This is a genomic window from Stenotrophomonas sp. TWI377 (assembly GCF_039674525.1).
Lineage (GTDB): Bacteria > Pseudomonadota > Gammaproteobacteria > Xanthomonadales > Xanthomonadaceae > Stenotrophomonas.
Window position 1 is genome coordinate 115,344 of the sequence record NZ_JBDJNT010000006.1, and the last position, 54,168, is coordinate 169,511.

52 protein-coding genes and 1 tRNA gene (1 of these 53 cut by a window edge) are annotated in these 54,168 nt (G+C 65.9%); 39 read left to right on the forward strand and 14 right to left on the reverse strand.

The features are described 5' to 3' along the window. The 4 genes in view from ABE546_RS07780 to ABE546_RS07795 are tightly spaced (at most 56 nt apart) and all read right to left on the reverse strand, a layout consistent with a single transcriptional unit that may run on beyond the window. On the reverse strand, positions 1-411 hold the 5' portion of the coding sequence (locus ABE546_RS07780; RefSeq protein WP_346463138.1) for an alginate lyase family protein. 615 nt of this gene lie to the left of the window's left edge; only the first 411 of its 1,026 coding nucleotides appear in the window; the start codon lies at positions 409-411; the stop codon falls past the left edge of the window. A 29-nt stretch (positions 412-440) separates the two neighbouring features. Continuing rightward, on the reverse strand, positions 441-1,532 hold the full coding sequence (locus tag ABE546_RS07785; protein WP_346463140.1) for a glycosyltransferase family 4 protein: 1,092 nt from the start codon (positions 1,530-1,532) through the stop codon (positions 441-443). Positions 1,533-1,566: 34 nt separating this feature from the next. After that, a complete protein-coding gene (locus ABE546_RS07790) occupies positions 1,567-2,610 on the reverse strand; it encodes a hypothetical protein (protein WP_346463142.1) in 1,044 nt (347 codons plus the stop codon). A gap of 56 nt (positions 2,611-2,666) precedes the next feature. Further along, entirely contained in the window at positions 2,667-3,443 is a 777-nt protein-coding gene (locus tag ABE546_RS07795; RefSeq protein ID WP_346463143.1) for a WecB/TagA/CpsF family glycosyltransferase, read from the reverse strand. An 853-nt stretch (positions 3,444-4,296) separates the two neighbouring features. Here ABE546_RS07795 and ABE546_RS07800 point away from each other — a divergent pair. Further along, positions 4,297-6,522 (forward strand): polysaccharide biosynthesis tyrosine autokinase, encoded by a 2,226-nt coding sequence (locus ABE546_RS07800; RefSeq protein WP_346463145.1) that lies wholly within the window; start codon positions 4,297-4,299, stop codon positions 6,520-6,522. 80 nt (positions 6,523-6,602) lie between these two features. Here ABE546_RS07800 and ABE546_RS07805 read toward each other — a convergent pair whose 3' ends face one another. Further along, positions 6,603-7,205 (reverse strand): phosphatase PAP2 family protein, encoded by a 603-nt coding sequence (locus tag ABE546_RS07805; protein WP_346463147.1) that lies wholly within the window; start codon positions 7,203-7,205, stop codon positions 6,603-6,605. A 613-nt stretch (positions 7,206-7,818) separates the two neighbouring features. Here ABE546_RS07805 and ABE546_RS07810 point away from each other — a divergent pair. After that, positions 7,819-7,895: transfer RNA gene (locus ABE546_RS07810), tRNA-Arg, on the forward strand. Between the two features lie 132 nt (positions 7,896-8,027). On the opposite strand, the gene ABE546_RS07815 is transcribed toward ABE546_RS07810, so the two are convergent. The 3 genes from ABE546_RS07815 to ABE546_RS07825 are packed head-to-tail and all read right to left on the reverse strand — an operon-like array spanning position 8,028 to position 9,095. After that, on the reverse strand, positions 8,028-8,492 hold the full coding sequence (locus tag ABE546_RS07815) for a hypothetical protein (protein WP_346463149.1): 465 nt from the start codon (positions 8,490-8,492) through the stop codon (positions 8,028-8,030). Positions 8,493-8,544: 52 nt separating this feature from the next. Then, a complete protein-coding gene (locus tag ABE546_RS07820) occupies positions 8,545-8,709 on the reverse strand; it encodes a hypothetical protein (protein ID WP_346463151.1) in 165 nt (54 codons plus the stop codon). A gap of 17 nt (positions 8,710-8,726) precedes the next feature. After that, positions 8,727-9,095, reverse strand: a complete 369-nt coding sequence (locus ABE546_RS07825) for a hypothetical protein (RefSeq protein WP_346463199.1) — start codon at positions 9,093-9,095, stop codon at positions 8,727-8,729. A gap of 156 nt (positions 9,096-9,251) precedes the next feature. On the opposite strand from ABE546_RS07825, the gene ABE546_RS07830 reads away from it, so the two are divergent. The 10 genes from ABE546_RS07830 to ABE546_RS07875 all read left to right on the forward strand — a co-directional run bounded on the left by ABE546_RS07830 (position 9,252) and on the right by ABE546_RS07875 (position 15,839). Then, positions 9,252-9,740: a YetF domain-containing protein gene (locus tag ABE546_RS07830; RefSeq protein WP_346463153.1), complete on the forward strand. Its 489-nt coding sequence runs from the start codon at positions 9,252-9,254 to the stop codon at positions 9,738-9,740. Positions 9,741-9,832: 92 nt separating this feature from the next. Beyond that, entirely contained in the window at positions 9,833-10,072 is a 240-nt protein-coding gene (locus ABE546_RS07835) for a hypothetical protein (RefSeq protein WP_313211837.1), read from the forward strand. A gap of 192 nt (positions 10,073-10,264) precedes the next feature. Then, positions 10,265-11,428 (forward strand): zinc-dependent alcohol dehydrogenase, encoded by a 1,164-nt coding sequence (locus tag ABE546_RS07840; protein ID WP_346463154.1) that lies wholly within the window; start codon positions 10,265-10,267, stop codon positions 11,426-11,428. 1 nt (position 11,429) lies between these two features. Beyond that, a complete protein-coding gene (locus ABE546_RS07845) occupies positions 11,430-12,422 on the forward strand; it encodes an acyl-CoA dehydrogenase (RefSeq protein ID WP_346463156.1) in 993 nt (330 codons plus the stop codon). Next, positions 12,410-13,168, forward strand: coding sequence for a PIG-L deacetylase family protein (locus ABE546_RS07850; RefSeq protein ID WP_346463158.1), 759 nt, complete (start codon positions 12,410-12,412; stop codon positions 13,166-13,168). Before ABE546_RS07845 ends, ABE546_RS07850 begins: the two co-directional genes overlap by 13 nt. Further along, positions 13,156-13,752 carry a class I SAM-dependent methyltransferase gene (locus tag ABE546_RS07855; protein WP_313211850.1) on the forward strand — a complete coding sequence of 199 codons (597 nt, stop codon included), beginning with the start codon at positions 13,156-13,158 and terminating at the stop codon, positions 13,750-13,752. The genes ABE546_RS07850 and ABE546_RS07855 overlap by 13 nt, the downstream gene beginning before the upstream one ends. Further along, positions 13,749-14,462, forward strand: a complete 714-nt coding sequence (locus ABE546_RS07860; RefSeq protein ID WP_346463160.1) for a glycosyltransferase — start codon at positions 13,749-13,751, stop codon at positions 14,460-14,462. Before ABE546_RS07855 ends, ABE546_RS07860 begins: the two co-directional genes overlap by 4 nt. After that, positions 14,462-14,731 (forward strand): hypothetical protein, encoded by a 270-nt coding sequence (locus ABE546_RS07865; protein ID WP_346463162.1) that lies wholly within the window; start codon positions 14,462-14,464, stop codon positions 14,729-14,731. Before ABE546_RS07860 ends, ABE546_RS07865 begins: the two co-directional genes overlap by 1 nt. Before the next feature lie 169 nt (positions 14,732-14,900). Then, positions 14,901-15,350: a PA2169 family four-helix-bundle protein gene (locus ABE546_RS07870; protein ID WP_019183020.1), complete on the forward strand. Its 450-nt coding sequence runs from the start codon at positions 14,901-14,903 to the stop codon at positions 15,348-15,350. Between the two features lie 201 nt (positions 15,351-15,551). Beyond that, positions 15,552-15,839 (forward strand): hypothetical protein, encoded by a 288-nt coding sequence (locus ABE546_RS07875; RefSeq protein ID WP_046272599.1) that lies wholly within the window; start codon positions 15,552-15,554, stop codon positions 15,837-15,839. A 54-nt stretch (positions 15,840-15,893) separates the two neighbouring features. On the opposite strand, the gene ABE546_RS07880 is transcribed toward ABE546_RS07875, so the two are convergent. After that, positions 15,894-16,382 carry a GNAT family N-acetyltransferase gene (locus ABE546_RS07880; RefSeq protein ID WP_313211825.1) on the reverse strand — a complete coding sequence of 163 codons (489 nt, stop codon included), beginning with the start codon at positions 16,380-16,382 and terminating at the stop codon, positions 15,894-15,896. 103 nt (positions 16,383-16,485) lie between these two features. Here ABE546_RS07880 and ABE546_RS07885 point away from each other — a divergent pair, with 103 nt between their 5' ends. The 6 genes from ABE546_RS07885 to thrC all read left to right on the forward strand — a co-directional run bounded on the left by ABE546_RS07885 (position 16,486) and on the right by thrC (position 23,313). Further along, on the forward strand, positions 16,486-17,175 hold the full coding sequence (locus ABE546_RS07885) for an AraC family transcriptional regulator (RefSeq protein WP_313218151.1): 690 nt from the start codon (positions 16,486-16,488) through the stop codon (positions 17,173-17,175). Between the two features lie 67 nt (positions 17,176-17,242). Beyond that, the gene (locus tag ABE546_RS07890) at positions 17,243-18,190 is read left to right on the forward strand and encodes a DMT family transporter (RefSeq protein ID WP_346463163.1); all 948 of its coding nucleotides are present in this window, start codon (positions 17,243-17,245) and stop codon (positions 18,188-18,190) included. Between the two features lie 129 nt (positions 18,191-18,319). Continuing rightward, the gene (locus tag ABE546_RS07895; protein ID WP_346463165.1) at positions 18,320-18,448 is read left to right on the forward strand and encodes a hypothetical protein; all 129 of its coding nucleotides are present in this window, start codon (positions 18,320-18,322) and stop codon (positions 18,446-18,448) included. An 89-nt stretch (positions 18,449-18,537) separates the two neighbouring features. After that, a complete protein-coding gene (thrA, locus tag ABE546_RS07900; RefSeq protein ID WP_346463166.1) occupies positions 18,538-21,060 on the forward strand; it encodes a bifunctional aspartate kinase/homoserine dehydrogenase I in 2,523 nt (840 codons plus the stop codon). After that, entirely contained in the window at positions 21,057-21,989 is a 933-nt protein-coding gene (locus ABE546_RS07905; protein ID WP_346463168.1) for a homoserine kinase, read from the forward strand. The genes thrA and ABE546_RS07905 overlap by 4 nt, the downstream gene beginning before the upstream one ends. A gap of 31 nt (positions 21,990-22,020) precedes the next feature. Then, positions 22,021-23,313: a threonine synthase gene (thrC, locus tag ABE546_RS07910; protein ID WP_313218157.1), complete on the forward strand. Its 1,293-nt coding sequence runs from the start codon at positions 22,021-22,023 to the stop codon at positions 23,311-23,313. Positions 23,314-23,320: 7 nt separating this feature from the next. On the opposite strand, the gene ABE546_RS07915 is transcribed toward thrC, so the two are convergent. Further along, positions 23,321-24,082: a helix-turn-helix domain-containing protein gene (locus ABE546_RS07915; protein ID WP_019183011.1), complete on the reverse strand. Its 762-nt coding sequence runs from the start codon at positions 24,080-24,082 to the stop codon at positions 23,321-23,323. Positions 24,083-24,223: 141 nt separating this feature from the next. On the opposite strand from ABE546_RS07915, the gene hisS reads away from it, so the two are divergent. From hisS to ABE546_RS07990, 15 genes are all read left to right on the forward strand, one after another. Further along, complete coding sequence (hisS, locus tag ABE546_RS07920) at positions 24,224-25,621, forward strand: histidine--tRNA ligase (RefSeq protein WP_341986726.1); 1,398 nt, start codon at positions 24,224-24,226, stop codon at positions 25,619-25,621. Next, positions 25,618-25,911 (forward strand): hypothetical protein, encoded by a 294-nt coding sequence (locus ABE546_RS07925; protein WP_346463170.1) that lies wholly within the window; start codon positions 25,618-25,620, stop codon positions 25,909-25,911. Before hisS ends, ABE546_RS07925 begins: the two co-directional genes overlap by 4 nt. Positions 25,912-26,081: 170 nt before the next feature. Beyond that, positions 26,082-26,402 (forward strand): YerC/YecD family TrpR-related protein, encoded by a 321-nt coding sequence (locus ABE546_RS07930; protein ID WP_070472979.1) that lies wholly within the window; start codon positions 26,082-26,084, stop codon positions 26,400-26,402. 12 nt (positions 26,403-26,414) lie between these two features. Next, the gene (gene hisG / locus ABE546_RS07935; RefSeq protein WP_313218164.1) at positions 26,415-27,326 is read left to right on the forward strand and encodes an ATP phosphoribosyltransferase; all 912 of its coding nucleotides are present in this window, start codon (positions 26,415-26,417) and stop codon (positions 27,324-27,326) included. Next, entirely contained in the window at positions 27,323-28,618 is a 1,296-nt protein-coding gene (hisD, locus tag ABE546_RS07940) for a histidinol dehydrogenase (RefSeq protein ID WP_346463172.1), read from the forward strand. Before hisG ends, hisD begins: the two co-directional genes overlap by 4 nt. Further along, positions 28,615-29,703: a histidinol-phosphate transaminase gene (gene hisC / locus ABE546_RS07945; RefSeq protein ID WP_346463174.1), complete on the forward strand. Its 1,089-nt coding sequence runs from the start codon at positions 28,615-28,617 to the stop codon at positions 29,701-29,703. The genes hisD and hisC overlap by 4 nt, the downstream gene beginning before the upstream one ends. Continuing rightward, positions 29,700-30,773: a bifunctional histidinol-phosphatase/imidazoleglycerol-phosphate dehydratase HisB gene (gene hisB / locus ABE546_RS07950; RefSeq protein ID WP_346463176.1), complete on the forward strand. Its 1,074-nt coding sequence runs from the start codon at positions 29,700-29,702 to the stop codon at positions 30,771-30,773. Before hisC ends, hisB begins: the two co-directional genes overlap by 4 nt. Further along, the gene (hisH, locus tag ABE546_RS07955; RefSeq protein ID WP_313211798.1) at positions 30,770-31,372 is read left to right on the forward strand and encodes an imidazole glycerol phosphate synthase subunit HisH; all 603 of its coding nucleotides are present in this window, start codon (positions 30,770-30,772) and stop codon (positions 31,370-31,372) included. The genes hisB and hisH overlap by 4 nt, the downstream gene beginning before the upstream one ends. Further along, complete coding sequence (hisA, locus tag ABE546_RS07960) at positions 31,369-32,103, forward strand: 1-(5-phosphoribosyl)-5-[(5-phosphoribosylamino)methylideneamino]imidazole-4-carboxamide isomerase (protein WP_346463178.1); 735 nt, start codon at positions 31,369-31,371, stop codon at positions 32,101-32,103. The genes hisH and hisA overlap by 4 nt, the downstream gene beginning before the upstream one ends. Next, positions 32,097-32,873 (forward strand): imidazole glycerol phosphate synthase subunit HisF, encoded by a 777-nt coding sequence (gene hisF / locus ABE546_RS07965; RefSeq protein ID WP_152150670.1) that lies wholly within the window; start codon positions 32,097-32,099, stop codon positions 32,871-32,873. Before hisA ends, hisF begins: the two co-directional genes overlap by 7 nt. Before the next feature lies 1 nt (position 32,874). Then, complete coding sequence (gene hisIE / locus ABE546_RS07970; protein ID WP_346463197.1) at positions 32,875-33,501, forward strand: bifunctional phosphoribosyl-AMP cyclohydrolase/phosphoribosyl-ATP diphosphatase HisIE; 627 nt, start codon at positions 32,875-32,877, stop codon at positions 33,499-33,501. Positions 33,502-33,593: 92 nt separating this feature from the next. Continuing rightward, a complete protein-coding gene (locus ABE546_RS07975) occupies positions 33,594-35,192 on the forward strand; it encodes a calcineurin-like phosphoesterase family protein (protein ID WP_313211792.1) in 1,599 nt (532 codons plus the stop codon). A 145-nt stretch (positions 35,193-35,337) separates the two neighbouring features. Next, a complete protein-coding gene (locus ABE546_RS07980; protein WP_346463180.1) occupies positions 35,338-36,339 on the forward strand; it encodes a glucokinase in 1,002 nt (333 codons plus the stop codon). Positions 36,340-36,372: 33 nt separating this feature from the next. Further along, a complete protein-coding gene (locus tag ABE546_RS07985) occupies positions 36,373-37,371 on the forward strand; it encodes a N(4)-(beta-N-acetylglucosaminyl)-L-asparaginase (RefSeq protein WP_346463182.1) in 999 nt (332 codons plus the stop codon). Further along, complete coding sequence (locus ABE546_RS07990) at positions 37,368-38,099, forward strand: copper homeostasis protein CutC (RefSeq protein WP_346463184.1); 732 nt, start codon at positions 37,368-37,370, stop codon at positions 38,097-38,099. Before ABE546_RS07985 ends, ABE546_RS07990 begins: the two co-directional genes overlap by 4 nt. A gap of 78 nt (positions 38,100-38,177) precedes the next feature. On the opposite strand, the gene ABE546_RS07995 is transcribed toward ABE546_RS07990, so the two are convergent. Then, positions 38,178-41,261 (reverse strand): TonB-dependent receptor, encoded by a 3,084-nt coding sequence (locus tag ABE546_RS07995; protein ID WP_346463185.1) that lies wholly within the window; start codon positions 41,259-41,261, stop codon positions 38,178-38,180. Positions 41,262-41,830: 569 nt separating this feature from the next. Here ABE546_RS07995 and ABE546_RS08000 point away from each other — a divergent pair. The 6 genes from ABE546_RS08000 to ABE546_RS08025 all read left to right on the forward strand — a co-directional run bounded on the left by ABE546_RS08000 (position 41,831) and on the right by ABE546_RS08025 (position 51,786). Further along, entirely contained in the window at positions 41,831-44,317 is a 2,487-nt protein-coding gene (locus tag ABE546_RS08000; RefSeq protein ID WP_346463186.1) for a GH92 family glycosyl hydrolase, read from the forward strand. A gap of 118 nt (positions 44,318-44,435) precedes the next feature. Beyond that, a complete protein-coding gene (locus tag ABE546_RS08005; RefSeq protein ID WP_346463187.1) occupies positions 44,436-45,479 on the forward strand; it encodes a LacI family DNA-binding transcriptional regulator in 1,044 nt (347 codons plus the stop codon). A gap of 110 nt (positions 45,480-45,589) precedes the next feature. Then, a complete protein-coding gene (fucP, locus tag ABE546_RS08010; protein WP_313218182.1) occupies positions 45,590-46,834 on the forward strand; it encodes an L-fucose:H+ symporter permease in 1,245 nt (414 codons plus the stop codon). A gap of 7 nt (positions 46,835-46,841) precedes the next feature. After that, a complete protein-coding gene (locus ABE546_RS08015; RefSeq protein ID WP_346463188.1) occupies positions 46,842-47,837 on the forward strand; it encodes a carbohydrate kinase in 996 nt (331 codons plus the stop codon). Beyond that, positions 47,834-49,027 carry an AGE family epimerase/isomerase gene (locus tag ABE546_RS08020; RefSeq protein ID WP_346463190.1) on the forward strand — a complete coding sequence of 398 codons (1,194 nt, stop codon included), beginning with the start codon at positions 47,834-47,836 and terminating at the stop codon, positions 49,025-49,027. The genes ABE546_RS08015 and ABE546_RS08020 overlap by 4 nt, the downstream gene beginning before the upstream one ends. Before the next feature lie 89 nt (positions 49,028-49,116). Continuing rightward, complete coding sequence (locus tag ABE546_RS08025) at positions 49,117-51,786, forward strand: glycoside hydrolase family 2 protein (RefSeq protein WP_346463192.1); 2,670 nt, start codon at positions 49,117-49,119, stop codon at positions 51,784-51,786. Between the two features lie 249 nt (positions 51,787-52,035). Here ABE546_RS08025 and mtnC read toward each other — a convergent pair whose 3' ends face one another. The 3 genes from mtnC to ABE546_RS08040 all read right to left on the reverse strand — a co-directional run bounded on the left by mtnC (position 52,036) and on the right by ABE546_RS08040 (position 54,060). Next, a complete protein-coding gene (gene mtnC / locus ABE546_RS08030; RefSeq protein WP_346463194.1) occupies positions 52,036-52,734 on the reverse strand; it encodes an acireductone synthase in 699 nt (232 codons plus the stop codon). 3 nt (positions 52,735-52,737) lie between these two features. After that, complete coding sequence (locus ABE546_RS08035; protein ID WP_313218192.1) at positions 52,738-53,301, reverse strand: acireductone dioxygenase; 564 nt, start codon at positions 53,299-53,301, stop codon at positions 52,738-52,740. A gap of 117 nt (positions 53,302-53,418) precedes the next feature. Next, entirely contained in the window at positions 53,419-54,060 is a 642-nt protein-coding gene (locus ABE546_RS08040; RefSeq protein WP_123729133.1) for a methylthioribulose 1-phosphate dehydratase, read from the reverse strand. Positions 54,061-54,168 lie beyond the last annotated feature (108 nt).

The following is a 54,168-nucleotide window of genomic DNA, read 5'->3' on the forward strand; positions in this document are numbered from 1 at the left end:
CGTTTTCTCTGGCAGGGAATCCTTGGTGATCGCATATGCGTCAATTAGGGCGTCAAGATCGGTGTCATTGATTGGATTGTGGGATGGGTGATAGACACCCATCCAACTGTCAAATTGAGCTGCAACCTTGTCCAGATAACGTTTGTCACCAGTGTTGCGCCAAGCAAGAGCCAATAACCGCATGCCGAACCAGTCTGACTTCGCCCGGACGCTGGAGTCATGCAGGCCATTGCCCGGCATAGTTCCTTCTGTCTCAACTCTCTCTTGTGCACGAGATGGGCGGTGCAGGTAGCCATGCGCCGGGCCAACAGCTGCCCTATTTGTGGAGGGTCCTGGGCACCAAGAAATCAGTTTTCCTTGTACATCTGCCGCGTGTACCAGCTGCGGCAACTGAGAGAGCAGATATGCCAAGGCTATTGAAATCGGTCTCATGGTTCGGTCTATGCAGCCGCCAGTCTGCACAGGCGCAGCAGCTCGGCTGTATGATATTCGATTGTAAATGTTTGGCACAGGTGTGGCGTGGAAGCTTTGCCCAATGCGCTGTCATTGAGGGCAGTATTCAGAGCATTCCTGAATGCTTCAACATCACCAGGTACTACAAAGGTACAGCTTGACCTCTCATCGCCTTGGCCATTCACGGCCAGAACTTCTCTCGACACTGGCAGGTCGGTAACAACCATTGGCAACCCATAAGACGCTGCCTCAACCAATGCCAACCCAAAAGTCTCCCATTTAGAGGAGAAGGCAAAGACGTCTGCTGCGGCGAGGTACATGCCAAGGTCATCTCGAGGTAGTTCCCCAAGAAATACCACTTTCCCTGGTGCGCACTCGGCAGCCAGCGTCGCAAGCTCCTGTTTTAGCTCGCCGTCGCCTGCGATGTAAAGGGTTCCATCCACCGCCGACATCGCTTCTATCAGAGTCCGCTGGTCCTTCTGGGCCGACAGTCTGCCGACATTTAGGATCAGGCGCTTGTCCTCGGGAATGCCCAAGGCTCGCCGCGCCACCATCTTGGTATCCGGTACTGGGGGTGGCACGATTCCATCGTAAAGAAGATGCAGCTTCTCCCGGTAACGTCGAGGATGATTATCAAAGCAACCTCTGGTCCACTCGGAGTTAACGATATTTATCTTGTAAATTCCAGTGGTCCCCACAAGTAGGTCTGCGATCCTATAGGCAGTCGATAGCCTGGCAGGCGGCTGAGTCTGATATGCAACTCGACCTCTGAGCCCAAGAAGCCAGCCAATGGTGTTGCCAATGATGTTGGCGGGTGCTGTGTTCGTCACGACAACGTCATAGTTATTTCGTTTGACGAGGCGCGCAAGCGCGAGGATTCCTCCGAGGATGTTCATCGCGCCGCCACCCCTTCGCTTAGCAAGGATGAGTTTCTGTACCTCGTCGAAGCACGCGCGCTTCTCATAAAAAAAAGCTAGGTCAACATCCTCGCCTTGACTCCGTAACAGCTCGACCGATTGCGCAACGCGGGTCTGGGCCCCGCCGGATTCCAACTGTGTAAGCAAAAAAAGAATTTTCATTGAGATCAATACGCCTTTCGATTGCTGCGTTCCATCAAAGCCACTTTGCTGCCAGAATTACGTCTAGCGGGGGTCCATTCGACGAAGGGGAGTGGGCATGTCCCAGCAATAGCGAGCACTCGTGATGAGTAGCAAGCGCGCCTGGAACTTTGTGAAGGCTGAAGTGGTCTGGCGTGCACTTGAAGAATTCTTCAATGCTTATCATGAGGTCGCTGGACCTCTTTATCTCGCTCGCGGTTGCTGGAGTGCCGGTCTGTTGGATGGACGTGCGCAACGCTTGGATAACGTCGAAGTCCAAGCAGTACGGGACATTTTCCATAAAAGGCTTATTCTTTTGAAGTAGTCGCGACGATTCCTCTCTTATCGAATCGACAGCCACATAGCGCTTCCCCATTGCATGATCGATCCACAGGATGTGGGCGATGCCGCCCATATCGCCGAGGTCAGGAGAGTGCCTCAATCCATACGCCGCGCGAAACAATTTCTGCAAGATTGTGCTCTTATAGGCTCGGATTAGGCCGGTGCCTGGATCAATTAGCTTATCGACTGCCGTTCGGCAGGCGGCCGCGCTTGCAGATGACGGTAGCGAATCGCTGTGGCTAGACTCTAGGGAAAGCAGGATGGACGGCACTCCCCCAAGCCAATGACTAACTCTCCAGCTATGATGTGCCCACTTTGCTGAAAACTTTGGCGTTAACGTATCTGCATCGGCTATTGCCGCAAGATTGAAGGTGCGTCCAGCAAGTACTCGGGCGTATAGATTATGGAAGTAAAGGCCCAGTAGGTTCATTGCTCCAAAGAGGTAAGCGCAATTGTGAACCGACAGGCTGGGGCCTAGATCGTTCTGAGCGTCCCACCCCGGCAACGCAACCGTTTGAACATGCCCGCAAAACGAATCAACGGCCGCGCCTGAAATATTCTGGAGTTCGCCCAAGAGGAATAATGAATACACCATATCGCAGTGATTCTCGATAGATACATCCGGCCTCTCATGTCCTTCGATCCAGAAATTCAGTAGCCTTCCATGGTGCTTGGACAAGTGGGCCAGGCTATCCGCCTTTAGGGTTTTCATATCCATCCGTCTTATATCTGATAGCTGATAGCGAAATTCGCGCTGGGCACGCTAGGTCTTGCTCAGCGGTGGGTTGCACTAAGTAGGCGATAGAGTGAGTAGGGGTTTGTAATAATGTACCGAAATGCAAGGCGCCTTGGTTCCTTTGCTGCGCGGTATAGCCACTCTAGTCCACACCGCTGCATCCAGAGGGGGGCCCTTGGCGCATCACCTGCCAAGAAAGCGTAGAGCCCTCCGCATGTCTTGATCCAGCCCACGCCTCTCAGTCTTTGCCTGTTTTCGATCGCCCAGCGCTCTTGTCGAGGTTTCCCGAGCGCTACCCACAAGACATCGGCTCCGCTTTCACGAATCTCTTCGCAAACTTCAGCATCAAGTTCAGCCGGGAAGTAACCGTTACGCCTCCCTACTATCTTGAGCTGTGGGTACATCTTGGCTATTTCCTCGGTTGCGGCTCTGTTCTGCTCTTCCTCGGCGCCAAGAATAAAAAACTTCAGACCCTGCTCCTCAGCTGCTTTGGCTGCGTCGTGGAAGAAGTCAGTGGTCGCGATGCGTTCTGGCAATGGATGGGCCGTCATTCGGCTCGCGAAGACCACGGGCATCCCGTCAGCATGGATGATGTCCGCTTTTGCCATCGTGGCCGCGAACTCGGCATCTTGCCCCGCTAGAGCAATGCCTTGGCCGTTTGATGAAAAAACAACTCGAGGCAACCATTCGGCTAAATTCTCACGCGCTAAGCGGCAGTCTCTAACCATCACTTCGGCAAGCTCTCGTCGAGTCACCGACGCGGTGACGAGTCCACCCACTGTCACGGTTGGGAATTTGTAGTTATTTTTGTTCAATGAGATATCAACCGATATTCGTCAATTTTGGTCCGCTGCATTGGCTATGCCTCAGCAGTCTAGTAGACGGCCTTGGAAAGTTGCTGAAGTTGGACTGCTGAAGCGAGTTCTACTGCAGTCAGGTAACATGGCGAACGTCGGAGCCGGTCGAACCTGGTTGCGCTGAAGCGGCACTGCCCCCGCCGTGTTCTGACGGTCCTCACGCAGCGCATCTTCGGAGAGGGGGAGGCGGGCTGAACGGTAATTCAGCTGTGGTGATCTCCATTTCAAGTCCTTTCAAGTCCATTTGTGTTCGTCTTGGCGAGGTTGTTGCGGCAGCCTGTTGACAGGTGCTTTGCTTTGCAAAAGCTGATGCTATCAGGGCGATCTTAGTGAACTTGTACACTCAAGGCCGACTTCCGAGTGGACCCGCCCGGGCTACTCCAGTCGGCATTCCAGTGTGATGTATACATCGAACGCCGCGTTTGGCGCTCAACCCGCTTGCATCTGGGGCGGACCTGTATTCAGTCAGTCGAGGTGAGCCAGCTACCGATGGTATCAAGGTAGCGTCGAGGAGCCAACGGGGGCTGGATTCGGCTCTCGGACAGGGATCTTGATGGCGTGGGTTGGGGGTCGTTCGGCGCTGAGTCGGATGAATGAGGTAGACTATTGACACAGCCGGGTTCTCAACTTGCTTCGCAGAGCGCGCCTTCAGCGCCTTGGCGGCGTGAGGTCGCGGGTTGTTGGACGTTACGCTGCGCTTTAGCGGCATGTTGTTGCCGAACTGAGAACGAAGTATGCGATGGCCAAGAGCCGTCGAACTGCAGATCTGTCACATCTCTGTGATTGTTCCCCTGATAATGAAGTGGAAGCGATGAAGAAGCAAATGGAACCCCGTGTCGCCAAGGATGATGAGATCGATCTTCGAGAGTTGCTAGGTATAGTGATTGACCGGAAGTGGTGGATCATCCTAAGCACTGCGGTGTTCCTCGCGCTTGGTGTTGCTTACGCACTGTTAGCGCCGCCGATTTATCAGGCCCAAGCAATGGTTCAAGTTGAATCGAAGATGCCCTCGATTCCTGGATTGGCAGACCTGACTTCGCTTGGGGGAAGTGGTAGCACGGCTGCCGCTACCGAGGTGGCTCTGCTGACGTCTCGTAGCGTGATCGGGACCGCCGTCGACCAGCTTAATCTCGAGATACAAGTTGAACCGCGCAGGTTTCCGATCTTGGGGTCTTTTTTTGCTCGTCGCTTTCAGGCTTTCGACGATGGGGACGTGGCGCCTCCGAGATTTGGGATGTCTACCTTCTCTTGGGGCGGCGAGGAGCTTTTGGTGCATCGCCTTGAAGTTCCGCAACGGATGGTCGATGTTCCGTTAACACTTGAAGTTGGCGATTCAAATGGAGATTTTGTACTGTTCGACGAAGACGGCGGTGAGCTGCTTCGCGGTAAAGTCGGTCAACCTGCGAAGGGGCGTGGGGTACTGTTGGAAGTCGAATCTCTTCGGGCGAATCCCGGCGCTCGCTTCGAGGTTACGAGGCTGCGTCGGTTGGATGTGCTGGCCGGTCTGCAGGAGGACATCAAAGCGACTGAGCAGGGTAAGGAGTCTGGCATTCTCGTGCTGACGTACGAGGACAAGGAACCGTTGCGCGCCCAGGCTCTTGTTCAGCGTGTGGCAGATGCCTATGTTCGCCAGAACGTGGACCGCAGTTCCGCTGAAGCGGCTTCCCAGCTTCAGTTCGTGAGGGATCAGTTGCCGGCTATTCGGCGAGAGGTGGAACAAGCCCAGGCTGCGATGACGGCTTATCAGTCGCGTGCAAACTCGGTCGACATCACCATGCAGACAAAGGGCTTGCTTGAGCAGGAAGTTGCGGTGGAGGGTAGTATTCAGCAGCTTCGACTGAAGCAGGCTGAGATGGATCGCAGCTTTACGAGGGAACACCCTGCCTATCGGGCGCTTCTGAATCAAATTGGTGAGCTTGAGTCGCGTAAAGCCGGGTTCAAGCGAGAGGTTGGGAATCTTCCCGACACTCAGCAGGAGCTCCTGCGTCTGACGCGAGATCTGCAGGTGAGTAATGAGCTGTACACCGCGCTTCTGAACCAGGCTCAGCAGTTAGACGTTGCCCGGGCGGGAGCGGTGGGTAACGTGCGCATCGTCGATTCAGCCATTGTTGATATTGCGAATCCGATCAAGCCGCGCAAGGCATTGATCGTTGCTATTGCGACATTGCTTGGTGCTTTTCTTGCAACTTCGCTCGTTTTCGTTCAGCGAATGCTCAACCCAGGTATTGAAGACCCGGCTGAGATTGAAGAACTTGGCTTGCCTATCTATGCGGCAATCCCACTTAGCGTATCGAGCTCCATGCCAAAATTACGCAAGGGCAAACATGGCACTCGAGTAATTGCTGATGGTCGTCAGCATCTATTGGCGGTTACTGACCCTGCCGATCCAGCCGTAGAGGCGCTGCGAAGCCTGCGGACGAGTCTGCACTTCGCGATGCTGGAGGCGAAGAACAACATCTTGGCTATCTCTGGTCCTCGCCCAGGTGTAGGCAAAACGTTCGTATCGAGTAATCTTGCAGCGGTGATTGCGCAGACCGGCCAGCGGGTGCTTGTGATCGATGCGGATATGCGTAAGGGCACTCTCCATAAGTTGCTGGGTGTTTCGAATCAGAATGGCCTGTCGGATGTCTTGTGCGGCAAGCTCGCGATTGAAGAGGCAATTCATGCCTTGCCGGGTTTGGATAACATGCACTACGTGGTTCGTGGTGACATTCCCCCGAACCCTGCCGAGCTGTTGATGCACCCCCGGTTCCAGCAGCTGATCGAGCTTCTCTCGCAGCGGTACGATCTGGTGATCGTGGATACGCCGCCGATCCTCGCCGTGACCGATGCCGCGCTCGTTTCCACTCACGCCGGCTCCACGCTGCTCGTTACGCGCTTTGGTGTGAACCAGGCGAAGGAGATTCTGCTCACCATGCAGCGCTTTGAGCAGAACGGTGTGCAGGTCAAGGGTGCGATCTTCAACGCGGTTGAGAAGCGTGCAACCGGGTACTACAGCTACGGGTACTACGAGTACGCATCCGACGACAAGAGCTGAAGTTGATCATCGGCTTGAGGCCAAAAAGCCCGGCGCAACGCGCCGGGCTTTTTTTTGTTTTGACAGGGGCGGGGGGCATTTCAGCGCGTCGAGTCGCGGTCTCTATGGCGCAACGTTTCGCGATCAAATTCCTTCACGGTGCCGGACAGCGTTTTTGCAAGCTGTACAACCATCTGGTGCGTATGAGCCTGAGGAATAGCGATGGGAACGCAGAGGCCTGCCAGGAGCGCACCCGCAACCCACCCGCGGTGCAGGCGCTGGGCTGAGACCCCTACCGAAATGGTAATCAGCGCTCCAGCCGCCCCCACCACGAATCCGCCGATCACTTCTGACCAGGAGTGCGCATTCAACGGCAACCGGGAATACGCGATGGCAATCGCTAGCATCAGGCCCAGAGCAACGCCCCATCTCCCCAGCCTGCCCCTGCCGGAGAGTAGCCACAGCACCACCGGCCAAACGATGGCGGAGATCGCCGCATGTCCGCTGAGCCCCGTGAAGTCCAGTCGCGGAATGCCGATGCCCCAGCCCAAAAAGGCAAGCTTTGATGCCAGCACGACCAACCCGACCACGATCAGGTTGACCGCCCAGCGCCGCGCCCAGGCATGTCGCAGCCACAGGCCTGCGGCAATCAAAACGGCAGCGGTAGGCAGCAACAGACGGCTGTCGCCCAGTTGGGACAGCATCACCCAAATATTCGGCATGGGGCAGGGGCTCAAGCAGGGTGGCTAAGGATATGTCACGCGCACATCCATAGGCTGAGCCTTGGCCAAACCCCGTATCGTGCTTTCAACGGCTGCCACGCCGACAAGGATAGCTTTGCCGGTATACCGCCTAGCCTCCGGCGTGTACGCAGTTATGCCAGCCTTCGGACTTCAGATGCGGGCCTATCTCGCTCTCGATGAAGACGGTCCACGCGAGAGGCCAATACGACCGCCCCGAGCAGGTTGTTTCGGCGCCGTCCCTACTCCTGATGCTCCACCGGCCAATTAAGTCGAGATCCCACACGTGGCTGCGAAGGTGGGGCCGACCCTCGTTGAATCGCGTGCTTTGCACAGAGCCACGCTGGCACTGACCGCGCCCTAACCTTGTATCATTCATTCCTGTTCTGAAGTCGAGACCGAAGGACCTTGGTAGTCACGAAATAGTAAGAGCCTGAAGGATGGTTACTTGTCGCGAGATTCTCGTAGGACAGAAGGATAGTTAAGGGTTTCAGTTTTACTCCGCGATAGCCGGGTGGTGATTGACGCATGCTTGGTCAGGAAAGGGCATTTCGCGGTATCCTTCACTTCACCAAGTGGCCCCGTAGCTCAGCTGGATAGAGCGTCCCCCTCCTAAGGGGAAGGTCGCCCGTTCGAATCGGGCCGGGGTCACCAATGACATTCGTGGCGTAACCGCGGCCCAGCTCGTGGCCCCTGCGGAGCTACCGGATGCCTGGCCCCCTCAGGCGAGCAAGCGGGGGCGAGAGAGCGCCCAGGTCAGGGGTACACGCCCCCTGATTCCGATGATCATTCCCGGCGCTGCCTTTGCAGGGCCTCGTTGGCACTTTTCTCCGCGAACGGTAGGTATTCCTTCGAGAAAGCCCTCAACTGCTCCAGTCCGGCGGGTACCCCAACCATGCCTGGCCGCTGGGCATACGCCTTGATGAAGGCGCAGCTATCGGGAAGCAATGAGGAGAGCAGCTCGCTGTCCGCAATGCTTGGGTTCCACATCGTGCCGGTCTCGGACATGGGAAGGATGAAGCTCATCTCACCGGTATAACCGCCGAAACTGTTTTTGGAGTTCACCGTGCCACACGCCACTTCGCCGTCGAACATGGGAAAGATCTCGGTGACCACGATCTTGGCGGAGTCAGGGTCTTTCAGATGCTCTTTGAGCTTGGCTTCCACCTTGGCGATCTGCTTTTCCTGGTCCGATGGGCCGCAACCGCTAATCGTCAGCATCATCGCAATCAAAAGCCCGCGCCTCTTCATCGCCATTCCTCCCTGAAATATGGCGCAAATGGTAGCTGAGCCGATGGTGCATTTACACCTTCTCCGGCCGCTCATAATCCTCAGGCGTCGCCCCATGCTCGGCCTCCGGCATGTCCTTGTCCTTCCACCGGGCGTCATCGTTCCTCAGCTTGTCCGGCGTATGGCTCTTCTGCTGGTCGTCTTCTTTCGTGGCGGGCGCTCGCGGTGCAGTAGTCATGACAGGTCCTCGTTCGGTCAGCGATCCAACGTCTGCTTGCCAGACGTACCACCCTGCCCAAAGTTCGGCTGGGTGATGCCGTCATCCTCGCGGACGCCATCCGGCTCCCCTTCACCGGCCTTGCCACCCTTGCCGTGGCCGCGCTGGTTGTAGCCCTCGTTCTCCGTCTTCAGCCGCGCTGCATCCGGATCTTTCTCGTACTTGTCATCCTTCGGCGGCTTGGCCGCAACGAACGGAGAAATCGGGTCACTGGCCGGGAACGTCTCTTCCAGCGCCTCGTCATGGTTCTCCGAGCGCTGCTTGTCGACCGTGCCTTCCGCCGGAGGGCAGTTGTGCGCGGCGTGAGCGTCTTCGGTGGAGGCGGGCGGGGTTTTGTCGTGCTGCATGGTGTGTCTCCTGCGCAAACGGGTAGGGCGGTGATGCCTCGACGCTAGCCCTGCCGCTGTTACGAAGGAGCGGGGGTGCCGTGAAGGGCGGGTGCTCCCATCGGCTTCACCTGGGAGTTCCTATCGTCCAGACCTCGCCACACGGAGGCTGCCGCGATGCATGAGATGTTCGAGCTGGGAATGGAATGGTGGGAGTTCGTGGTCCGCGCGGTTGCGGTGTATGTGGTGGTCCTGTTGCTGACCCGCATGAGCGGCAAACGTTCGATGGGGCAGTCCACCCCGTTCGACATCCTGGTGATCGTGCTGCTGGGCACGGCCGTGCAGAACTCGCTGATCGGTGAGGACACCTCGCTGCCTGGCGGGCTCATTCTGGCCGCGACGCTGATCGGTCTGAACTGGTTCGTCGGCTTTCTGGGGGCGCGCAGCAAGCGCCTCAACGAGATCGTGGAGGGCGTGCCGGTGGTGCTGGCGCGGCACGGCACGATCTACTGGGAGCAGGTGAAACGCTGCAATGTCAGCCCGGCGGATCTGGAAGTGGCGATGCGCGCCAACGGCTGTGAAGGTTTCGGGCAGGTCGACCTGGCAGTGCTGGAAACCTCCGGCGAGATCACGGTGAACAAGCGCCGCGCCGACGGCAATGACTGAGCGGGAGCGCTCGTCGGTCACGCTCGCCCTCGCTGGATGTTGACGGTGCGCCGCGTAGCGTCGGGCGCAGTCCCACAACAGGAACACACGCGATGTACATGGCACTGGACAGTGAAACGATGGCCCCATTCGATGATGTGATCGCCCAGGTGCCGGACCCGACCCCGGAACCCGTGCCGCCCGCGCCGCCGGTGGAAGAGCCCGGCCGTGGCGACCCGCCTGCGCAGGAGCCGCCGCAGGAAATCCCACCGGAGGGCGACCCCGCACCCGCATCGCCGCCGCAGGAACTGCCGCCGGACCCGGAGACGCCTTCGGCGCCCTCGGTGGAGTAAGCGACCATCGCGTGCGGCGCTCGCCGCGCGCGCAGAATGAATGATTCAGTCCTCATGCGCTGCGGAGCGCCATGCGCGCCAGCCTCTGCTGGGGGGCGCGCTCACCCGGATAGACACGCCGCACACGGTGCGGTCACGACGCTGCCACGCCGTACCACGTACCACAGAGGTACTTGGATAACGGAGTCTGCTATGCGCGCACTGACTTACCACGGCAGCAAGGATGTACGGGTCGATACCGTGCCCGATCCCGCGCTGGCCGCCCCGGATGACATCCTCCTGCGCGTGACCGCCACGGCGATCTGCGGCTCGGACCTGCATCTGTATCGCGGCAAGATCCCGGATCTGCATACCGGCGACGTGCTCGGCCATGAGTTCATGGGCGTGGTGGAGGAGGTGGGTGCGGGCGTGATCGATCTGCGCCCGGGCGACCGCGTGGTGATTCCGTTCGTGATTGCGTGTGGTGAGTGCTTCCATTGCCGGCTCGCCGAGTTCGCGGCCTGCGAGACCACCAACACCGGCAAGGGCGCCGCGGTGAACCAGAAGGGCATCCGCCCGCCGGCAGCGCTGTTCGGCTACAGCCATCTCTATGGTGGTGTATCCGGCGGGCAGGCGGAGTTCGTGCGCGTACCGAAGGCCAATGTCGGGCCGTTGCGTATTCCGGATGCGCTGTCCGATGAGCAGGTGCTGTTCCTTTCCGACATCCTGCCGACCGGCTACCAGGCCGCGATCAACGCAGGCGTGAAGCCGGGTTCCACGGTGGCGATCTTCGGTGCCGGCCCGGTCGGGCTGATGAGTGCGGCGTGCTGCCGCTTGCTGGGGGCGGAGACGATTTTCATGGTCGACCACCTGCCGTATCGCCTGGCCTTCGCGCAGCAGACCTACGGCGTGACCCCGATCGATTTCACCCAGGTGGAGGATCCGGCGGAATACATCATCACCCAGACCAACGGCCGCGGCGTGGATGCCACGATCGAAGCGGTCGGCTTCGAGGCCGAGGGCAGTGCGCTGGAATCGGCGCTGACGACGCTCAAGGTGGAAGGCAGCAGCGGCGTGGCGATCCGCCAGTGCATCGCTGCGACCCGTCGGGGTGGCACGGTGAGCATCCCGGGCGTGTATGCGGGCTTCATTCACGGCTTCCTGCTCGGCGATGCGTTCGACAAGGGCCTCACCTTCAAGATGGGGCAGACCCATGTGCAGAAGCTGATGCCGGAGCTGCTCGACCATATCGGCGAAGGCCGGCTGGATCCGGGCGTGATCGTGACCCACCGGCTGTCGCTGGAAGACGCGGTGCGTGGCTACGAGATCTTCGACCGCAAAGAGGAGGATTGCCGCAAGGTGATCCTGACGCCCTGACATGAATGCCGTGGCTTCTCTTGTACCGCCGGCGGCACCGCCGCCGGTGACCGATGGCGACGACCTGCAGGCGCAGGCCCGCGCCTGGATCGAGCATCAAGCCTCGTTGCCACGCCCTGGCAGCGGGGACACGCTGCTGCGCTGGCAGGCGCTGGCGCATATCGCCGCGCGGGATCTCTGCCTGGCCAAGGTGCTGGAAGCCCATTACGACGCGCAGGCGATCCTGGAAGAACTGGGCGCCGCGATGCCGGACCACGATCGGCTGGGCGCGGTATGGGCGGCCGAAGGGCCGGCGGCGACCCTGCGCTTTGATCGCGCCAGCGGCACGCTGTCCGGTGACAAGCCGTGGTGCTCCGGTGCCGGCTGGGTGGACCATGCGCTGGTGACGGTGCGCGATGACGGGCGATCGCGGCTGTTCCTGGTGCCGGTGCGCCGGGCCAGCGTGCGTTTCCTGCCGCAGACGTGGCAGGCCACGGGCATGGGGCGGGTGCCGAGTGGGACCGCCTGTTTCGACCAGGTGCCGGCCGTCGAGATCGGCGCGGCGGATGCCTATCTGCAGCGTCCGGGGTTCTGGCATGGTGGCGCAGGCATCGCGGCGTGCTGGTTCGGCGGGGCGAGCGCGTTGGCTGAGCCATTGCTGCACAGCGCGCGCGCCGACGAACCGGGCACGGCGGCCGGCCTGCTGGGTGAGATCGATCTGGCGCTGTCGCCATGCGCCTCACTGCTGCGCGAGCTGGCCGCGCTGATCGATGCACAGCCCGACCAACCCCATCAGCGTGAGATCGTGCGAGCGCGCAGTGCGGTGGAGCGCGCCGCCTCCCTGACGCTGGATCGGGTCGGCAGGGCACTTGGGCCGGGCCCGATGTGCCTGGACCCGGCGCACGCCCGGCGCTGGGCTGACCTGACCGTCTTCATCCGCCAGAGCCATGCCGACCGCGACTGGCAGCATCTTGGCAACCTGATGCACCGCGAGGGGCGTGCATGGACGCTGTGAGCCGTCAGATCGAAGGCGGCGGCGTGACCGAGGCGCAGTGGGCAGCATCCCCGTGGTTGCAGTCGCTGCCGCTTGCGTCCCCTGCGGCGCTGTTCGGCGATGCGCGGCGGCTGGTGGTGGTGTCGCCGCACCCGGACGATGAAGTGCTCGCCTGCGGCGGCGTGATGTCGCTTGCGCAGCAGACAGGGCTGGCGGTCACGGTGGTCTCGGTGACGGACGGCGAAGCCTGCTATCCCGATCAGCCTGCGTGGTCGCCCGAGCGGCTGCGCGTGGCCCGTGCCGCTGAGCTGGACGATGCGCTGCGTTGCCTGGGCTTGGCGAGCGCAGCGCGGATTGCCTGGCACATCGGCGATGGCGCGGTGACGGCCAGCGAGGCATGGATGGGCGAGCAGCTGGCGGCTTTGCTGCACCCGGACGATCTGGTGCTGGCGCCGTGGCGCTTCGATGGGCACCCGGACCATGAAGCGGTCGCGCGTGCCTGCGTGCAGGCCTGCACCGCGCGCGGCGCCGCGTTGAAGGAATACCCGGTGTGGGGCTGGCATTGGCTGGACCCGCAGGCGGCACCGTCCGCTTGGGCGCCGGCGACGCGCTATGCGTTGGAGGACGACCTGCTGGACCGCAAGCGCGATGCGATCCAGCAGTTCGTGACCCAGACCGGCGCAGTGGCGGGGCTCGAGTGCGAGCCCATCCTGCCTGCCGCTGTGCTGCAGCGGTTTGAACGGAACTACGAGGTATTGATCGGATGAGTGATGTCGCCTACTTCAACGCGTTGTATGAGAAGGAGGACCCCTTCCAGTACCGGACCCGCTGGTACGAGCAGCGCAAGCGCGCGCTCACCTTGGCCAGCCTGCCGCGCGAGCGCTTTGGCCGTGGCTGGGAGCTGGGGTGCTCCAACGGCGTGCTGACCGCGGCCCTGGCCGAGCGCTGCGATCACCTGCTCGCCACCGACCTGAGCGAAGGCGCTGTCGCCGCGGCGCGCGCGATGACCCGGCGCCAGGCGCACGTTTCCGTCGAGCAGGCGCGTCATCCACACGACTGGCCAGCAGGCAGGTTCGACCTGATCGTGGTGGGTGAAATGGGTTACTACCTCTCACAAGACGACATGCGTCAGCTGGCGGCGCAGGTGGTTCAATCGCTCACGCCGCAGGGCGTGGTGATCGCCTGCCATTGGCGCGTGCCGTTCGAGCAGGCGCGCTGCAGCGCCGCGTTCGTGCACGCGCAGTTTGATGACAGCCTGCCACGCCTGTTCTCGTATCGCGACGAGGACATGCTGCTGGAAGGCTGGTCGGCCGAGACCACCTCGGTGGCCGAACGCGAGGGCCTGCGATGATTGCCGTGACCGTTCCCGCGCACAACGAAGAGCAAATGATCGCGGCCTGCCTGCAGTCGCTGCAGGTGGCGGCGCTGCATCCGGCCCTGCGCAACGAGCCGGTGGTGATCGTGGTGGCGCTGGATCGGTGCCGTGATGCCACGGAATGGATCTGCCAGCGCATGGGCGTGGAAGTGGTCAGCGTGGACGCCGGGTGTGTCGGTGTCGCACGGGCGGCGGCGAGTGAGCGCGCGTTGGCGCTGGGGGCCCGCTGGATCGGCTGCACCGACTCGGACAGCGTGGTGCCGCCGGACTGGCTTGCGCGCCAGCTGCAGTGTGGTGCGAATGCCTTCTGTGGCGTGGTGGCGGTGGGTGACTGGTTGGACTACCCGCAGGCCGTGCGCGAGCAGTTCCTGCAGGGCGAGCATGCGGTGGATGGGCACCCGCACGTGCACGGCGCGAACATGGGTTTCAGCGCAGTGGCGTATCGGCAGTCCGGCGGCTTTGCGCCGCTGGCCACCGGTGAGGACGTCGCGCTGATCCAGGCCATGCACGGGGCCGGCATGCAGGTGGCGCGGCTGGCCAGCCCACGGGTGATGACCAGCGCACGCCGGCACGCGCGTGCACCGCACGGTTTCAGTGACTTCCTGCGCCGCCTGGAACAGCGCGTTGGCGTGGCGGCAGATGAGGTGGCGGGCGACGTGGCGCCGCTGTCACTGCTGGCGCGCTGATGGCGCCCATTGATCTGCTCGGCTGGGCGGCGACCGCCGTGCTGATCGCCACGCTGTGGCGGCAGATATGGAAGCAGTGGACGGCCGAGGATGCACAGGCGGTATCGACGTGGTTGTTCGTTGGCCAGATCACGGCCTCGGTGTTGTTCATTGCGTACAGCGCGGCGACCGGCTCGATCGTTTTCGCGGTGACCAATTCGCTGATTCTGCTCACGGCGATTGCCGGGCAATGTCTGGCCTGGATCAAGCGCAGACGTGCAGGGAAGTAACACGCATTTCGCGCCTCGACGACGCGCCGTGCACATCTGTCGCGCAGTGCGTTGAGCTCGCTGAACACTCGCATTTCAGTGTCACGCCGACTTCATGGCCGATGCGGAAAAGTCGACTCACCCCGACAACAACACACGGGCCAAACCGGACCAACAGGAGTACATCGCAGTGAATACCGAATCGAAGACCGCGCATAACTTGAACGACCTGATCGAAATCGCCCGCGATGGCCAGGAGTTCTACACCGAGGCCGCAGGCAAGGTCGAAGATGCCGAGTTGGCGGCGCTCTTCACCCGTATCGCCGGTGTCAAGAATGAGATCGTCCGCTCGCTGAGCGCCACCGTTGTCGCCGCGGGCGGCAAGCCGGCCGACCATGGCACCTTCGTCGGTTCCATGCAGCAGTTCTACGGCAAGGTGCGCGCCACCCTGGGCGACAAGCAGTACGGCTACGTGGCCGAGCTGGAAGAATCCGAAGATCGCCTGCTGAAGGCGTTCAAGGACACCCTGACCGACGCCGATACCTCGCCGGCCGCGCGCCAGGAAGTCCAGCGTCTGCTGCCGCAGGTGCAGGAATGCCATGCCGTCATGCGCGACCGCAAGCACGCCATGAAGCACTGAGTTTCAGACAGGCGGTGCGCTGGCGATTCCCCACGGTCGCCAGTAGTCCGCTCCCTGAAGCGGTACCCGAACAGCCCCGGCCCTGCCGGGGCTGTTCGTTTTTGCCCGACACTCCCCGGTGGCTGCCAGCGCACCGGACGGCCCCGAACGGTAGTGGGGGAATTGGTGCATACTCGGGACAAAGAGCCGCTTGGATTTGTCATGGAACACATGCGTTGGCTGACGCTTCGTCTCAGCAACAATCAATCCATCGGCCCGAAGGTGCTGATGGACCTGTGGGCCAACGCGTGCGAGACCAATCAGTCCTCGGTGACCCGCGAAACGCTGCCCGGGAAATCGACCTCCTACGCCCTGCACGCACCGACCTCGCTGGCCTATCCCAAGCGCGCGGAGCTGCGCATGCGCAAGCTGCTGGAAGAGGCCGGCTACACGTTCACGCTCGGCTCGCTGGCCGACCGCCCGGCACCGCAGCCGGTGCGCTTCCGCTGACGCCGTTCACCGGCGTCGCATTCATTCTTCAACCAAGGTGCCGCAACCGCGCGTTCAGTCGACGCGGTCGGCGGCCACGCTGCGGACCATGATCCGGACCGGCATGCCCGCGGCATGCTGCAGTGATTCCAGCGGTGCCCAGCCCAGCCGGCGATACAGGCCCCCATCATCGGCTTCGGTCTGCAGGTAGAGATCGCGTACGCCAAGCGCGCGACCGCGCACCAGCAATTCTTCGATGACTTTCTCGGCCAGGCCGCGCCCGCGGTGCGCCGGATGGACATAGACGCCGCCCAGCCAATGCAATCGTTCGGGGCGCTCGGTCCGCTCATGGAACTTGAGCTGCGCTGCGGCGACCGGCACCGCGTCATCCAGTGCGATCAGCAGCAGGGGCAACTCGTCGTCCTGCAGGAACACTTCCAGCCGCTGCTGCTGATCGAGCAGGGTCAGGTCCGGCACGTGGCGTCCCCATTCCTGGAAATACCACTCGGCCAGGATCGGCAGCAGGTCGGGGCGGTCACTGAGAGGAACGATGGTGCAGGCCACGGTGAACGCTCCATGTTGGACGGGTCGGCTGCCATGGTACGCGGATGCGCGGGCGTTTCGCCGCCGCTTGCAGCGGCCTTCACCCAGCGCGCAGACTATCCCCATGCACGCCAGCGCCTGCCACCTGCGGTGTTACGGAACGTCCACCGATGTGGACCGGCATGACTTTGCGCAATGGGTGCTGCCGCTGCGCGGCGATCTGGAGGTCGAGGTCGATGCGTTTGGCGGCCGCCTGGATGTGCTGCAGGGGGCCTTCGTGGCGCCCGGCGAGGGACATGCCCAGACCGGCGATGGCGATCATCTGATGGTGATCGTCGATTGCCCGGCGGGGGTGATCGATGACCACACCCTGGAGCACCTGCGCCGGCAGCGTTGGCTGGCACTGCCGAAGGGAGTGCGCCAGCGCCTGGCCGGTGCGCCCGCACACGGCAGTGAGGGTCTGCTCGCGACCCTGCTGCAGCAGTACGCGCCCGCTGGCAGCGCGGCACGCCTGCATGCCCTGTGTACCCGGCTCTCGGCCAACCCCGGCGCGGACTGGAACGTGGCCCGCATGGCCGCGCTGGTCGGCATCAGCGGCAGCCGCCTGCATGCGGCCTTCGTCCAGGAATTCGGGGTGCCTCCCCAGGCATGGCTGAGTGCCTGCCGGTTACGCTGGGCCAAGCACCGGCTGCTCACCAGCAGCGACAGCATCGCCACGATCGCGCTGGATGCCGGCTATTCCGAGCACAGTGCGCTGACCCGAGCCCTGCGCCGGGAAACCGGGCTGACCCCGCAGGCCTTCCGGCGGCAGTAGCCTCGGTCAAGACGTCGCGGTGCGCGGCTTCTACACTGCGCGGCCAATGCATACCGCGTGAGCCGCAATGAAACGATCGATGGGAGTGGGCATCGCCAACGGCATTGCCGCCGGCGCGCTGTGGGGCGTGGTGTTCCTGGCCCCGGCGATGCTGCACAGCTTCAACGCGGTACAGCTCTCCGCCGGCCGTTATCTGGTCTACGGCCTGATTGCCGTCGTTCTGCTTGCGCCGCGCTGGCGGCAGCTCAAGGAGCGGCTGGCCTGGGCCGAGTGGCGGGGTCTGTTGTGGCTGAGCCTGGCCGGCAACCTGGTCTACTTCCTGCTGCTGGCCAATGCCGTGCAATGGGCCGGTGGTGCGGCCGCCTCGCTGATCGTGGGATTGATCCCGGTGGTGGTGACCCTGGCCGGCGTACGCGAGGAAGGCGCGGTGCCACTGCGTCGCCTGGCCCCGGCGCTGCTGCTGTGCCTGCTTGGCGTGGCGCTGGTGGGCTATGAAGCCTTGATGGCCGAACATGCGCAGGGCTCGGCCGGGCGCCGGTTGCTCGGGCTGCTGTGCGCGGTCGGCGCGTTGCTGTCCTGGGCGGTGTACTCCATCGGCAACAGCCGCTGGCTGGCGCGCCGGCCGGATCTGTCCGGGCATGACTGGTCGCTGCTCACCGGCATCACCACCGGCGGGCTCGCCCTGGTGCTGGTGCCCAGTGCGTTTTTGACCAGCGCGACGGTGCATCCGCCGGGCGATTGGCTGAACTTCTGGCTGATCAGCGCGGGCGTGGCGGTGGTCGCCTCGGTGCTCGGCAATGCCTGCTGGAACCGCGCCAGCCGCAACCTGCCACTGACCCTCACCGGGCAGATGATCGTCTTCGAAACCCTGTTCGCCCTGCTGTATGGCTTTGCCTGGCAGCAACGCTGGCCGACGCTGATGGAAACGGTGGCCATCGTCTGCCTGGTGTCGGGCGTGCTGATGTGCGCGCACGCGCATCGGCCCCCTGCGGCGGTGGCGGAGCATGTGGGGTAGGGCAGGCCTTGCCCCGCCTGGATGGTCACAATCGCAACTTGTTGGTCGACGATCGCCGCGATTTACGTGCCGGGATCTTTTGCGGCGCAGCACTTGACAAGCAGGGCGGCGGCGTAGTTTTCTTGATCCATGGTCATCACCGCCGCCCACGCCTACCTGCTCGTTCCCGCCTCCGCGGGCGGCCAGGTCGTGTCGACCGGTACCACCATCATTACCACCGCCACCACTCGCCCGGTGCGGCCCGTCGTCTTCGCGTAATTTCCGAAAACCACGGCCCCGCACCCAGATCAGGTGGCGGGGGAAACTCTCCAACCTGATGTGACGCGGGGCCTCCCATCGAGGTCAGCATGTCTTCTGTCGCCGCTTCCGCTCCACCTTCCGCCCAGCCCGCCGTCTCCGTCGCCGCGCGGGCCGGCGTGACCACCGTGGTCCACAAGTTCGGCGGCACCTCGGTGGCCGATGCCGAGCGCTATCGTCATGTGGCGAAGCTGCTGCTGGCGCGTGAGGAGACGATGCAGGTCACCGTGGTCTCGGCGATGAAGGGCGTTACCGATGCACTGATCGGGGTGGCCACGTTGGCCTCGGAAGACGGCTCGGCCTGGCGCGAACAGTGGCACGCCTTGCGGGCACGTCATCGCGGTGCCGCCGTTGCGTTGCTCGGCGAGCACGCCGGGGCGACGGTGGAGTGGCTGGACCAGCGCTTCGATCAGTTGGCCGAGGTGCTGGGTGCGCTGGCGGTGATCGGCGGCCTGCCCACCGAAGTGCTGGACCGCGTGCAGGGCATGGGCGAGGTGTATTCGGCGCAACTGCTCGGGACGTACCTGCAGACGCTGGGCGAAGACTGCGCGGTGCTGGATGCGCGCGATGTGCTGGTGATCGAGCGCGGTGAACTGGGCGTGGACGTGGACTGGGCGCGCAGCGCCGAGCGCCTGGCCCAGTGGCGCCTGCAGCATCCGCAATCGCGCATCGTGGCCACCGGCTTCGTCGCCCGCGACCGCCAGGACCGCATCACCACGCTGGGCCGCAACGGCAGCGATTACTCCGGGGCGATCTTCGCCGCCTTGTTCAACGCCGACGAGCTGCACATCTGGACCGATGTGGACGGCGTGCTCTCGGCCGACCCGCGGGTGGTGCCCGAGGCGGTCCAGCTCGAAGCGCTAAGCTACGACGAAGCCTGCGAGCTGGCCTACTTCGGCGCCAAAGTGGTGCACCCGCAGACGATGTCGCCGGCGATCGAGCGTGGCCTGCCGATCATCATCCGCAACACCTTCCACCCGGATCATCCAGGCACGCGTATCACTGCCGAGCGCACCGCGTCCGGTCCTATCAAGGGGCTGACCCTGAGCCCGGACCTGGCCGTGATCAACCTGGAAGGCACCGGCCTGATCGGCGTGCCCGGCACGGCCGAGCGCGTCTTCGCGGCGCTGCGCAATGCGCATGTGTCGGTGGTGATGATCTCGCAGGGCTCCTCCGAGCACTCGATCTGCTGCGTGGTGAAGCAGGCCGAGGCGGTGCGGGCGCGCGAATCGCTGCTGCAGGCCTTTGCCCATGAGCTGAGTCTGGGCCAGGTGCAGCGCGTGCAGCTGACCGACAACGTGAGTGTGCTGGCCGCCGTGGGCGATGGCATGGCCGGCCAGCCCGGCGTGGCCGCGCGCCTGTTCGAGTCGCTGGGCCGCGCGCAGGTGAACATCCTGGCGATCGCGCAGGGCTCCTCGGAGCGCAACATCTCGGTGGCGGTCGACAGCCGCCATGCGACCAAGGCGCTGCGCGCGGCGCATGCCGGGTTCTGGCTGTCGCCGCAGACGTTCTCGGTCGGTGTGATCGGCCCGGGCAATGTGGGTGCGGCGCTGCTGGACCAGCTGCAGGCGGCCCAGGTACAGCTGCTCGGCCGCGCCAATGTGGATCTGCGCCTGCGTGCGGTCGCCTCGCGCAGCCGCATGGTCCTGGACGAGCGCGGCCTGAAAGGTGACTGGCGCGCGGCGCTGTCCGGCCCGGCGCAGCCGAGCGATCTGGACGCATTCACCGAACACCTGCTCTCCGCCCATCTGCCGCACGCCCTGATCATCGATTGCAGCGGCAGCGCCGACGTGGCCGACCGCTATGCCGGCTGGCTGGCCGCAGGCATCCACGTGGTCACCCCGAACAAACAGGCCGGTGCCGGCCCGCTGGAGCGCTATCACGCGATCCGCGAGGCAGCGGCTGGCAGTGGCGCGCGCTTCCGCTACGAAGCCACGGTCGGTGCGGGCCTGCCGGTGATCACCACGCTGCGCGACCTGGTCGACACCGGCGATGAGGTGCTGGCGATCGACGGTATTTTCTCCGGCACGCTGGCGTGGCTGTTCAACAAATACGACGGCCAGGTGCCGTTCTCCGCGCTGGTCAGCCAGGCGCGTGGCATGGGCTATACCGAGCCGGACCCGCGCGATGATCTTTCCGGCGTGGATGTCGCGCGCAAGCTGGTGATCCTGGCGCGTGAGGCGGGCCGTGAGCTCAGCCTGGCGCAGGTGCGCGTGGAAAGCCTGGTGCCCGAAGCACTGCGCCAGGCCAGCGTGGACGACTTCATGGCGGGCCTGCCGCAGATGGATGTGGTGTTCGCCGAGCGCCTGGCAGTCGCCAAAGCGGACGGTGCGGTGCTGCGCTATGTGGCGCGCCTCACGCCGGACGGGGCTGAGGTCGGCCTGGTCGCGCTGCCGGCCGGGCATGCCTTCGCGAACCTGCGCCTGACCGACAACGTGGTGCAGTTCACCACGCGCCGCTACTGCGACAATCCGCTGGTGGTGCAGGGCCCGGGCGCCGGGCCGGAGGTGACCGCCGCCGGCGTGTTCGCCGATGTGCTGCGCGTGGCGGTGGGCGAAGGAGCACGTCTGTGAGTGAGGGCAGGAGGACGGAAGCACGCGCGTTTGCGCCGGCCTCGGTCGGCAACGTGGGGGTCGGGTTCGACATCCTTGGGCACGCCATCGAGGGCGTTGGCGATACTGTGACAGTGCGGTGGATCGACGAGCCCGTGGTTCGCATCCACGCGATCCGCGGCACCACGGTGGATCTGCCACGGGTGGCCGAGGACAACACCGCCGGTGCGGCGTTGATTGCGCTGCGTGCCGCGCTGGATCTGCCGTTCGGCTTCGAGGTGGAGATCGACAAGGGCATCGCGCTGGGCTCGGGCATGGGCGGTTCGGCCGCGTCGTGTGTGGCCGCGCTGGTCGCGGCCAATGCGCTGTTGCCGCAGCCGTTGTCGCGCGAAGCGCTGTATCCGTTCGCGCTGACCGGCGAGGCGGTGGCCAGTGGTGGCCGCCATGGCGACAACCTCGGGCCGATGCTGCTGGGCGGGCTGGTACTGAGCACGGCGGACCGGCTGGTACCGGTGCCGGTTCCGGCGGCGTGGCACAGCCTGCTGGTGCATCCGAACGCGGTGCTGGAGACGCGCCGCGCGCGCGCCGCGCTGCAGGGGCATTACGCGTTGGGCGAGTTCGTCGCGCAGAGCGCGAATCTGGCGCTGGTGCTCAGTGGCTGCTTCACCTCCGATGCCGCACTGGTCCGTGCCGGCCTGCGTGACGTGCTGGTCGAGCCGCGTCGGGCCGGTCTGATCGCCGGGTTTGCGGCGGCCCGCGATGCTGCGTTGAATGCCGGGGCGATGGGCGCCAGCATCTCCGGTGCGGGGCCGAGCGTGTTTGCCTGGTTCGAGCAGCGCGATGCCGCGCTTGCCGCGCAGGCGGCAGTCCAGCAGGCGTTCGCGGACGCGGGCTTCGACAGCCAAGGCTGGGTGTCACCCTTGAATGCGCCCGCCGCGCGCGTGCTGTGACACGTCCACTCTTTCTACTTTGGGATATCCGATGAAGTTCGTTTCCACGCGTCACGCCGCGCCCGCCGCCTCGCTCAGCCAGGCGCTCGCCGCCGGCCTTGCCCCGGATGGTGGTCTGTACGTTCCCGAACACCGCCCGCAACTGCAGAGCTGGTCAGCGCAGGGTTCCTTCGCGCAGACCGCCGCGGCGGTGCTGGCCCCGTATTTCCATGACGATGCCCTGGAGAGAGCACTGCCCGAACTGTGCGAGCAGGCCTTCGATTTCGATGCGCCACTGCGCCCCCTGGCGACCGCTGATGATCATGTGCTGGAGTTGTTCCATGGCCCGACGGCGGCGTTCAAGGATTTCGGTGCGCGCTTTCTCGCGGCGTGTCTTGCCCGCCTGCAGCAGGGCCGTGAGCGACCGTTGACGATCGTGGTGGCGACCTCGGGCGATACCGGGGCGGCCGTTGCCGCGGCCTTTCATCGGCAGCCGGGGATCCGCGTCGTGGTGCTGTACCCGGATGGCCGCGTCTCGCCGCGCCAGGCGCATCAGCTGGGGTGCTTCGGCGACAACATCCACACACTGCGCGTCGCCGGGTCGTTCGACGATTGCCAGGCGATGGTGAAACAGGCGCTGGGCGATCGCGAGCTGCAGCACGCGGTGCCGTTGAGCTCGGCCAACAGCATCAGCCTGGGCCGCTGGCTGCCGCAGATGAGCTATTACGCCCATGCGGCCCTGGTGCATCAGGCGCAGACCGGCCACGTGCTCAATCTGGTGATTCCGACCGGCAACCTGGGCAATGCGATGGCGGCGATCCTGGCGCGGGCGATGGGCCTGCCGCTGGGGCAGATCGCGCTGGCGACCAATGCCAATGAGGTGTTGCCGCGCTATTTCCATGGCGAGGCCTACCAGGCACAAACCAGCGTGGCGACGATTGCCAACGCGATGGACGTGGGGGCGCCCAGCAATTTCGAGCGGCTGCGCTGGCTCTACAACGACGATGACGTGGCACTGCGGGGCGCGTTCACGGCCGAGGCCGTGGATGATGCGGCGATCCGCGAAGTGATCAAGCGGCGCCATGACCTGCATGGCGAGGTGTTCTGCCCGCATACGGCGACGGCGGTGGCGCGCCTGGAGCACCTGCGGGCCGCGGGCGCACAGGGGCATTGGGCGGTGGCGGCGACTGCGCACCCGGCCAAGTTCGAATCGGTGGTGGAGCCGTTGATCGGGCAGGTGCTGGACGTGCCGCCGGCCTTGGCCGCGCTGCTGGAGCGGCCCGCGCAGGCCGAAGCGTGCGCACCGGAGTATGGGGCGCTGCGTGAGGTGCTGTTGCGCGGGTGAGGCGGGGTCAGTACGACTCGTCGGCCGACAGCTTCTGCAGGCCGGCTTCGTCCAGGATCTCGACGGTGTTCAGATGGGGCAGGGCGATCAGGCCCTGCTGGCGCAGCTTGGTGAAGGTGCGGCTGACGGTTTCCATGGTCAGGCCGAGATGGTCGGCGATGTCGCCGCGGCCCATCGGCAGGGTCACGCGCAGGCCCGGCTCACCGAGCAGCGCTTCGCGCGCGGCCAGGCGCAGCAGGAAATCGGCGACCTTCTCGGCCGGCTGCAGCCGGCCCAGCGCCATGGCGGCATCCTGCGCGGCATCCAGCTCCTGGCAGGCGCGTTGCAGCAGCTTGCGCTCCAGGTGCGGGAAGCGCGAGCGCAGGTCCTTCATCTGCGGCAGGGCCACGCGGCAGACCCGGCTGTCGGCGATGGCCTCGATGTCATAGCGGTGGTGATCGCTGCCGCTCAAGCCCAGGAAGTCGCCGGGCAGTACGAAGCCGCTGATCTGGCGGCGGCCATCGGCCAGCGTGCGGACCAGGCGCAGCGCACCGGCGGTAATCGTATAGACATGTTGGCGCGGCTCACCCGCACGGGCCAGGGTGGACCCCAGCGGCAGTGCCTGGGACACGGTGACCCGCTCCAGCGCCTGCACTTCATCCGGCGACAGCGCCGAGCAGACCGCCAGGTGCCGTACCGAGCAATGCAGGCAGTCGCGCAGCGGCGAGCAACCGGGGGCGGCGGGGTCTTCAACAGCGGAAAGCGCGGTACCGGAGTGGGGCCGGGTCATGTCAGGTCAGCAAGCGGGACCTGCCTATGATACGTCATGCCGCCATTGGCCCGGTCCCGATGCCCGGATGCGGCTCGTTGCGCTGGCTGCGGCTAGAATATGCCGCTCGCTCATCCCCCCGTTTCCGCAGGAGTCCCGCAAGTGATCAAGCCCCGTACGCCGCCCGGCATCATGGAATTGCTGCCGCGCGAGCAGATCGCGTTCCAGCGCATGCTGGACGTCATCCGCCGCAACTACGAGCGGTTCGGGTTCCTGCCGGTGGAAACCCCGGTGTTCGAGCTGTCCGATGTGCTGTTGACCAAGTCCGGCGGTGAAACCGAGCGCCAGGTGTATTTCGTGCAGTCCACCGGCGCATTGGCAAACGCGGCCGAAGCCGGCGACAAAACGCTGCCCGAGCTGGCCCTGCGCTTCGACCTGACCGTGCCGCTGGCGCGCTACGTGGCCGAGCACGAGCACGACCTGACCTTCCCGTTCCGTCGTTACCAGATGCAGCGCGTGTACCGCGGCGAGCGTGCCCAGCGCGGTCGCTTCCGCGAGTTCTACCAGTGCGACATCGATGTGATCGGCAAGGACGCGCTGAGCATCCGCTATGACGCCGAAGTCCTGGCGGTGATCCATGCGGTCTTCGCCGAGCTCAGCATCGGCGCCTTTAGTATCCAGCTCAACAACCGCAAGCTGCTGCGCGGCTTCTTTGAAAGCCTGGGCGTGGCTGATGGCGAGCGCCAGCTGGCGGTGCTGCGCGAAGTGGACAAGCTGGACAAGCGCGGCCCCGACTACGTGCGCGAGACGCTGGTGGGCGAAGGCTTTGAGATCCCGGCCGAGCAGGTCGAGCGGATCCTGGCCTTCGTGGCGGTCCGCTCCAGCAGCCACGCCGACGCGTTGGCGCAGCTGGACGCGCTGCTGGCCGATCCGGCTGCCAGCGAGACGCTGAAGGTGGGCGTGGCCGAACTGCGCGAAGTGCTGGAGCTGGTCAAGGCGCTGGGCGTGCCGGAAACCGCGTACTGCCTGAATTTCTCCATCGCGCGCGGCCTGGATTACTACACCGGCACCGTGTACGAAACCACGCTGACCGACCACCCGCAGATCGGCTCGATCTGCTCCGGTGGCCGTTACGAAGACCTGGCCAGCCACTACAGCAAGTCCAAGCTGCCGGGCGTGGGCATTTCTATCGGCCTGACCCGTCTGTTCTGGCAGCTGCGCGAAGCCGGCCTGATCGCCGGGATTGAAGACAGCAGCGTCCACGCGCTGGTGGCGCTGATGGACGACGCCAGCCTGCCGCAGTCGCTGGATATCGCCCGCCGCCTGCGCGCCGGTGGCATCAACGCCGAAGTGCAGATGGAGCCGAAGAAGATCGGCAAACAGTTCCAGTACGCGGCCAAGGCCGGCATTCGTTTCGTCGTGTTGGCCGGTGACGATGAGCTGGCGCGTGGCGTGGTCGCGGTCAAGGATCTGCTGCGCGAGCAGCAGTTCGAGGTCTCGCGCGAGGAACTGGCCAGCACCCTGCAGGTGGAACTGGAGCAGGCCAAGGTCATGCCGTGAGGCGGCTGGGGGCGGCGGCAACGCTGCTGCTCCTGCTGACCGCGTGCCGGACCGATCCTGCGCTGCATGGCCAGCGGATCGGTCCGGGCCAGTACCGGCTGACGGTCGACCGCTGCCACGTGATCGACCGGGAGCAGTTGCAGCGTGACCTGCGCGGATGGGCCGGGAAGAAGTGCCCGGACGGGGCAGGGGAGCTGCAGGCCGTCCAGTCCATCCCGAGCCGCCAGGGCAGCCTGTTCGGCGAGTGCCTGCGCAGCGGCGCCCTCCGCGCCGAGGTAACGTGCCGGTAGGTACCGACCGTTGGTCGGTACGCCGTTGAACGCCCGATACCCAAAACAAACGCCCGCTCCGCGGGCGTTTTTCGTTCCCGCCCCTGAACCAACCTGATCCGAGCAGCCACCCGGTTTGACCCTGGAGCTTCGTTTGCGCTAATGTAATAGCACGCTATTACATTGATACGATGAAGCTACGCCCCGCCCCCCGAGAAAAAGACGCCCAGGCCGATCTGGCCTGCCTGGCTGCGGCCTTCGCCGCGCTGTCCAGCGCCGAACAGGTCACCGCGTTCCTGCGCGACCTGTGCACCCCGGCCGAGCTGGAGGCGCTGTCGGACCGCTGGAAGGTGGTGCCGCTGCTGCAGCAGGGCGTGCCGTATCGCGAAATCCACGAACTGACCGGCGTCAGCGTGACCACCACCGGGCGCGTGGCGCGTTCGCTGGAGCATGGCCACGGCGGCTATGCCGCCGCCATTGCCGCCACGCCGTCCTCCCCCGAATCCGAGTAAGTGAGCCTCCCCATGAGTGCAACCCAGACCGCCCCGGCACGTGACCGGCTGCGTATCGCCATCCAGAAGAACGGGCGGCTGGCCGAGCCCGCCCGCAGCCTGCTGACCGCCTGCGGGCTGAGCTGGCGGCAGAGCCGCGACAAGCTGTTCTGCTACGGCGAGTCGCTGCCGGTGGACCTGCTGCTGGTCCGCGATGACGACATCCCCGGCCTGATCGCCGATGGCGTCTGCGATTTCGGCATCGTCGGCCGCAACGAGCTGGACGAGCAGGGCGCCGCCCGCCGCCGGACCGGCCTGCCGGATGCCTACCAGGCGCTGCGCGGGCTGAACTTCGGCCAGTGCCGGCTGATGCTGGCGGTGCCGGAGGAGTGGGAATGGACGGGCGTGGAGCAGCTGGCCGGCAAGCGCATCGCCACCAGCTACCCCGCGATCCTGGCCGACTGGCTGGCCGCGCGCGGCGTGGATGCCCAGGTGGTCGAGCTGTCGGGTTCGGTCGAAATCGCCCCGCGCCTGGGCACCGCCGACCTGATCTGCGATCTGGTTTCCAGCGGCGCCACCCTGGCCGCCAACCAGCTCAAGCCGGTCGAAACCCTGCTGGAAAGCGAGGCGGTGCTGGCCGGCCCGGTCCGCACGCCCGATGACGCCCGCGCCGGTCTGATGGCGATGCTGCTGCGTCGCCTCGATGGCGTGGTGAACGTGCAGGACAGCAAGCTGCTGATGTTCCGCGCCGCGCTGGACCGGGTCTCCGAGTTGACCCGCCTGCTGCCCGACGCCGATCCGCTGGTGCAGTTGCCCGATGACGGCGGCCACCTGCGTTTGCAGACCATGTGCCACGGTGCGTTGACCTGGCAGCGGTTGGAGGACCTGGAGCGCGCGGGCGCGCAGGGCTTGATGGTATTGAGTGTGGAGCGGTCGCTGGCATGAATCGTTTGACGTGGTCCCAATTGGATGCCGGCGCCCAGGCGCAGGCGCTGCAACGCCCGGTCCAGGCCGTGGCGGCGCGCACCCGTGAGTCCGTTGCCGCGTTGATCGCGGCAGTGCGCCAGGGCGGTGATGCCGCACTGCGTGAGATCACCCTGCGCTTCGACGGCGTGGCACCGGCGACCTTCGAGGTCAGCGAGGCGGAGTTCGCCGCCGCCGAGCAGGCCGTCTCCGCCGAGCTGCGCCAGGCGATGATCGATGCGGCAGCGCGCATCCGTACCTTCCACCAGGCTGGCATGACCCAGGGCTATGCGGTCGAGACCGCGCCCGGCGTGCGTTGCGAACGCGTGGTGCGGCCGATCAGTCGGGTGGGTCTGTATGTGCCGGCCGGCAGCGCGCCGTTGCCGTCCACCGCGCTGATGCTGGGGGTGCCCGCACAGCTGGCCGGCTGCCGGGAAGTCGTGTTGTGCACGCCGCCACGCAAGGACGGCAGTGCCGATCCGGCCGTGCTGGTGGCCGCACGCCTGACCGGCGTGCACCGCGTGTTCAAGCTGGGCGGCGCCCAGGCGATCGCGGCGATGGCGTATGGCACTGACAGCGTGCCGGCGTGCGACAAGCTCTATGGCCCGGGCAATAGTTACGTGACCGAAGCCAAGCAGCAGGTTGCCCAGGACGGTGCCGCGGCGATCGACATGCCGGCCGGGCCGTCCGAAGTGCTGGTGATTGCCGATGCCGGTGCCACGCCGGCGTTCGTCGCCGCCGATCTGCTCTCGCAGGCCGAGCACGGCCCGGATTCGCAGGTACTGCTGCTGACCGACGACGCGGCGATGGTGGACCGGGTCGAGGCGGCGGTTGAAGCGCAGCTGGCGCAGCTGTCGCGTGCGGAAATCGCCGCGCAGGCGCTGGCGTCCTCGCGCCTGATCCTGGTCGATTCGCTGGACGACGCCTTCGCGATAAGCAACCGGTATGCGCCGGAGCACCTGATCCTGGCGCTGCGCGAGCCGCGCGCGTGGTTGGACAAGGTGGACGCGGCCGGGTCGGTGTTCCTGGGGGACTACACCCCCGAAGCGCTCGGCGATTACTGCAGTGGCACCAACCACGTGCTGCCGACCGCCGGCGCTGCCCGCGCCTACAGCGGCGTCAGCGTGGCCAGCTTCCAGAACCTGATCAGCGTGCAGTCGGCCACGGCCGCTGGCATCGCGGCGATCGGCGAGTGTGCCCGCGTGCTGGCACGCGCCGAAGGCCTGGACGCCCACGAGAACGCGGTGACCCTGCGCATGGAGGCGGCCGCATGAGCACTGCCTCCATCCTGTCCCTGGCCCGTGCCGACCTGCAGGCGTTTGCCGGCTATTCCTCGGCGCGCAGCAGTGCGCTGGTCGGCGATGTCTGGCTCAACGCGAATGAATCGGCCTGGGCCAATCCGGCCGACGTCGGGGGGAGCGCGCGCCGTTATCCCGACCCGCAGCCAGCGGCGCTGCGTGATCGCCTGGCCGAGCTGTACGGCTGCTCGTCCGAACAACTGCTGATCGGCCGCGGCAGCGACGAGGCCATCGATCTGCTGGTACGCGCGCTGTGCGAGCCGGGCCGCGATGCGGTGGTGACCACGCCGCCGGTGTTCGGCATGTATGCCGTCTGCGCGCGCCTGCAGAACGCGCCGTTGATCGAGGTGCCGCTGGTCGATCAGGGCGATGCGCTGGTCGCCGATATCGATGCCGTCATTGCCGCGGCGCTGTCGGGCAACGCCAAGCTGGTGTTCCTGTGCTCGCCGTCCAATCCCGCGGGCAGCGTGATCACCCTGGCCGAGATCGAGCGGGTGGCCACGGCATTGCAGGGCAGGGCGCTGGTGGTGGTGGATGAGGCCTACGGGGAGTACGCCGAGCAGCCGTCCGCGACCACGCTGTTGAGCCGTTACGAGAACATCGCCGTGCTGCGCACGCTGTCCAAGGCGCATGCGCTGGCGGCCGCCCGCATTGGCAGCCTGATCGCCGATGCCGCGCTGATCCAGCTGCTGCGCCGCTGCCAGGCGCCATACCCGGTGCCCGCGCCCTGTGCCGAGTTGGCATTGGCCGGTCTCGGCGCCGAGAGCCTGGCCGTGACCACCCGGCGCATCGCGCAGATCAAAGCCGAACGTACCCGCCTGCAGTCCGGCCTGGCCGCGCTGCCCGGTGTGGTGCGTGTCTATCCCTCGCAGGGCAACTACCTGCTGGTCCGTTTTGCCGACGCCCAAGGCGCGTTTGATGCGCTGCTCGCGGCCGGCGTGGTGGTGCGTGACCAGCGTGCCGCGCCGCAGCTGGGCGATGCACTGCGCATCACCCTCGGCAGTCCGGAACAGAACGACCGCGTACTCGCCGCCCTGATGGCCCGGAGGGCTGCCGCATGACCCCGATTCTGTTCGTCGACCGCGACGGCACCCTGATCGAAGAGCCCGCCGATTTCCAGATCGACGCCTACGAGAAGCTGCGCTTCGTGCGCGATGTGATCCCGGCGATGCTCAAGCTGCGCGATGCGGGCTATCAGTTCGTGATCGTCAGCAACCAGGATGGCCTGGGCAGCGAAGGCTATCCGCAGGCCAGCTTCGATGGCCCCAACGACCTGATGCTGCAGATCTTCGCCAGCCAGGGCATCACCTTCCGTGACGTACTGATCGACGGCACCTGGCCGCAGGACAACGCACCGACCCGCAAGCCGGGCATCGGCCTGATGCTGCCGTATCTGCAGGACCGCAGCATCGACTGGGCACGCTCGGCGATGGTGGGCGACCGCCTGACCGATATCCAGTTCGCCGAGAACATGAAGATCCGCGGTTTCCAGCTGCGCACCGAGCAGTTCGGCGGCGACTGGGACTGGACCTCGATCGCGCATGAGCTGGCCGATGCGCCTCGCCGCGCCACCGTGCAGCGCAATACCAAAGAAACGAAGATCCGGGTTGACGTCGATCTGGACCGCACCGCCGAGCCGCAGACCCACACTGGGCTGCCGTTCTTCGATCACATGCTGGAGCAGATCGGCAAGCACGGCGGCTTCGCACTGAGTGTGCAGGCCGAGGGCGACCTGCACATCGATGAGCACCACACCATTGAAGACACCGGCCTGGCGCTGGGCCAGGCCCTGCGCGAGGCACTCGGCGACAAGCGTGGCATCAGCCGTTACGGCTTCACCCTGCCGATGGACGAGACCCTGGCCAGTGCCGCGCTGGATTTCAGCGGCCGCCCGTATTTCGTGTTCGAAGGCGAGTTCAAGCGCGAGCGCGTGGGTGACATGCCGACCGAGCTGGTGCCGCACTTCTTCCGCTCGCTGTGCGATGCGGCCGGGTTGAATCTGCACCTGAGCGTGCGCGGCGACAACGACCACCACAAGGTCGAGGCCTGCTTCAAGGCGCTGGCGCGCGCGCTGCGCCAGGCCTTGCCGCGGCAGGGCACCGCGCTGCCGAGCACCAAGGGGGCACTGTGACCGAGGTTGCGCTGATCGATGCGGGTGGGGCCAACCTCGGTTCGGTCCGCTATGCGCTGGAACGGCTGGGCGTGCAGGTGCGGCTGGTGCGCGATGCGCAGGGGCTCGAAGGTGTCTCGCGGGTGATCCTGCCTGGCGTCGGCGCGGCCCCGCACGGCATGGCGCGTCTGCATGCGCAGGGTCTGGTGCAGCCGCTGCGCGAGCTGCAGGTACCGCTGCTTGGGATCTGCCTGGGCATGCAACTGCTGTTCGATGGCTCTGAAGAAGGCCATGTCGAATGCCTGGGCCTGTTGCCCGGGGTCGTTCGCCACCTGCGTCCTGCCACCGGCATCCGTGTGCCGCACATGGGCTGGAACCGGCTGCTGCCCCTGCGCGCGTCGCCGCTGCTGGCGGGCGTGCCGGCCCGGGCCAGCGCGTACTTCGTCCACAGCTACGCCGCCCCCCTGGGCGAAGACACCGTGGCGGCGTGCGATCACGGCGGGCTGTTCGCGGCCGTCGTGCAGCGCGGCCGGCACAGTGGCGCCCAGTTCCACCCGGAGCGCTCGGCCGATACCGGCGCGCGCATCCTGCGCAATTTCATCGAGAACGAACCGACATGAGTTTCATCGTCTATCCCGCCCTGGATATCCGCGAAGGCCGCGTGGTACGGCTGCTGCAGGGTGACTACGCGCAACAGACCACCTACGGCGATGACCCGCTGCCGCGCGCGCAGGCCTTTGCCGCGGCGGGCGCGGGCTGGATGCACCTGGTGGATCTGGATGCGGCCCGTGCCGGTGGTTACACGCTGGCACCGCTGCTCTCCTCGATCGCGTCGCAGACCGGCCTGAAGGTGCAGACCGGCGGCGGTGTGCGCTCGCGCGATGACGTCGCGCGCATCCTTGACGCCGGTGCCACCCGCGTGGTGGTCGGCTCGGTGTCGGTGCGGGAACCGGCGACGGTGATCGGCTGGCTGCGCGAGTTCGGCCCGGACCGGCTGACCATCGCGCTTGACGCGCGCCAGGCCGAGGATGGCCGCTGGCTGCTGCCGGTGCATGGCTGGACCGAGACCGCCGAGGACACGCTGGACGTGTTGGCCCAGCGCTACGCCGAGGCCGGCATGCAGCACCTGCTGTGCACGGATATCGCGCGCGACGGCATGCTGTCCGGGCCGAACATCGATCTCTACCAGCATCTGGCCACACTGCTTCCCGGCGTGGCGGTGCAGGCCTCTGGCGGCGTGCGTGATGCCGACGATGTCGCCCAGGCCAAGGCGGTCGGCTGCGGCGGGGCGATCCTCGGCAAGGCATTGCTGGAGGGGCGCATGTCCCTGGAAGGAGCGCTGGCATGTTGAGCCGCCGCCTGATTCCGTGCCTGGATGTGCGCGATGGTCGCGTGGTCAAGGGCGTGCGCTTCCGCGATCACGTGGACATGGGCGATATCGCCGAGCTGGCGATGCGTTACCGCGACCAGGGCGCCGATGAACTCGTGTTCTACGACATCGGCGCCAGCCCGGAAGGGCGCGCGGTGGACGTGGCCTGGATCGAGCGCATCGCGCGCCTGATCGACATTCCGTTCTGCGTGGCCGGCGGCATCAGCGATGTGGAGACCGCACGGCGCGTACTGCATGCCGGCGCCGACAAAATCTCGATCAACTCGCCGGCCCTCGGTCGGCCCGAGCTGATCGAGGAGCTGGCCGATGCCTTCGGCGTCCAGTGCGTGGTGGTCGGTATCGATTCGGTGCGCGAGGCGGACGGCGAATGGCGGGTGCGCCGCTTCAGCGGCGATCCAGACAAGACCCAGGCGGTGGCGGTCCGTACCCTGGACTGGGTGGTGGAGGCACAGCGCCGGGGGGCCGGCGAGATCGTGCTCAACTGCATGGACAGCGATGGCGTGCGTCGCGGCTATGACGTGGCCCAGCTGCGCCAGGCCCGTGCGCTGTGCCAGGTGCCGCTGATCGCCTCCGGCGGCGCGGGCGAGATGCAGCACTTCGCCGATGTGTTCGACCAGGCCGACGTTGACGGCGCATTGGCCGCCAGCGTGTTCCACAGTGGGGCCATCGCCATTCCCGCGCTCAAACAGTTCCTGCGCGAGCAGCAGATCGAGGTTCGAGATGTCTATTGAAGTGGGTTTGATTGACGTGCAGCCGTCGCGCGAGGCGCTGGCGCAGCTGGACTGGGGCAAGGGCGATGGCCTGCTGCCGGTGGTGGTGCAGGACACCGACACGTTGCGCGTGCTGATGCTCGGCTATGCCAATGCGGCGTCGCTGGAGCAGACCCTGGCCACGGGCCATATGACCTTCTTCAGCCGCAGCAAGCAACGGCTGTGGACCAAGGGTGAATCCTCCGGCAACGTGCTGGCGGTGACCGCCGTGCGGATCGACTGCGACAACGACACCCTGCTGGTGAGTGCGCGCCCGGCCGGGCCGACCTGCCACACCGGCAGCGAGAGCTGCTTCCCGCAGGCACCGGGCAACTTCCTGGGCCGCTTGGATACCGTGGTGCGCGAGCGCGAACAGCAGCGCCCGGCCGGCAGCTACACCACCTCCCTGTTCGAGGGTGATATCCGCCGGATCGCACAGAAGGTGGGCGAGGAAGGGGTGGAGACCGCGCTGGCCGGGGTGGTGCAGGACGATGAGGCGCTGCTGGGCGAGTCGGCCGATCTGCTGTTCCATCTGACCGTGCTGCTGCGTGCGCGTGGGCTGTCGATGGATGATGCGGTCGCGGTGCTGGCGGCGCGCCACGCCGGGTAGGCAGGGCTGCACATCGTTTAACGTCGGTGAAACGCGGTGCAGGCGATGATGTGCGGCTCTACAATTCCCCACCCCCGACCGGACCGCCCCCGATGACCCGTACTGCCGCCTGGCTGGCTTGCCTGCTGTTGATGACTTCGCCTGCCTGGGCTGCTGAAACGACCGTCACCGGCAAGGTGTATCAGGAGCGCGACGGCAAGCCCGGCCGCGGCCCGACCGATCCCGGCCTGGCCGGTGTGCAGGTCTCCAACGGCGAAAGGATCGTGCGCACCGCCGCCGATGGCAGCTACAGCCTGCCGGTGCGCGAGGGCCAGACCGTGTTCGTGATCAAGCCCGACGAGTACCGCTTCCCGGCCGCCGCCAACGGGTTGCCCTCGTACTGGCGCCACTACGCGCCGCAGGGATCGCCGAAGCTGAAGTACGACGGCATCCGCGCCACCGGCGGCGCCACCCGCAACTGGGATTTCGCGCTGGAACCGGCCAAGGGCACCGATGCGGCACGCAACGGTTTCGAGATGCTGGTGTTCACCGATTCGCAGACCGCCAGCCGCCAGGACATCGGCTACTACCAGCGCGCCATCGTCGAGCCGATCATCGGCAAACACCCGGCGCGACTGGGCACGACCCTGGGCGACATCGTCAATGACGACCTGCGCCTGTACCCGGACATCAACAAGGTCACCGCGCAGCTGCAGGTGCCGTGGTTCCACGTGCCGGGCAACCATGACCTGGACATGGACGCCGGCAACGATGCGCACTCGCTGGACAGCTGGCGCGCCGTGTATGGCCCGGATACGTATGCGGTCGAAGAGGGCGGCGCGAGTTTCGTGTTCCTCGATGACGTGGTCTACGACCCCAAGGCCAAGCCGAGTTACGTGGGCGGCCTGCGCGCGGACCAGTTCACCTTCCTCGGCAATTACCTCAAGGGCCTGCCGCGTGATCGCCTGATCGTGCTCGGCATGCACATCCCGCTGTTCGATGCGGCACCCGGCCGGGAGACGTTCCGCCATGCCGATCGCACGCGCCTGTTCGCGCTGCTCAAGGACTTTCCGAACGTGCTGGTGCTCAGCGGCCACAGCCACACCCAGCAGCACTACTACCACGGCGCGGCCGAAGGCTGGCAGGGCAGCAAGCCGCTGCACGAGTACAACGTGGGCGCGGCCTGCGGGGCATTCTGGTCGGGCGTGAAGGACAGCAGCGGCATCCCCGATGCAACCATGAGCGATGGCACCCCGAACGGCTATGCGGTGCTGTCGGTCAAGCCCGGTGGCGACTACGGCCTGCGCTATTACGTGGCGCGTGCGCCGGACGATTACCAGATCGCCCTGCATGCGCCGAAGGTGCTGCGCCAGGGCGCGTATCCGGCGTGGGGGGTGTACGCCAACGTGTTCATGGGCCAGGCCGATTCGCTGGTGGAGTACCGCGTGGACGATGGCGCCTGGCAGCCGATGAAGCGTGTCGAGCAGCCCGATCCGCGGCTGCTGCAGGAGAACGTCGCCGACGATACCGCCGAGCGCCTGCGCGGTTTCGACCGCTCGCCGGAAGCCACGCCGTCGCCGCACCTGTGGCGCGGCGCGCTGCCGACCAACCTGCCGGTAGGCGAGCACAAGGTGGAGGTGCGTGCCGTGCAGGGCGATGGCCCGACCGCCACGGCCAGCACCAGCTACCGCCTGCAGACCGCCAAGCCCTGATCACGGCGCCGTGGATTCAGTACGGCGCTGTATGGCGCAGGCGGCTTTGCATTCCCCCGGCGATGCCTGAGAATCGCCGGGATTCAATCGATTCAACCAAGGCAAGCGAGTGAGCGCAGCGGTACCGGTTCCGGCTCAACCTGATGTGGCGCGGACCGCGGCCCACCGGGATTCCCCCCCTGATACGCTGATCGTGGCCGATGTGGGCGGTACGTTCGCCCGCGTCGCGTTGGCCACCGTGCGGGCGGGCGCTGCGCCACAGCTGAGCGGCCTGCAGCGCTATACCTGCGCCGAGCACCCAAGCCTGGCCGCGATCCTGGCCGCTTTCATCGCCAGACTGCCGGCAGCGCCGGACAGTGCCGTGGTCGCGATCGCTGGCCTGCTGGATGGTGACCACCTGGTCAACACCAATCTGCCGTGGCCGGTCTCGGTCGCCCGGACCCGTCACGATTCCGGGCTGGCGTCGCTGGCGCTGATCAACGATTTCGAAGCGGTGGCCTATGCGATTCCGCACGTGGCGCCGGACACGCTGGTGGCCCTCAACGGGGACGCCGATGCTACCCCGCGCTGGCCGGCGCTGGTGCTCGGCCCGGGCACCGGCCTGGGCGCGGCGCTGCGTTTCGAGGGCGGCGAGCGGCCGGTGCTGGCCAGCGAGGCCGGCCATGCCGCATTGAACGCGTGCAACGGGCTGGAACTGGAGGTGCTCTCGCGCCTGCTGCAGCGCTGGGAGCACGTGGACAACGAGCGCGTGCTGTCCGGTGGCGGGCTGATGAACCTGTATCCCTGCCTGTGTGACATCCGTGGGGTCACACCGCACTGGACCAGCACCGAGGCCCTGATCGCGGCCGCCCACGAGGGCGTGGATCCGGTGGCGGTCGAGACGCTGGAGGTGTTCTGCGCCTGGCTCGGCAGTCTGGCCGGCGACCTGGCCACGACCTTCGGTGCGCGCTCGGTCTACCTGGCCGGTGGCATCTCCACGCGGGTGGACCGGTTCCTGCGCGATGGCCGTTTCCGCGCGCGGTTCCTGGCCAAGGGCGTGATGCACGATGTGCTGCGCCAGGTGCCGATCTGGCGGGTGGACCACGGCGAGCTCGGTGTTCTTGGCGCGGCGGTCTGGCATGCGGAGCATCGCTGTATCGTCGTGTAATTCCCTCTTTGTCCGTTCACTGGAGACGTACCCATGACTGACCGCAGGCGATTTCTCCAGGCCAGTGCCCTGGCCGCTGGCGCCCTCGCGCTGCCGACGTTGCAGGCGCGTTCCGCCTCCGGTGCGCGCGTGGTGTCCACCTGGGATTTCGGCGTAGGGGCCAACCAGGTCGCCTGGAAGACCCTCTCAACCGGCGGCTCCGCGCTGGATGCGGTGGAAGCCGGTGCGCGCTGGGCCGAGAGCGACCTGTGCAATCCCACCGTCGGGCACTGCGGCAATCCGGACCGTGACGGTGTGCTGAGCCTGGATGCCAGCATCATGGACGGCGATGGCCGCTGCGGTTCGGTGGCAGCGCTGAGCGATATCGCGCACCCCGTCTCGGTGGCGCGTCGCGTGATGGAGCAGACCCCGCACGTGATGCTGGTGGGCGAGGGCGCGCAGCAGTTCGCGGTGCAGCAGGGCTTCGAGCGCAGGAAGCTGCTCACCCCGGAAGCCGAGAAGGCCTGGCGCGAGTGGCTCAAGACCGCGCAGTACACCCCCGAGATCAATGCCGAGCGGCGCAGCCGTCCCGGTGACAGCAGCAACCACGACACGCTGGGCATGCTCGCCATCGATGCCCAGGGGCGTCTGGCCGGTGCCTGCACCACCAGTGGCATGGCCTGGAAGATGCACGGCCGCGTGGGCGACAGCCCGATCATCGGTGCGGGCCTGTACGTGGACAACGAGGTCGGTGCGGCGACGGCCTCGGGCGTGGGTGAGGAAATGATCCGCAACGCGGCCTCCTTCCTGGTGGTCGAGCTGATGCGCCAGGGCCGCTCGCCGGCCGAGGCCTGCCGCGAGGCGATCGCCCGGGTCGTGCGCAAGCGCCCTGAGGCAAGCAAGACCCTGCAGGTGTGTTTCCTCGCGTTGAACAAGCACGGTGAGGTCGGCGCCTACGCGCTGCATCGCGGCTTTGTCTACGCGGTCTGCGACAAGGACCGGCAGGACGACCTGCGCGATTCCGCTTCGGTGTACACGAGCGAACAGACGTGAGCGCGTCGCGCCGGGTGCTGGAGATCGCGTCGAATTCGGTGGCCTCTGCGTTGGCCGCCCAGCAGGGCGGCGCGGATCGGATCGAACTGTTCGACAACCTCGCCGAGGGCGGCACCACGCCGTCGCAGGGCAGCATCGCGGTCGCCCGTGAGCGCCTGCAGATTCCCCTGTTCGTGCTGATCCGGCCGCGTCCCGGCGATTTCCTCTACACCGCGCTGGAGGCCGAGATCATGCTGCGCGATATCGCGTACTGCCGTGCGCTCGGCTGCGACGGTGTGGTGATCGGCGCTCTGGATGCCGACGGTGGCATCGACATGGCGTTGTGCCGGGAACTGGTGTCCGCAGCAGGCCCACTCGGCATCACCTTCCACCGTGCCTTCGATGCGGCGCGTGATCTGCCGGCGGCACTGGAGCAGATCGTGACGCTGGGCTGCCAGCGCATCCTGAGTTCGGGCGGGCAGGCCAGTGCGCTGGCCGGTGCCCATGTGCTGGCCGCCCTGGTGGCGCAGGCAGGCGACCGCATCTCACTGATGGCTGGTGCGGGAATCACGGCGGCCAACGCCGTGGAGGTCGCCGAGCGCAGTGGGTGCACCGAACTTCACGCCTCTGCGAAGACGACGCAGCCCTCGGCGATGCGTCACCACAATCCCGCCCTGATGGGCCTGTCACCGGACTGGACCGCCACCGACGTGGCGCAGGTCAACGCACTGCGCGCGGCGCTGGATTAAAAAAAACGGCAGCCGCCTGTACAAGCGCAGCTGCCGTGGAGGACCGTTGCCCCGCCCGGAGGCGGGGGCGGGTGACGCTTAGAACTTCCAGTTCACGCCGAAGTACAACTGGCGGCCGGTGTAGGTGTTGGACACCAGGCGGGCCTTGGTGTCGTTGCCCAGATGGATGCGCTGCTCGGACTTGGTCGCGTTCAGCACCGAGGCGGTGAAGGTCAGCGCTTCGGTGAAGTTGTAGGCCACGTTGAGATCCAGCTGGTCGTACGGTTCGGAGTACTGGCTCATGCCATTGACCGGACCGCCCACGACTTCACCGCGGCGGTTGTACGACGCGCGTGCCAGGAACGTCTCGTTCTCGTAGAAGATGGTGACGTTGGCCTGGTTCTTGGCGCTGCCCACCAGCGGCGAGGAACCAATCTCTTCGCCATCGAGCACGATGGCGGCCAGGTTGGTGTCGTTGTAGGTGTAGTTGGCCTGGATACCGAAGCCCATGTCGAAGGTGTACTGACCGTACAGCTCCACGCCCTGGGAGACGCCATCACGACCATTGGCCTGGGTCTCGTACTTCTGCACCGTGACCGTTTCGCCACCGACATTCATCTGCTGGTCGCGGACCACCGGGACCGTGAAGTTGTCCACGTTCTTGCGGAACAGGCCCAGGCCCGCCACCGCGCCGGGCTTGAAGTACCACTCCAGGCCGACGTCGAACTGGGTCGCTTCGAACGGCTCCAGGTTCTTGTTGCTGCCATAGCCGTACCAGCCGGGCGTGTCCGTGCCGCCGGCAACGCGACGGTCGTTGCTGTACTCCTCGCTGATGTAGTTCAGCGCGCCGGGGGCGGCGATGCTGGTGTAGCTCGGGCGTGCGATGACCTTGGAGGCCGCACCACGCAGCACCAGCGTATCGGTGATGTCCCAGGCGATGTTGAAGCTCGGCAGGAAGTCCGTGTAGGTCTTGTCCATCGAGGTGAACGCGTACGTTTTCTCGCGCGCCAGGCCGTCCGGCAGGCGCACGAAGCCGCTCTGGCAGACGTAGCCGGTGTTGGAGGCGATCAGCGGCGCTGCAGCAGGATCGTTGCAGCCCATCGGCGAGCCGGCGGCGTTGTCCTGGAAGTAGTCGTTGAACTTCTCCACCGAGTCGCTGGATTCGGCGAACTGCTTGGTCCGGACCACGCGCACGCCGACGTTGCCGCGCAGGCGCTCGGTACGGAAGTTGGCCTGGAAGTAGCCCGAGTAGATCTTCTCGTTGACGTTGTAGACGAAGTCCTCTTCCTTGCGGCTGTGCGACCCGCCGTACTTCTCGTTGAGGTAGTTGATGTAGGCGGGATAGTTGATGCCCGGGAACACGTTGGCGTTGAAGCCGCCGGCGATGTTGCTGATCGGGTTGGACAGGAAGAAGCCCGGCTGGGCGACACCGGCGGTGGCATCGCAACCGGCCTGGTAACGGTTGTTGTCGTAGTCGGCCGGATCCTTGCCCTGGCACACCCAGTAGGTGTTGCCGGTATTGCGGTGCACATCGCCGTCGCGGTACTTGGCACCGAACTGGATGGAGTCCAGCCAGCCGCTTTCAAACAGCTTGGTGAAGTCGGCCTGGAAGTAGTTCTGCTTGACCTCGGTCTGCATCCACGACGAGCCGGTCGAGCCGGTGTCGATCTCGGCGATGCCGGCCATCAACTGGTCCTGCAGGTTCGGCGAGAAGGTGGCGCTCGGCGTACCGGTCAGATCCCACGCGCTGTACGAGTTGCCGGACTGCCAGACCCCGTCGACCTGGCGGCGCGGCTTGGCGGACATGCCGAAGTTCATCGACGGGCCGCCTTCGGACCAGGTGCGGCCACCGGTGAAGGAGGCTTTCCACAGCGGGCTGATATCCCACTCGACGGTCAGGTCGCCGGTCTGCGAGAGCGCCTTTTCCTTGCTGTAGGTACCGGTCAGCTGCGGGGTGGGGATGGTGCAGTCGTCCGGACCCCAGCCGCCCGGTGCCATGCCAGCGGCCGCGGCCTGTTCTTCGCTGCAGTAATACGTCTTGCCGGCCAGCTTTTCGTACTGCGCGCCGGTCACGATGCTGCCGGAGGGGTCGAAGCTCAGCCCGTTGAGCAGGCGGCCACCGTCCCAGTTGCCATCGCCGTTGAAGCGGGCGAGGTTCCATTCCGGGATCTTCAACATGTTCTGGGTGTAATTGCCTTCCAGCTCGAAGCGGAAGTAATTGGCGGTCAGCGTCAGGTTGTCGGTCGGCTTGAACTGGAAGGTCAACTGGCCGCCGGTGCGCTCGCGCTTCTCTTCCTTCACGGCGAAGTTCACCGAGGTCGGCATGAAGAACTCGCTGTAGTTGCGGCCGCTCTGGTCATTGAAGCCGGACTGGCCCCACCAGTAGTGGATACCGTCCTGCAGCTGCGGATTGCCGTACGCATCCACCGCGTCGGTGCCGTTGCCGTACCACTGGTAGTCCTCGGTGCTCGCCTGCATGGTGCGGCTGGTGCGGGTCTGCTTGGTCGCGCCGACCAGCACGCCGAAGCGCTCATCCTTGCTGTGCCAGGAGTACAACGCCGACGCCTGCGGATCCACGTCGTGGCTGGTGTCCGAGGAAGTGCCCTCCAGGTTCACGTAACCGGAGTTGGCTTCCATGTCGAGCGGACGACGGGTGTGCAGGATCACGGTGCCGCCGATGCCGCCTTCATCCAGGCGCGCCTCCGGCGATTTGAACAGCTCGGCGCTGGAGAGCATGTTGGCCGGCAGCAGCGTGTAGTTGAACGAACGGGTGGCCTCGTTGTTGGTTTCCGAGGTCGCCACGTAGTTGCCGTTCAACTGGGTCAGGGTCAGGTCCGGGGCCAGGCCGCGGACACTGACGGTCTTGCCTTCGCCGCCGCTGCGCTCGATGACCACGCCCGGCACGCGCTGCAGCGCGTCGGCCACGTTCTTGTCGGGGAACTTGCCCACGTCTTCGGCGGTGATCACTTCCACCACGGCGTTGGCGTCGCGCTTCTGTTGCAGACTTTTTTCGATGGCGTAGCGGTAGCCGGTGACGGTCACGCTGTCGAGCGTGGTGGCATCCGGTGTGCCGGTGGCCGGGGTGGCTTGTTGCGCGAACGCGGCCGGCACGACGGCCGTGGCCAAGGCGCTGGCAATGGCCGCGGACAACGCAACGCGGCGGTGCATGCGTGACATCTTCATTCCACTCTCTCCCTCTCCTGGATTGAAACGGTGGCGATACGAATTCTTTGAATCGATCTAATGGGTGGAGCCAAATTCTCTCGAGCGTCGAGTTGCCTGGCGCGTCCCGCATGCATCGCGTGGGCAGTCCCCCGGCTCCCCACTTCCGGCAATCGTGACCGTTTTAAGTTGGATCGATCTAAACGATTGGCGGGGGATTTTTAGCACGACCGCGCGAGGGAAGCATGCTGCTCCGCAATATGGACACGGGGCGTGCTTTCGGTTGAAGCCGGCCGATCCCGCGACGTTGCTGGGTCCGGGGCTTTAGCCCGGTATATCGACCGATGAGGCGGGTTGTCGGCTGTCGGCACCGGGCACTGCCAGGCACTGCGCAGCCTCGGGCACGGTCGGGTGCTGGCGATCAGCCATCGATGTTGCAGCGCAGAATGCATCCGTTGAAATCTCCGTGCTTTACTTAAATCGATCTAAATTCACCGGGGTGTGGATTGGGTCGCCCCAGTGCAGGGGACCAGCGGCGCCCGCCGCCACTGGTTCGCGCTGCCGCCACGTCCGCCAAGGAGTCCGTGTCCGTGACCCGTTTTTCTCAACGTCTTTCCGTTGTTCCCGCCGCCGGTGCCGTCCGGGCCCGCCGCCGCCCGCTGGCTGGGCTGGTCTGCCTGCTGGCGCTGAGCTGCGCGCCGCTGTTGCTTCAGGCCGCGCCTGCGGCGCTGGAGCGCGAGGTCAACACCTTCATCGGCAGCAAGGACGACGGCAATACGTTCCCGGGTGCCTCGGCGCCGTTCGGCCTGATCCAGGTCAGCCCGATCGGTGAGCACTACGCTGGCTGGCGCTACGACGATCCCAAGATCCGCGGTTTCGGGCATTCGTTCCTGTCCGGTGCCGGCTGCTGGGAGCAGGGCGGCCAGGTCTCGGTCCTGCCGGTGACCGGCAGCATCGGCCCGGGCGGTGACTTCAATACCGACGACGCCAAGAGCTTCGACCACAAGCGCTACGCCTCCAGCTACACCCACGAGGGTGAAGTCGGGCAGGCGGGCTACTACAAGGTGCGCCTGACCAACTACGGCGGCATCGATGCCGAGGCCACCGCACGCACCCGTGCCGCGGCCGAGCGTTACACTTTCGCCGCCGATGCGGGCACCGGCCACGTGCTGGTCAACCTCGGCCAGGCCAACGAGCGCCATTCGGTGATCGGCAGCGTGGTCGATGTCGTCGGCGACCGTGCGGTGGAAGGCAAGCTGGTCACCAAGAGCTTCTGTGGCGGGCATCAGTACACCACCTGGTTCCGCATCGAGTTCGACCGCCCGTTCAAGACGTTCGGGACCTGGGGCGAGGGCGGCGGCCTGCCGGGTGCACGCCATGGCATGGAAGGCGAGCTCAAGCCCAGCGGCGCCTGGCTCAGCTTCGATCTGGCCAAGGGCCGTGCGGTGACCGCGGTCAGCGCGATCTCCCACGTGGATGCCGAAGGTGCGCGCGCCAATCTGCGCAGCGATGGCATGCAGGGTGAGCGCCTGCTCGGCTTCGATCAGATGCGCCAGATGGCCCAGCAGCAGTGGCGCAAGGAATTGGCGGCCGTGCGTGTCCAGGGCGGCAGCAGCGACGACCGCACCGTGCTGTACACCGCGCTTTACCACGCGTTGCTGCAGCCGCTGACCGGCAGCGATGCCGACGGCCGTTACCGTGGCTACGACGACACCATCCATCGCGCTGACGGCTGGACCTACTACGAGTACTTCTCGCTGTGGGATACCTACCGTGCGCAGAACCAGTGGCTGGCCCTGACCAAGCCGGAGGTCGCGCGCGACATTGGCCGGACGCTGCTGGCCATCGAGGAGCAGGGCGGTTGGCTGCCGCGCTGGGGGTACGCCAACTTCGAAACCAACGTGATGACCGGCGACCCGGTGACGCCGTTCCTGGTCGACCTGTGGCGTTTCGGTGCGCTGGCCGGCCGCGAGGGCGAGGCCTACACCGCGCTGCGCAAGAACGCCTTCGAGGTGCCGCCGATGAACTCGCGTCACGCGGGTCGTTCGGGCAACCCGAGCTACCTGGCCAACGGCTACGTGCAGTACGACCGCGCCTTCCCCTCCAAGGGCATGGACGTGGACCCGCACCACGGTGGCTCGGCGACGCTGGAGTACGCACTGGCCGACTGCGCACTGGCACAGATGGCCGATGGCCTCGGCCATGCCGCCGATGCCGGCGTGCTGCGTGAGCGTGGCCGCAACTGGCACAAGGTATGGGACCCGTCGGTGCGTGACGAGGAGGGCGATTTCAACGGCTTCCCGCGGCCGCGCATGGACGATGGCGCGTGGTACCTGCCCGCCGATGGCAGCTACAGCCCGCGCTCGCACCATGGCTTCCATGAAGGCACCGCGTGGCAGTACCAGTGGCTGGTGCAGCAGGACGTGCCGGGCCTGGTCCAGGCCATGCACGGCCGCGACCAGACCGCGCGGCGTCTGGATACCTTCTTCGCGTACGACGCCCTCGTGACATCGCCGCTGACCGCCGCGCGCAAGGAGTGGGTGGTCGGGCCGTACAGCTATTACAACCAGTTCCGCTACAACCCCAACAACGAGCCGGACCTGCACGCGCCGTGGATGTACACGCTGATCGGGCAGCCGTGGAAGACCGCCACCGTGGTGCGCGCCGCGCAGCAGCTGTTCACCAATGCGCCCAACGGCGTCACCGGCAACGATGACCTGGGCACGATGTCGGCCTGGTACCTGTTCAGTGCGCTGGGCCTGTACCCGGCGGTGCCGGGCAGCGGCGAGTTCCTGTTGCATACGCCGCGCTTCGCCCGCGCCGAGATCGATCTGGGCCAGGGCAGGACGCTCACCCTGAAGGCGCCGGGCGCCGACGGGCGCCAGCTGCAGTATGTCCAGAACGTGCAGGTGGATGGCCGCGCGCATGCGCCGGTGTGGCTGGACTGGGCGCAGCTGCAGCGCGGTGGCACCATCGCCTTCGCCCTGGGCAGCACCGCGCAGGAGAACGGCTGGGGTACGCAGGCCGAGGCACTGCCGGCGTCCTTCTGCGCCACCCCCGGCGCGGTACTGGAATGAGCCACGCGCCGGCCCGCGCCGTGGCCAGCCCACCGGGGTTGACCGTCGGCACGGGCACGGACCGCTGGTCAATGCGATCGTTTAGGCTTGCACCTTGCTTGAGGAACCCGACGACCCGATGAAAGACAAGGCCACCCCCGCCGGCAAAGGCACGCGCGCGGTCACCGTGACCGACATCGCCGAAGCGATCGGCGTGTCGCGCGCGACCGTCTCGCTGGTGCTGCGTGGCAGCCCGCTGGTGAACGTCGACACCCGTGCCAAGGTGGAGGCCGAACTGCGACGCCAACGCTACGTGTACAACCGCGGCGCGGCCAATCTGCGTCGCCGCACGTCCTCAAGCGTGGCCCTGGTCATCAACGACCTGTCCAACCCGTTCTTCGCCGAGTTCGCCTCCGGGGTGGACGAAGCGCTGGGCGGCAAGGGCTTCGTGACCCTGCTCGGCAGCACCGGTGAATCGCCGGAGCGGCAGCAGGCGGTGCTGACCACGTTGATGGAGCACATGCCTGCCGGGCTGATCCTGTCGCCCGCCGAAGGCAGCGATGCCGGGCAGCTGCGCCAGGTGCTCGGGCACGCCAACGTGCTGCTGTTCAACCGCGAGCTGCCCGGTGCCGACTGGGACTTCCTGACCCTGGACAACCAGCAGGGCGCTTACCTGGCCACGCGTCATCTGATCGAGCAGGGCCACCGCCGCATCGCGTTCTATGGCGGCCATGCGGTCTCCAGTTCCTGCCATCAGCGCCGGACCGGCTATGCGCAGGCCCTGGTGGAAGCTGGCATGCCGGTGCAACCGGAGTGGCTGATTGAAACCTCGCCCAGCCGCCTGGATGCGGCCGCGCGCACCGGGGAGCTGTTTGCACTGGATGCCGTCCCGACCGCAGCGGTCTGCTACAACGACAGCGTCGCGCTGGGTCTGATGCTGGGCCTGGCCTCGCGTGGCGTGCAGCCGGGCCGCGACTTCGCGGTGACCGGTTTCGATGATATTTCCGAGGCTTCGGTGGCATCGCCGCCGCTGACCACGCTGACCGTCAACCCGCGCGAGCGCGGGCGACAGGCGGCCGAACTGCTGTTGCTGCGTCTGGAACATCCCGACGCGGCGCCGGCCCGTACCGTTGCACCGGTCCAGCTCCGCGTTCGCGAGAGCAGTGGCTCGATGACCGTCTGATGGCTCCCACAATCACCTGCTCGCGCACTGAGGCGCGTACCTGAATGCCCATCTCTCCTACGCCCCGCCTCCCATCCTCATCCGCCGCCGCGCCCGTGGTGAACACGCGCATGGCGCTGGCCGTGGCGACCACGATCTTCTTCATGTGGGGCTTCCTCACCTGCCTCAATGACATCCTGATCCCGCATCTGAAGGCCGTGTTCGATCTGACCTACGCCCGCGCGATGCTGGTGCAGTTCACCTTCTTCGGCGCGTACTTCCTGATGTCGGTGCCGGCCAGTCGCCTGGTCGCACGGCTGGGCTACAAGAACGGCATCGTGGCCGGTCTTGCCATCGCCGCAGTGGGCGCGCTCGGCTTCTGGCCCGCGGCCGAGCTGCGCGTGTATGAAGCCTTCCTGGGTGCGCTGTTCGTGCTGGCCACGGGCATCACTGTCCTGCAGGTGGCGGCCAACCCGTACGTGGCGCTGCTCGGTCCGGAACAGACCGCGTCGAGCCGACTGACCCTGGCCCAGGCGCTTAACTCGCTGGGGACCGCGATCGCGCCGATCTTCGGTGGCCTGCTCATCCTGGGCAACACCGTCAAGAGTGCGGACGAGATCAATGTGCTGCCGATAGCCGAACAGCTGGCCTATCGCACCCAGGAAGCCCAGTCGGTGCAGGGCCCGTATGTCGGCCTGGCAATCGCGCTGGTCCTGCTTGCCGTGTTCGTCTATCTGTTCCGCCTGCCGGCACTGAATGAGACGACCGAGCAGAACAGCAGCGACAAGCACACCCTGATGGAGGCGCTGCGTCACCGCCACGTCCGGTTCGGCGTGCTCGGCATCTTCTTCTACGTGGGTGCGGAAGTGGCGGTCGGCAGCGTGCTGGTGAACTACCTGTCGCTGCCGAACATCGGTGGCTTCAGCGAACAGCAGGCCACGCATTACGTCTCTGCGTACTGGACGATGGCGATGATCGGCCGCTTTGCCGGTTCGGCCATCATGACCCGCTTCTCGCCGCGCCTGCTGCTGACCTTGTTCGCCAGCATGAACGTGGCGCTGCTGGCGCTGACCATGCTCACCCAGGGGCAGGTGGCGTTGTACTCGGTGGTGGCGATCGGCCTGTTCAATTCGATCATGTTCCCGACGATCTTCGCGCTGAGCATCGAACGCCTGGGCACGCTGACCACCAAGGCGTCGAGCCTGCTGATCATGGCGATCGTCGGCGGGGCGCTGATCCCGGTCCTGCAGGGCAAGCTGGCCGACCATATCGGCCTGCAGCCGTCCTTCATCCTGCCGCTGCTGTGCTACGGCTACATCATCTTCTACGGCCTGTGGGGCTCGCGCCCGGCCGCTGGAATCCGCCAGGGAGCTTGAGGCCACGATGTCCAAGATTGTTTGTTTCGGCGAGATTTTGATCGATCTACTTGCCCAACCGCCGGCCACCCCGGACACCCCGCGTGCCTTCCTGCAGTACGCCGGCGGTGCGCCCGCCAACGTCGCCGTTGCGGCGGCGCGGCTTGGTGCGGACACCCATTTTGCCGGGATGCTCGGCCAGGACATGTTCGGCGATTTCCTCGCCGAGAGCCTGGCCAGTGCCGGCGTGGCGACCGACTGCATCGTGCGTACCGACGCGGCCAAAACCGCGCTGGCGTTCGTGGCACTGGATGCCAGCGGCGAACGCAGCTTCAGCTTCTACCGCCCGCCGGCGGCCGATCTGCTGTTCCGCAGTGCGCACTTCCACCCGAACTGCTTTGAAGGCACGCGCAGCTTCCATGTGTGCTCCAACAGCCTGACCGAGGCCGAGATCGCACAGGCCACGTTGGAGGGCATGCGCCGCGCCCATCAGGCCGGTGCGATGGTCAGCATTGATCTCAACCTGCGCCCGGCGCTGTGGCCGACCGGTGTCGACCCGTTGCCGCGGTTGTGGGAAGCGCTGTCGCTGGCCGACCTGGTCAAGCTCTCGCGCGAAGAACTGGAGTACCTGGCGGCCGCGGTGCCGGGCGGCGACGCGGCCGTGATCGAGCGGCTGCTGGGTGCGCAGGCGCAGGCGGTGGTGATCACCGACGGCGCCGCGCCGATCCGCTGGCATACCCGCCACACCCACGGCGTACTGACCGGTTTCCGCGTGACCACGGTCGATTCCACCGCGGCGGGCGATGCCTTTGTCGGCGGCCTGCTGTTCGGCATCGGCGAGCGCGGCGGTGACGGCACCGGATTTGCCGCGTTCTGCCAGGACCCCACGGCGCTGGTGGATGCGATCCGTTTCGGTGCGGCCGTCGGTGCATTGGCCGTGACCCGCAAGGGTGCCTTCGCCGCGATGCCCAGCCTTCATGAAGTCCAGCAACTGCTGCAGCAACAACAGGATGACGCCGCATGACCACGCCGGTTCCGCCGACCCCCGACTTCCGCTCGCCCGCGTTCCTGCGCGCCCACATCGCCCAGACGATGGCGTTCTACCAGCCGCATGAAATCGACCCCAACGGCGGTTTCTTCCACTACTACCGTGACGATGGCAGCGTGTACGACGCCAGCCACCGCCATCTGGTCAGCAGCACCCGGTTCGTGTTCAACCACGCCATGGCCTACCGCGAGTTTGGCAAGCCGGAAGATCTGGCCGCAGCCGAACACGGCATCCGCTACCTGCGCGAGGTGCACCGCAATCCGGCGACCGGCGGTTATGCCTGGACGCTGCGCGATGGTGTGGTCGAAGACGCGACCAACCACTGCTACGGCGTGGCGTTCGTGCTGCTGGCCTACAGCTGCGCGCTGAAGGCCGGCATCAACGACGCCCGTGCGTGGATGGACGAGACCTGGCAACTGCTGGAGACGCGCTTCTGGGAGCCGGCGTTCGGCCTGTACAAGGACGAAGCCGACGCCGACTGGAACTTCAGCGATTACCGCGGCCAGAACGCCAACATGCACATGTGCGAGGCGATGCTGGCCGCGTTCGAGGCCAGTGGCGAGCAGCGCTACCTGGATCGTGCGCTGCTGCTGGCCGACCACATGACCCGCCGCCAGGCGGCGCAGGGCGATGGCCTGGTGTGGGAGCACTACGACACCCAGTGGCAGATCGATTGGAACTACAACCGCGACAACCCCAAACATCTGTTCCGTCCGTGGGGTTTCCAGCCCGGGCATCAGACCGAGTGGGCCAAGCTGCTGCTGATCCTGGATCGCCACGTACAGGCCGACTGGCTGGTGCCGACCGCGCGGCATCTGTTCGATGTGGCGGTGGAACGCAGCTGGGATGCCGAGCGTGGCGGGCTGTATTACGGCTTCGCGCCGGATGGCAGCGTCTGCGATGACGACAAGTACTTCTGGGTGCAGGCCGAATCGCTGGCCACCGCCGCGCTGCTGGCCAAGCGCACCGGCGATGCCGTGTACTGGGACTGGTACGACAAGCTGTGGGGCTACGCCTGGCAGCACATGATCGACCATCGCTACGGTGCCTGGTATCGCATCCTGGATGCGGACAACCGCACGTACAGCGACGAGAAGAGCCCGGCCGGCAAGACCGATTACCACACCATGGGCGCGTGCTACGAAGTGCTCAACGTGGTGCGTTGAATCCGGTAGCGCCGACCGTTGGTCGGCTGCCCCAAAACCCCGGTAGAGCCGACCGTTGGTCGGCGGCTCCCGCAGCCAGGCAGGTCCCCATGCGCGCGCACAGCCGTCTCCATGTCGTTGCACCGGCCAGCTGGCTGTTGCTGGTCCTGCTGGCAGCATGGGCACTGCCCGTGGCCGCCGCCCCGCTGGCGGCGGAGTGGTCATTCCGCCTGCTGCCTGGTGACGCGCGCGGTGCCGCGCACCCTGACCTGCAGCAGTGGCGCCCGGCGCAGGTGCCCGGGGCCGTGCATACCGATCTGCTGGCGCAGGGGCAGATTCCCGATCCTTACGTGGGTGCGCCGGAAGCCGGGCTGCAGTGGATCGGCTTGGCCGACTGGGAGTACCGCGCACGATTCGATGTGGATGCGGCAACCGTGGCACGCGCGCACGCCGAGCTGGCGTTCGAAGGCCTGGATACGTTCGCCACCGTCACGCTCAACGGCCAGCCGCTGCTGCAGGCCAACAACAGTCATCGCACCTGGCGTGCACGGGTGGACGGCAAGCTGCGGCCTCGCGGCAATGACCTCCGGATCGTGCTGCGTTCGCCGATCCGCAGCCTGCTGCCGGACGTGCAGGCGATGCCGCACAAGATCGCCGGCAACTACCCCTCGCCGTATGGCGATGAGCCCAAAGACGCGATGGTCGGCAATTTCGTGCGCAAGCCGGGCTACCACTTCGGCTGGGACTGGGGCCCGCGTTACGTGACCGCGGGCATCTGGCGGCCAGTGACACTGGAGAGCTGGGACGCGCAGCGGCTGACCGCGCTGGCCGTGCAGACCCGTACGCTGGATGCGACCCGGGCGGATCTGGAGATCACGGTCGAGATAGAGAGTGCCGCGGTCGGCAGCGCTGCGGTGCAGATCGAGGTGCTGGATCCGGAGGGCACGCGCGTGGCGCGCATCGACCGCAAGCCGATGTTCAAGGCCGGGGACAACCGCATCGCGGTGCCGGTGGCGCTGCAGAAGCCGCGGCGCTGGTGGCCGGCCGGGCAGGGCGAGCAGGCCCGCTATACCGTGCGTGCCACCCTGGCGCCTGAGACAGCGAAGGCGACGCACATCGAGCAACGCACCGGCCTGCGTACCGTCGAGCTGCGCCGCGAAGTGGATCGCAACGGCGGACAGGGCTTCGCGTTCGTGATCAACGGGGTGCCTATCTTCGCCAAGGGCGCCAACGTGATCCCGTTCGACATGTTCCCCGCGCGTGTGGACGCGGCGCGGATCCGCCGCGAGCTGACCGCTGCGCGCGATGCCAACATGAACATGCTGCGCAACTGGGGCGGCGGCTATTACGAAGATGACGTGTTCTTCGACATCGCCGACGAACTCGGCCTGCTGGTCTGGCAGGACTTCATGTTCGGGGGCGGCATGCAGCCCGGCTACGATCCGGCGTTCCGCGCGAATGTGGTGCATGAGGCGCGCGACAATGTGCGCCGCCTGCGCCATCACCCCAGCGTGGTGCTGTGGTGTGGCAACAATGAAGAAGAGACCGCGTGGAAGGACTGGGGCCATGGCCGTGACCTGACCGCCGCCGATCCCGCGTTCGCCGCGAAGGTCTGGCAGGGCTATGTGGACCTGTTCGGCAACGATCTGCGCCAGGTGGTGGCCGACGAAGGGCTGGGCGTGCCGTACTGGTCCAGCTCGCCGAGCAATGATCTGGACGAGAAGGCCAACGATTCCACCCGCGGCGACAAGCACTACTGGCAGGTATGGGGCAATCCGGCGCTGCCGGTAACGGCGTACCTGCACGAGACCCCGCGCTTCATGTCCGAGTACGGCCTGCAGGCCTGGCCGGTGCTGCGCACGCTGGACGGCATCATTCCGGCCGCCGAGCAGCAGGTGGACAGCGCCACGGTGCGCGCCCACCAGAAGTTCATGGCGGGCGAGGGCAACCAGCGCCTGCTCAAGTACATCGAGGAGGAGTACGGCACGCCGCGTGACTTCCCCACGTTCGTCTACCTGAGCCAGGTCATGCAGGCCGACGGCATCCAGCTCGCCGCCCTGCATCACCGGGCCTCGCGCCCGTACACGATGGGCTCGCTGTACTGGCAGCTCAACGATGTGTGGCCGGGTGCGTCGTGGTCCAGCATCGACTACGCCGGCCGTTGGAAGGCGCTGCATTTCCACGCCAAACGTTTCTTCGCCGATCACGCGGTGGCGGCGTTGCGCGACGATGGGGTCACCCGGGTGAGCCTGCTCAATGATCGTCAGCAGGGCCTACAGGCCACATGGCGGCTGCGCGTGATGGATCTCGATGGCGCGCTGCGCAGTGAGCAGCGCCACACCGTGGCCTTGCCGCCGCTGTCCGCGCTGGAGGTGGGCCGGTTCGCCGATGCGGACCTGTTGAAGGGGGCCGATCCTGCGCGGACGGTGGCGGTGCTCGAGCTGTTCGATGGCGCGACGCTGTTGTCGCAGCAGGTGGTGTATTTCGTCCCGGCCAAGGCGCTGGCGCTGTCACCTGCGACGATTGATGCTGAGCTGCGCGCCGACGGCAACGGCAACGGCAACGGCAACGGCAACGGCAACGTGTTGACGCTGCGCGCGTCGAAGCTGGTGCGTGCGGTGTGGATCGACTTCGACGGCGTGGATGCCACCCTGGACGACAACGCGCTGGACCTGGTGCCGGGCGAGACCGTCACCATCCGCCTGCGCAGTGAGGCGGACCTGGACACGCTGCGTGATGCGCTGCGCTTCACCTCGCTTGCGGATACGAAGGCAAGGTAACGCAACGGGCGACCGGCATGGCGTCAGCCGATGGGGGTACAGGCGACCGATAGAGCCGAAGGGTAGAGCCGACGGTAGAGCCGACTGTTAGTCGGCTGCTCTTCTTCGATCGGCATGGCGTTAGCCGACGGTAGAGCCGACTGTTAGTCGGCTGCTCTTCTTCGATCGGCATGGCGTTAGCCGACTAACAGTCGGCTCTACCCTTCGGCTCTACCCTTCGGCTCTACCGGTCGGGTTTACCCATCGGCTCTACAGCGTGATCTGCTGGAAATTCTCGACGCGGTCGTGCCCGTGTGTGGCCTCGCCGCTGCGCGGCAGCGGGTAATCGTCCAGGCGGTCGATCAGGCGCGTCTGCAGACCGGCGTCGCGCGCGGCATCCAGCTCTTCCACCACATCGGACAGGAACAGAATCTGCGCGGCCGGTACGCCGATCGCCTCGACAATACGGCGGTAGCTGTCGGCCTCACGCTTGCCGCCCACTTCGGTATCGAACCAGCCCGAGACCAGCCCGGTCAGGTCACCGGCTTCGCTGAAGCCGAAGAACAGCTTCTGCGACGGCACCGAGCCGGAGGAATACACGTACAGCGGCTTGCCCTCGGCATGCCAGCCCTTCAGTACGGCGGCCACTTCCGGATAGAAATGCGCCTTGTAATCGCCGTTGCGGTAGCCGGCTTCCCAGATCATGCCCTGCAGCGCCTTGAGCGCGGTGTGCTTGCGATCCTGGTCGATCCAGCCCTGCAGCGTCTCCACGATCAGGCTGTCCTGGCAGGCGCCACCGATCTCCACCGCTACCGCGTCCAGCCAGCGGCGCACCTGCGGTTCCTGGCCATGCGCGGCGACAAACGCCGGCAGTGCCTTGCGCGCATATGGGAACAGCACGTTCTTGACGAACGAAATGCTGCTGGTGGTGCCCTCGATATCGGTGAGGATGACGGTCGGTTGCGGCATGGATCAGTCGGCCTGGTGCTGTGCGGGGTGGTAACGCGGGAAGGTCTGGGCGATGTCGCTGCCGGTGAAATGGCCGACCCAGCCATCCGGCTCGGTGAAGAAGCGGATCGCCACGAAACTCGGCTCCTCGCCCATGTCGAACCAATGCGTGATGCCATCGGGCACGGCGATCAGGTCGTTCTTGACGCACTCGATCTCGTAGACCTTGCCGTCCACGTGCAGGGTGAACAGCCCGGAGCCGGCGACGAAGAAGCGGACTTCATCTTCCTTGTGGAAGTGCTCGTCCAGGAACTTCCTGCGCAGCTCGGCGCGGTTCGGGTTGTCCGGCGCGATCGAGGCGACATCCACGCTCTTGAAACCGTGCGTGGCGACGAGACGGTCGATATCGACCTTGTAGGCGGCGAAGACCTCGTCCTGGCTGGCGCCCGGCGCGACCTCATGGGCCGCCTGCCAGCGCTCGAACGTGACGCCGATCCGCTTGAGTTCGGCAGCGATCGCCTCGCCATCCCGGCTGTCGAACAGCGGGACATCCGGGGCGGTGTCATCAAAGATACGGAGTCGGCTCATGGCGGCGGCATCGAGGCGAAGAGGGGAAGGAAAGGGTACCAGTGCGGCGCCGGGGTGGGGGCGACGCACTGATGCCGATGCGCGGAATACAGATTCTCTTCAGGAATCTGAGCGCGATCAGCCACGCAGCTTGCGCAGCTCCAGCTCACAGTGCAGCAGGAATTCGAACGCTTCCATGTGGCGGCGCGCCTCGGCCATGGTGCGGCCCCACGCGTACAGGCCGTGGCCGTCGATCAGATAGCCCCACAGCGGCTGGGTGTCGAGCAGGGCGTCGACCTGGGCCGAGAGCACATCCATGTCCTGGGTATTGGCGAACACCGGCACATCGACCGCCATCTCGTGCGTGCTGTTGCCGTGGAAGGCCTTCAGCAGCTCGTAGCCCTCCAGACGGATATGACCCTGCGGCGCATACAGGCGCGAGGCGATGGTCTGCACCGGCGAATGGGTGTGCAGCACGCAGCCGATCTCGGGGAAACGGCGGTACAGCTGGGTGTGCAGCAGCGTCTCGGCGGACGGGCGCAGCGGGCGGCCGACGGCCTGGCCGTCGAAATCCACCACCATGATGTCGTCTTCCACCAGCCGGCCCTTGTCCTTGCCGGACACGGTGATCGCCGCATGGCGGTCATCCAGGCGGTGGGAGAAGTTGCTGCTGGTGGCCGGGGTCCAGCCGGCGTGGGCCAGCTCGCGGACGTTGTCGATCAGCAGCTGGGCCAGTTCGCTCAGGCGCGCGGTGTCGTACGGGAAGGTGGGGGTGTTCATGGGGGCTATTTTACGGCGCTTCCATCGATTTCGCGCGGTCCGTGGTCGTGCCGGCCCCAGGGCCGGGCCGCAAGAGCGAGGACCGGGGGAGTTGGGCCCCGCCCCCGC

Excerpts from the sequence above, each read along its gene's own strand:
- ABE546_RS07785 (WP_346463140.1), bottom strand. The coding sequence starts at position 1,532 with ATGAAAATTCTTTTTTTGCTTACACAGTTGGAATCCGGCGGGGCCCAG.
- ABE546_RS07790 (WP_346463142.1), bottom strand. The coding sequence starts at position 2,610 with ATGGATATGAAAACCCTAAAGGCGGATAGCCTGGCCCACTTGTCCAAG.
- ABE546_RS07800 (WP_346463145.1), top strand. The coding sequence starts at position 4,297 with ATGAAGAAGCAAATGGAACCCCGTGTCGCCAAGGATGATGAGATCGAT.
- ABE546_RS07805 (WP_346463147.1), bottom strand. The coding sequence starts at position 7,205 with ATGCTGTCCCAACTGGGCGACAGCCGTCTGTTGCTGCCTACCGCTGCC.
- ABE546_RS07815 (WP_346463149.1), bottom strand. The coding sequence starts at position 8,492 with ATGAAGAGGCGCGGGCTTTTGATTGCGATGATGCTGACGATTAGCGGT.
- ABE546_RS07820 (WP_346463151.1), bottom strand. The coding sequence starts at position 8,709 with ATGACTACTGCACCGCGAGCGCCCGCCACGAAAGAAGACGACCAGCAG.
- ABE546_RS07825 (WP_346463199.1), bottom strand. The coding sequence starts at position 9,095 with ATGCAGCACGACAAAACCCCGCCCGCCTCCACCGAAGACGCTCACGCC.
- ABE546_RS07830 (WP_346463153.1), top strand. The coding sequence starts at position 9,252 with ATGCATGAGATGTTCGAGCTGGGAATGGAATGGTGGGAGTTCGTGGTC.
- ABE546_RS07835 (WP_313211837.1), top strand. The coding sequence starts at position 9,833 with ATGTACATGGCACTGGACAGTGAAACGATGGCCCCATTCGATGATGTG.
- ABE546_RS07840 (WP_346463154.1), top strand. The coding sequence starts at position 10,265 with ATGCGCGCACTGACTTACCACGGCAGCAAGGATGTACGGGTCGATACC.
- ABE546_RS07845 (WP_346463156.1), top strand. The coding sequence starts at position 11,430 with ATGAATGCCGTGGCTTCTCTTGTACCGCCGGCGGCACCGCCGCCGGTG.
- ABE546_RS07850 (WP_346463158.1), top strand. The coding sequence starts at position 12,410 with ATGGACGCTGTGAGCCGTCAGATCGAAGGCGGCGGCGTGACCGAGGCG.
- ABE546_RS07860 (WP_346463160.1), top strand. The coding sequence starts at position 13,749 with ATGATTGCCGTGACCGTTCCCGCGCACAACGAAGAGCAAATGATCGCG.
- ABE546_RS07865 (WP_346463162.1), top strand. The coding sequence starts at position 14,462 with ATGGCGCCCATTGATCTGCTCGGCTGGGCGGCGACCGCCGTGCTGATC.
- ABE546_RS07875 (WP_046272599.1), top strand. The coding sequence starts at position 15,552 with ATGGAACACATGCGTTGGCTGACGCTTCGTCTCAGCAACAATCAATCC.
- ABE546_RS07885 (WP_313218151.1), top strand. The coding sequence starts at position 16,486 with ATGCACGCCAGCGCCTGCCACCTGCGGTGTTACGGAACGTCCACCGAT.
- ABE546_RS07890 (WP_346463163.1), top strand. The coding sequence starts at position 17,243 with ATGAAACGATCGATGGGAGTGGGCATCGCCAACGGCATTGCCGCCGGC.
- ABE546_RS07895 (WP_346463165.1), top strand. The coding sequence starts at position 18,320 with ATGGTCATCACCGCCGCCCACGCCTACCTGCTCGTTCCCGCCTCCGCG.
- thrA (WP_346463166.1), top strand. The coding sequence starts at position 18,538 with ATGTCTTCTGTCGCCGCTTCCGCTCCACCTTCCGCCCAGCCCGCCGTC.
- thrC (WP_313218157.1), top strand. The coding sequence starts at position 22,021 with ATGAAGTTCGTTTCCACGCGTCACGCCGCGCCCGCCGCCTCGCTCAGC.
- ABE546_RS07915 (WP_019183011.1), bottom strand. The coding sequence starts at position 24,082 with ATGACCCGGCCCCACTCCGGTACCGCGCTTTCCGCTGTTGAAGACCCC.
- ABE546_RS07930 (WP_070472979.1), top strand. The coding sequence starts at position 26,082 with ATGAAGCTACGCCCCGCCCCCCGAGAAAAAGACGCCCAGGCCGATCTG.
- hisG (WP_313218164.1), top strand. The coding sequence starts at position 26,415 with ATGAGTGCAACCCAGACCGCCCCGGCACGTGACCGGCTGCGTATCGCC.
- hisD (WP_346463172.1), top strand. The coding sequence starts at position 27,323 with ATGAATCGTTTGACGTGGTCCCAATTGGATGCCGGCGCCCAGGCGCAG.
- hisC (WP_346463174.1), top strand. The coding sequence starts at position 28,615 with ATGAGCACTGCCTCCATCCTGTCCCTGGCCCGTGCCGACCTGCAGGCG.
- hisB (WP_346463176.1), top strand. The coding sequence starts at position 29,700 with ATGACCCCGATTCTGTTCGTCGACCGCGACGGCACCCTGATCGAAGAG.
- hisA (WP_346463178.1), top strand. The coding sequence starts at position 31,369 with ATGAGTTTCATCGTCTATCCCGCCCTGGATATCCGCGAAGGCCGCGTG.
- hisF (WP_152150670.1), top strand. The coding sequence starts at position 32,097 with ATGTTGAGCCGCCGCCTGATTCCGTGCCTGGATGTGCGCGATGGTCGC.
- ABE546_RS07975 (WP_313211792.1), top strand. The coding sequence starts at position 33,594 with ATGACCCGTACTGCCGCCTGGCTGGCTTGCCTGCTGTTGATGACTTCG.
- ABE546_RS07985 (WP_346463182.1), top strand. The coding sequence starts at position 36,373 with ATGACTGACCGCAGGCGATTTCTCCAGGCCAGTGCCCTGGCCGCTGGC.
- ABE546_RS07995 (WP_346463185.1), bottom strand. The coding sequence starts at position 41,261 with ATGAAGATGTCACGCATGCACCGCCGCGTTGCGTTGTCCGCGGCCATT.
- ABE546_RS08005 (WP_346463187.1), top strand. The coding sequence starts at position 44,436 with ATGAAAGACAAGGCCACCCCCGCCGGCAAAGGCACGCGCGCGGTCACC.
- fucP (WP_313218182.1), top strand. The coding sequence starts at position 45,590 with ATGGCGCTGGCCGTGGCGACCACGATCTTCTTCATGTGGGGCTTCCTC.
- ABE546_RS08015 (WP_346463188.1), top strand. The coding sequence starts at position 46,842 with ATGTCCAAGATTGTTTGTTTCGGCGAGATTTTGATCGATCTACTTGCC.
- ABE546_RS08020 (WP_346463190.1), top strand. The coding sequence starts at position 47,834 with ATGACCACGCCGGTTCCGCCGACCCCCGACTTCCGCTCGCCCGCGTTC.
- ABE546_RS08025 (WP_346463192.1), top strand. The coding sequence starts at position 49,117 with ATGCGCGCGCACAGCCGTCTCCATGTCGTTGCACCGGCCAGCTGGCTG.
- mtnC (WP_346463194.1), bottom strand. The coding sequence starts at position 52,734 with ATGCCGCAACCGACCGTCATCCTCACCGATATCGAGGGCACCACCAGC.
- ABE546_RS08035 (WP_313218192.1), bottom strand. The coding sequence starts at position 53,301 with ATGAGCCGACTCCGTATCTTTGATGACACCGCCCCGGATGTCCCGCTG.
- ABE546_RS08040 (WP_123729133.1), bottom strand. The coding sequence starts at position 54,060 with ATGAACACCCCCACCTTCCCGTACGACACCGCGCGCCTGAGCGAACTG.